The organism is Pseudomonas nabeulensis (assembly GCF_004682045.1).
GTDB classification, from domain to species: domain Bacteria; phylum Pseudomonadota; class Gammaproteobacteria; order Pseudomonadales; family Pseudomonadaceae; genus Aquipseudomonas; species Aquipseudomonas nabeulensis.
This window is the reverse complement of the sequence record NZ_QUZT01000010.1, coordinates 1-57671: the sequence shown is the minus strand read 5'-3', so window position 1 is coordinate 57671 and position 57671 is coordinate 1. Positions and strand designations below refer to the sequence as shown.

The 57671-nt window shown below is 55.6% G+C and carries 49 protein-coding genes, 1 tRNA gene and 4 pseudogenes (1 of these 54 running past the window's edge); 18 read left to right on the top strand and 36 right to left on the bottom strand.

Annotation, left to right across the window (positions count from 1 at the left end; translation table 11 throughout):
• Positions 1-1401 carry the 5' portion of a phosphodiesterase DibA gene (dibA, locus tag DYL61_RS07870; protein ID WP_135307862.1) on the bottom strand. The gene continues 513 nt to the left of window position 1, outside the view, so only the first 1401 of its 1914 coding nucleotides appear in the window; the start codon lies at positions 1399-1401; the stop codon falls past the left edge of the window.
• A gap of 166 nt (positions 1402-1567) precedes the next feature.
• On the opposite strand from dibA, the gene desA reads away from it, so the two are divergent.
• The gene (gene desA, locus DYL61_RS07865) at positions 1568-2752 is read left to right on the top strand and encodes a delta-9 fatty acid desaturase DesA (protein WP_135307861.1); all 1185 of its coding nucleotides are present in this window, start codon (positions 1568-1570) and stop codon (positions 2750-2752) included.
• 188 nt (positions 2753-2940) lie between these two features.
• Positions 2941-3942 carry a sensor domain-containing diguanylate cyclase gene (locus DYL61_RS07860; RefSeq protein WP_135307860.1) on the top strand — a complete coding sequence of 334 codons (1002 nt, stop codon included), beginning with the start codon at positions 2941-2943 and terminating at the stop codon, positions 3940-3942.
• 143 nt (positions 3943-4085) lie between these two features.
• On the opposite strand, the gene DYL61_RS07855 is transcribed toward DYL61_RS07860, so the two are convergent.
• The 3 genes from DYL61_RS07855 to gabD form a co-directional block, all read right to left on the bottom strand.
• Positions 4086-5294, bottom strand: a complete 1209-nt coding sequence (locus DYL61_RS07855) for an HDOD domain-containing protein (RefSeq protein WP_135307859.1) — start codon at positions 5292-5294, stop codon at positions 4086-4088.
• A gap of 139 nt (positions 5295-5433) precedes the next feature.
• Positions 5434-6711, bottom strand: a complete 1278-nt coding sequence (gene gabT / locus DYL61_RS07850) for a 4-aminobutyrate--2-oxoglutarate transaminase (protein WP_105698338.1) — start codon at positions 6709-6711, stop codon at positions 5434-5436.
• Between the two features lie 182 nt (positions 6712-6893).
• Entirely contained in the window at positions 6894-8336 is a 1443-nt protein-coding gene (gene gabD / locus DYL61_RS07845; protein WP_105698337.1) for an NADP-dependent succinate-semialdehyde dehydrogenase, read from the bottom strand.
• Positions 8337-8705: 369 nt separating this feature from the next.
• Here gabD and DYL61_RS07840 point away from each other — a divergent pair.
• The 5 genes from DYL61_RS07840 (at position 8706) to DYL61_RS07815 (ending at position 13101) form a co-directional block, all read left to right on the top strand.
• Positions 8706-8782, top strand: a tRNA-Arg gene (locus DYL61_RS07840).
• 105 nt (positions 8783-8887) lie between these two features.
• Positions 8888-9970, top strand: a complete 1083-nt coding sequence (locus tag DYL61_RS07835; RefSeq protein WP_238704548.1) for a site-specific integrase — start codon at positions 8888-8890, stop codon at positions 9968-9970.
• A gap of 501 nt (positions 9971-10471) precedes the next feature.
• The gene (locus tag DYL61_RS07830; protein ID WP_135307858.1) at positions 10472-10981 is read left to right on the top strand and encodes a hypothetical protein; all 510 of its coding nucleotides are present in this window, start codon (positions 10472-10474) and stop codon (positions 10979-10981) included.
• Positions 10982-11054: 73 nt separating this feature from the next.
• Positions 11055-11429, top strand: a complete 375-nt coding sequence (locus DYL61_RS31450; RefSeq protein ID WP_202978027.1) for a hypothetical protein — start codon at positions 11055-11057, stop codon at positions 11427-11429.
• An 889-nt stretch (positions 11430-12318) separates the two neighbouring features.
• Positions 12319-13101, top strand: a complete 783-nt coding sequence (locus DYL61_RS07815) for a hypothetical protein (RefSeq protein WP_095014230.1) — start codon at positions 12319-12321, stop codon at positions 13099-13101.
• Positions 13102-13784: 683 nt separating this feature from the next.
• Here DYL61_RS07815 and DYL61_RS07805 read toward each other — a convergent pair.
• Positions 13785-14360 carry a hypothetical protein gene (locus DYL61_RS07805; protein WP_095014228.1) on the bottom strand — a complete coding sequence of 192 codons (576 nt, stop codon included), beginning with the start codon at positions 14358-14360 and terminating at the stop codon, positions 13785-13787.
• Between the two features lie 109 nt (positions 14361-14469).
• Here DYL61_RS07805 and DYL61_RS07800 point away from each other — a divergent pair, with 109 nt between their 5' ends.
• Entirely contained in the window at positions 14470-14823 is a 354-nt protein-coding gene (locus DYL61_RS07800; protein ID WP_238704547.1) for a hypothetical protein, read from the top strand.
• 887 nt (positions 14824-15710) lie between these two features.
• On the opposite strand, the gene DYL61_RS07790 is transcribed toward DYL61_RS07800, so the two are convergent.
• From DYL61_RS07790 to DYL61_RS07780, 3 genes are read right to left on the bottom strand one after another with little or no spacing between them, the layout of a single operon-like run.
• Positions 15711-16019, bottom strand: coding sequence for a hypothetical protein (locus DYL61_RS07790; protein ID WP_095014225.1), 309 nt, complete (start codon positions 16017-16019; stop codon positions 15711-15713).
• The gene (locus tag DYL61_RS07785; RefSeq protein WP_135307856.1) at positions 16009-16257 is read right to left on the bottom strand and encodes a hypothetical protein; all 249 of its coding nucleotides are present in this window, start codon (positions 16255-16257) and stop codon (positions 16009-16011) included. Before DYL61_RS07785 ends, DYL61_RS07790 begins: the two co-directional genes overlap by 11 nt.
• A 41-nt stretch (positions 16258-16298) precedes the next feature.
• A complete protein-coding gene (locus tag DYL61_RS07780) occupies positions 16299-16838 on the bottom strand; it encodes a hypothetical protein (protein WP_095014223.1) in 540 nt (179 codons plus the stop codon).
• Positions 16839-16938: 100 nt separating this feature from the next.
• Here DYL61_RS07780 and DYL61_RS07775 point away from each other — a divergent pair, with 100 nt between their 5' ends.
• A complete protein-coding gene (locus DYL61_RS07775) occupies positions 16939-17190 on the top strand; it encodes a helix-turn-helix domain-containing protein (protein ID WP_095014222.1) in 252 nt (83 codons plus the stop codon).
• Positions 17191-17280: 90 nt separating this feature from the next.
• Here the strand turns inward: DYL61_RS07775 and DYL61_RS07770 are convergent, their stop codons facing one another.
• The 3 genes and pseudogenes from DYL61_RS07770 to istA form a co-directional block, all read right to left on the bottom strand.
• Positions 17281-17934, bottom strand: a complete 654-nt coding sequence (locus DYL61_RS07770; RefSeq protein WP_095014221.1) for a type I restriction enzyme endonuclease domain-containing protein — start codon at positions 17932-17934, stop codon at positions 17281-17283.
• 81 nt (positions 17935-18015) lie between these two features.
• A pseudogene (istB, locus tag DYL61_RS07765) lies at positions 18016-18803 on the bottom strand (IS21-like element ISPsy20 family helper ATPase IstB).
• Positions 18796-20284, bottom strand: a pseudogene (gene istA / locus DYL61_RS07760) (IS21 family transposase). Before istA ends, istB begins: the two co-directional pseudogenes overlap by 8 nt.
• A 728-nt stretch (positions 20285-21012) precedes the next feature.
• Between istA and DYL61_RS31545 the strand changes: the two are divergent.
• From DYL61_RS31545 to DYL61_RS07740, 3 genes and pseudogenes are all read left to right on the top strand, one after another.
• Positions 21013-22075 (top strand): annotated as a pseudogene (locus tag DYL61_RS31545) (transposase); the annotation flags it as partial.
• Positions 22076-23384: 1309 nt separating this feature from the next.
• Positions 23385-23597, top strand: coding sequence for a hypothetical protein (locus DYL61_RS31540; RefSeq protein WP_095017517.1), 213 nt, complete (start codon positions 23385-23387; stop codon positions 23595-23597).
• A gap of 749 nt (positions 23598-24346) precedes the next feature.
• Entirely contained in the window at positions 24347-24676 is a 330-nt protein-coding gene (locus tag DYL61_RS07740; protein ID WP_095014220.1) for a hypothetical protein, read from the top strand.
• Positions 24677-25203: 527 nt separating this feature from the next.
• On the opposite strand, the gene DYL61_RS07735 is transcribed toward DYL61_RS07740, so the two are convergent.
• Positions 25204-26625 carry a mannose-1-phosphate guanylyltransferase/mannose-6-phosphate isomerase gene (locus tag DYL61_RS07735; RefSeq protein WP_095014219.1) on the bottom strand — a complete coding sequence of 474 codons (1422 nt, stop codon included), beginning with the start codon at positions 26623-26625 and terminating at the stop codon, positions 25204-25206.
• A gap of 345 nt (positions 26626-26970) precedes the next feature.
• Here DYL61_RS07735 and DYL61_RS07730 point away from each other — a divergent pair, with 345 nt between their 5' ends.
• On the top strand, positions 26971-28107 hold the full coding sequence (locus DYL61_RS07730; protein WP_135307911.1) for a glycosyltransferase family 4 protein: 1137 nt from the start codon (positions 26971-26973) through the stop codon (positions 28105-28107).
• A gap of 74 nt (positions 28108-28181) precedes the next feature.
• On the top strand, positions 28182-29195 hold the full coding sequence (galE, locus tag DYL61_RS07725) for a UDP-glucose 4-epimerase GalE (RefSeq protein ID WP_095014217.1): 1014 nt from the start codon (positions 28182-28184) through the stop codon (positions 29193-29195).
• Positions 29196-29283: 88 nt separating this feature from the next.
• Here the strand turns inward: galE and DYL61_RS07720 are convergent, their stop codons facing one another.
• The 11 genes from DYL61_RS07720 to DYL61_RS07670 form a co-directional block, all read right to left on the bottom strand.
• A complete protein-coding gene (locus DYL61_RS07720; protein ID WP_135307855.1) occupies positions 29284-31212 on the bottom strand; it encodes a DUF4214 domain-containing protein in 1929 nt (642 codons plus the stop codon).
• A gap of 446 nt (positions 31213-31658) precedes the next feature.
• Positions 31659-33875 (bottom strand): glycosyltransferase, encoded by a 2217-nt coding sequence (locus DYL61_RS07715; RefSeq protein WP_095014215.1) that lies wholly within the window; start codon positions 33873-33875, stop codon positions 31659-31661.
• Complete coding sequence (locus DYL61_RS07710) at positions 33872-34798, bottom strand: class I SAM-dependent methyltransferase (protein ID WP_095014214.1); 927 nt, start codon at positions 34796-34798, stop codon at positions 33872-33874. The genes DYL61_RS07715 and DYL61_RS07710 overlap by 4 nt, the downstream gene beginning before the upstream one ends.
• Positions 34795-36057, bottom strand: coding sequence for an ABC transporter ATP-binding protein (locus tag DYL61_RS07705; RefSeq protein WP_095014213.1), 1263 nt, complete (start codon positions 36055-36057; stop codon positions 34795-34797). The genes DYL61_RS07710 and DYL61_RS07705 overlap by 4 nt, the downstream gene beginning before the upstream one ends.
• Complete coding sequence (locus DYL61_RS07700) at positions 36054-36848, bottom strand: ABC transporter permease (RefSeq protein WP_095014212.1); 795 nt, start codon at positions 36846-36848, stop codon at positions 36054-36056. Before DYL61_RS07700 ends, DYL61_RS07705 begins: the two co-directional genes overlap by 4 nt.
• 20 nt (positions 36849-36868) lie before the next feature.
• Entirely contained in the window at positions 36869-37864 is a 996-nt protein-coding gene (locus DYL61_RS07695) for an acyltransferase family protein (protein ID WP_135307854.1), read from the bottom strand.
• A gap of 6 nt (positions 37865-37870) precedes the next feature.
• A complete protein-coding gene (locus DYL61_RS07690) occupies positions 37871-38764 on the bottom strand; it encodes an NAD-dependent epimerase/dehydratase family protein (protein ID WP_095014210.1) in 894 nt (297 codons plus the stop codon).
• Positions 38765-38786: 22 nt separating this feature from the next.
• The gene (gene gmd / locus DYL61_RS07685; RefSeq protein ID WP_095014209.1) at positions 38787-39833 is read right to left on the bottom strand and encodes a GDP-mannose 4,6-dehydratase; all 1047 of its coding nucleotides are present in this window, start codon (positions 39831-39833) and stop codon (positions 38787-38789) included.
• Complete coding sequence (locus tag DYL61_RS07680) at positions 39830-41206, bottom strand: TolC family outer membrane protein (RefSeq protein ID WP_135307910.1); 1377 nt, start codon at positions 41204-41206, stop codon at positions 39830-39832. Before DYL61_RS07680 ends, gmd begins: the two co-directional genes overlap by 4 nt.
• Before the next feature lie 32 nt (positions 41207-41238).
• The gene (locus DYL61_RS07675; protein ID WP_095014207.1) at positions 41239-42564 is read right to left on the bottom strand and encodes an HlyD family type I secretion periplasmic adaptor subunit; all 1326 of its coding nucleotides are present in this window, start codon (positions 42562-42564) and stop codon (positions 41239-41241) included.
• A gap of 14 nt (positions 42565-42578) precedes the next feature.
• A complete protein-coding gene (locus tag DYL61_RS07670; protein WP_135307853.1) occupies positions 42579-44318 on the bottom strand; it encodes a type I secretion system permease/ATPase in 1740 nt (579 codons plus the stop codon).
• Between the two features lie 271 nt (positions 44319-44589).
• On the opposite strand from DYL61_RS07670, the gene DYL61_RS07665 reads away from it, so the two are divergent.
• On the top strand, positions 44590-45726 hold the full coding sequence (locus DYL61_RS07665) for a glycosyltransferase family 4 protein (protein ID WP_095014205.1): 1137 nt from the start codon (positions 44590-44592) through the stop codon (positions 45724-45726).
• A gap of 620 nt (positions 45727-46346) precedes the next feature.
• Positions 46347-47314, top strand: a pseudogene (locus tag DYL61_RS31715) (Abi family protein).
• Between the two features lie 110 nt (positions 47315-47424).
• Here the strand turns inward: DYL61_RS31715 and DYL61_RS07655 are convergent.
• The 4 genes from DYL61_RS07655 to DYL61_RS07640 all read right to left on the bottom strand — a co-directional run bounded on the left by DYL61_RS07655 (position 47425) and on the right by DYL61_RS07640 (position 50922).
• Positions 47425-48033, bottom strand: a complete 609-nt coding sequence (locus DYL61_RS07655; RefSeq protein WP_135307852.1) for a hypothetical protein — start codon at positions 48031-48033, stop codon at positions 47425-47427.
• On the bottom strand, positions 48030-48602 hold the full coding sequence (locus tag DYL61_RS07650) for an RNA polymerase sigma factor (RefSeq protein ID WP_135307851.1): 573 nt from the start codon (positions 48600-48602) through the stop codon (positions 48030-48032). Before DYL61_RS07650 ends, DYL61_RS07655 begins: the two co-directional genes overlap by 4 nt.
• Before the next feature lie 24 nt (positions 48603-48626).
• A complete protein-coding gene (locus DYL61_RS07645; RefSeq protein ID WP_135307850.1) occupies positions 48627-50255 on the bottom strand; it encodes a vWA domain-containing protein in 1629 nt (542 codons plus the stop codon).
• An 85-nt stretch (positions 50256-50340) separates the two neighbouring features.
• Positions 50341-50922, bottom strand: a complete 582-nt coding sequence (locus tag DYL61_RS07640; protein WP_135307849.1) for a hypothetical protein — start codon at positions 50920-50922, stop codon at positions 50341-50343.
• 172 nt (positions 50923-51094) lie between these two features.
• Here DYL61_RS07640 and DYL61_RS07635 point away from each other — a divergent pair, with 172 nt between their 5' ends.
• Positions 51095-51706 carry a hypothetical protein gene (locus tag DYL61_RS07635; protein ID WP_135307848.1) on the top strand — a complete coding sequence of 204 codons (612 nt, stop codon included), beginning with the start codon at positions 51095-51097 and terminating at the stop codon, positions 51704-51706.
• Between the two features lie 3 nt (positions 51707-51709).
• Positions 51710-52297, top strand: a complete 588-nt coding sequence (locus DYL61_RS07630; RefSeq protein WP_135307847.1) for a hypothetical protein — start codon at positions 51710-51712, stop codon at positions 52295-52297.
• Positions 52298-52484: 187 nt separating this feature from the next.
• Here DYL61_RS07630 and lepB read toward each other — a convergent pair whose 3' ends face one another.
• The 9 genes from lepB to DYL61_RS07585 are packed head-to-tail and all read right to left on the bottom strand — an operon-like array spanning position 52485 to position 57606.
• Positions 52485-53279 (bottom strand): signal peptidase I, encoded by a 795-nt coding sequence (lepB, locus tag DYL61_RS07625; protein ID WP_135307846.1) that lies wholly within the window; start codon positions 53277-53279, stop codon positions 52485-52487.
• Between the two features lie 51 nt (positions 53280-53330).
• Positions 53331-53768 (bottom strand): hypothetical protein, encoded by a 438-nt coding sequence (locus DYL61_RS07620; RefSeq protein WP_193559432.1) that lies wholly within the window; start codon positions 53766-53768, stop codon positions 53331-53333.
• A 15-nt stretch (positions 53769-53783) separates the two neighbouring features.
• Positions 53784-54281, bottom strand: a complete 498-nt coding sequence (locus DYL61_RS07615) for a hypothetical protein (protein WP_135307845.1) — start codon at positions 54279-54281, stop codon at positions 53784-53786.
• A 22-nt stretch (positions 54282-54303) separates the two neighbouring features.
• On the bottom strand, positions 54304-54861 hold the full coding sequence (locus DYL61_RS07610; RefSeq protein ID WP_135307844.1) for a hypothetical protein: 558 nt from the start codon (positions 54859-54861) through the stop codon (positions 54304-54306).
• A 5-nt stretch (positions 54862-54866) separates the two neighbouring features.
• Positions 54867-55106, bottom strand: coding sequence for a hypothetical protein (locus DYL61_RS07605; protein WP_105698327.1), 240 nt, complete (start codon positions 55104-55106; stop codon positions 54867-54869).
• Positions 55107-55112: 6 nt separating this feature from the next.
• Positions 55113-55931 (bottom strand): hypothetical protein, encoded by an 819-nt coding sequence (locus DYL61_RS07600; protein WP_135307843.1) that lies wholly within the window; start codon positions 55929-55931, stop codon positions 55113-55115.
• 31 nt (positions 55932-55962) lie between these two features.
• Positions 55963-56412, bottom strand: coding sequence for an SMI1/KNR4 family protein (locus tag DYL61_RS07595; protein WP_135307842.1), 450 nt, complete (start codon positions 56410-56412; stop codon positions 55963-55965).
• A 23-nt stretch (positions 56413-56435) separates the two neighbouring features.
• Positions 56436-57101 (bottom strand): hypothetical protein, encoded by a 666-nt coding sequence (locus tag DYL61_RS07590; protein ID WP_135307841.1) that lies wholly within the window; start codon positions 57099-57101, stop codon positions 56436-56438.
• A 13-nt stretch (positions 57102-57114) separates the two neighbouring features.
• Complete coding sequence (locus DYL61_RS07585) at positions 57115-57606, bottom strand: hypothetical protein (RefSeq protein ID WP_135307840.1); 492 nt, start codon at positions 57604-57606, stop codon at positions 57115-57117.
• Between the last annotated feature and the right edge of the window lie 65 nt (positions 57607-57671).

Genomic DNA, 57671 nt, shown 5'->3' with positions numbered 1-57671 from the left:
CACACCGCCCGCCAGCCATTGGCACATCTGGCGGCAGGACTGGTCCAGCACCCAGGCGTCGATCTCGGCAATCAACCCGGTACGTTCGGCAATGGGGATAAAGTCCCCCGGCGGCACCAACCCACGCTCCGGGTGCTGCCAGCGCACCAGCGCTTCGACCCCGATCAGGCGGCTAGTGTGCAAGTCGTGCACCGGTTGGTAGTAGACGCACAGCTCTTGCTGGTCGAGGGCGCGGCGCAGTTCGCTGGCGATTTCCACGCGGTTCTGCGCATGGGCAGTGAGTTCTTCGGTGTACAACGCGTAGCCCTCGCGGCCGGCACTCTTGGCCTTGAACAACGCGGAATCGGCGTTGCGCAGCAACTGCTCGGCGCTGCGCGCATCGCTGGGGAACAGGCTGATGCCGATGCTGGTGCTGATAAACAACTGGTGGCCGTCGAAGATGAACGGCTGTTTCATCGCATCCAGAATGCGCTGCGCCAGTGCAGCCGCCTGCACCACCTGTGGACAACTTTCCGCCAGCACCGCGAATTCATCCCCACCCAGGCGCGCCAGGGTCACGCCGGAGCCGAACAGGCCCCGGAGCCGCTCGCCCACCAGTTTGAGCAATTGGTCGCCGACGTTATGGCCCAGGCTGTCGTTGATGATCTTGAAGTGATCCAGGTCCAGCAACAGCAGGGCGCAGCCGCGCTTGTGGGCTTGCGCCGAGGCCAGCGCCTGTTCGGCGCGGTCGGTGAAGAGCAAGCGATTGGGCAGGTCGGTCAGCGGGTCATGGTGAGCGAGGTGGGCCAGTTCGTGTTCCGAATCCTTGATGGCGCTGATATCGGAAAACACCGCGACATAGTGGCTGACTTGGCCCTGGTCATCGTGGATCACCCGGATGGTTTGCCACTGTGGATAAATTTCACCGCTTTTGCGCCGGTTCCAGATTTCGCCGCTCCATTCGCCGATGCGCGCCAGGCTCTGGAACATCTGTTGGTAAAAACTCGACGAATGGCGCCCCGACTTGAACAGGCTGGGCTGCTGACCCATGACGTCCTCACGGGTGTAGCCGGTGATCTCCATAAAAGCCCGGTTCACATGCACGATCACGCCCTTGGCGTCGGTGACCAGCACGCCTTCGCGGGTGCAATCGAACACGGCGGCGGCCTGGCGCAAGCGCTCGCGGTTTTCTCGCAGCGGTTGCTGCAAAAGGTTGGCCCGGGCAAACCGTGCGCAAATCCAGTAGATAGCCAGCGCACTCAACGCGACCCACACGTAACCGCGCACCTGTAACCAGTGCCCCAACTCCCGAGGTTCATCGAGAAAGTTGATCAATAGTTGGTTGCTGAGCTGGAGCCACACAACCGAAACCAGCAGGTATACCAGCCCCGCACGCAGGGCACCTCGGTATGAAAACAGCATATGGTCAGTAATCCTTACCAAAAAAACAGAATCGCCCAACAAAGGCTGCGGATTATAGAATAAGAAACATCCAGTCACTCCTATCTGAAAGGCCGGCTGGTTTTCTCTGTAGGCTTAGTGATAATGCGTGAGCTGTTCTTTTCTTTATCTGAGGGCCATACAGCCTATGTGGTACAACGGTTTTCTTGACCTGTCAGCCTGGCAACTGGTGGCGGTCACTCTGTTGATGACCCACGTGACCATCGTCGCGGTCACGGTTTATCTGCACCGCTATTCAGCCCATCGCTCCCTGGAGCTCAATGCCGGCCTGAAACACTTCTTCCGCTTCTGGCTGTGGCTGACCACGGCGCAGAACACCCGCGAGTGGACCGCCATCCACCGTAAGCACCACGCCAAATGCGAAACCGTCGACGACCCGCACAGCCCGGTGATCAAGGGTTTATCGACCGTTCTGCGCAAAGGTGCAGAACTGTACCGCGCCGAAGCGGAAAACCCCGAGACCCTGCGCATCTACGGCAAGAACTGCCCGGACGACTGGATCGAGCGCAAGATCTACACCCCTTACCCGCTGCTGGGCGTGGCGATCATGGGCGTGATCGACCTGCTGCTGTTCGGCACCATCGGCATCACCATCTGGGCGATCCAGATGATGTGGATTCCGTTCTGGGCTGCCGGCGTGATCAACGGCCTGGGTCATGCCGTAGGCTATCGCAACTTCGAATGCCGTGACGCGGCGACCAACCTGGTGCCGTGGGGCATCATCGTCGGTGGCGAAGAGCTGCACAACAACCACCATACCTACCCGAACTCGGCCAAGCTGTCGGTGAAAAAGTGGGAGTTCGACTTGGGCTGGGCCTGGATCAAGGTGTTCAGCTGGCTGCGCCTGGCCAAGGTGCAGCGTGTGGCGCCAATTGCCCACCGCGTCGAGGGCAAAGGCCACCTGGACATGGACACTGCCATGGCAATCCTCAACAACCGCTTCCAGATCATGGCCCAGTACCGCAAGCTGGTGATCGGCCCGCTGGTCAAGCAAGAGCTGGAGAAGGTCGATCATTCGGTGCGTCACCAGTTCCATCGCGCCAAACGCTTGCTGTCGCGGGAAACCAGCTTGCTGGATGATCGCCATCACGTGCGCATCCAAAGCATGCTGGAGCACAGCCACGCGCTGAAAGTGATCTATGAGAAGCGCCTGGCGCTGCAACAGATCTGGGTCAAGACCAGCTCCAACGGCCACGATATGCTCGCAGCCATCAAGGAATGGGTGCACGAAGCCGAGGCCAGCGGCATCCAGTCCCTGCGGGATTTTGCTCACCAATTGAAGACCTATTCGCTGCGTCCTGCGGCAGCCTGACGGTGCGGCGGGAGGGCTTGCTCTCCCGCCCATCAGCTTTTTGGCGCCATTTCTCGGGCAGCGCCAATCCGTCCCCTTGACGGAACTTCACCGCGATTCCCCTCTCTCAAAGAACACTTCGCCATCATGGTGGCCCCTTGTAGCGACCGCTGTTTTACCTCGCGGCGCGCCCAGAGAGAGTTGTGCCGATGGTTCACGAAACGCCCTACGTAACTGCCCCCCCAACCGTTGAACATACGCGTCCAGCGGCGGCTGCCACCCTGCTGGCGCTGATGCACGCCCAGGGTGAAGTGGAGCGGTTGAGCGAGCGTGAGCAGTTGCTGAGTTCACTGCTGGTGAGTGTGAACGCGGTGTTATGGGCCGTCGATTGGGAATCACGCCGCGTGCTGTATGTGAGCCCCGCCTACGAACGCGTGTTCGGACGGTCTGCCGGGTTGTTGCTGGCCGATCATCGGGAATGGCGCAACAGCATCCACCCCGAAGACCTCGACTACGCCGAACACAGCCTGCACCGCGTGTTGGAACACGGCGCCGTGGAAGACCGCGAGTACCGCATCATCACCGCCGACGGGCAGATCCGCTGGCTCAGTGACAAGTGCTACATCAACCAACAGGCCGAGCCTGGCGAGCCGGTGATCGTGGTGGGGATGGCCGAAGACATCACCGAAAAGAAGCAGCTTGAACTTGAACTGCACCGCCTGGCCACCACCGACGCACTCACCCAGAGCAGCAACCGCCGGCATTTTTTCGAATGCGCCAACCAGGCCTTCGACAGTGCCTGCGCCCAGGGCGCGCCGCTGGCTTTCCTGCTGCTGGATATCGATGATTTCAAGGAGGTCAACGATACCTACGGCCACCTGGAGGGCGATCAGGTGCTGCGGCGTATCGCCGAGAGCGGTCGCGGGGTATTGCGTCGTGGCGACCTGTTCGGACGCATTGGGGGTGAGGAGTTCGCCGCCGTACTGCCGGGGTGTGCGCCGGAGATGGCACTGCAGGTGGCTGAGCGGCTGGGTAAAGAGATCCAGCAATTGACGTTCAGCTATGACGGGCAGGACTTTAACGTGACCATCAGCCAGGGCTTGGCCAATCTCAGTGAACAGGATTCAACCCTCGACAGCCTGTTTGCGCGGGCGGATGCGGCCATGTATGAGGCCAAGCGCTTGGGCAAGAACCGGGTGGTTGCGGGCTAAAGCCGAGCACATCCAGCTAGTTCAACACAGGTCAAATGTGGGAGGGGGCTTGTCCCCGATTGCGGTGTATCAGCCTACACATCAGTGACTGATCCACCGCTATCGGGGGCAAGCCCCCTCCCACACTTGGATCTCATCGAGCTTTAAGCTTTGCGCACACGGGTCAATTCAGACAAACCCACCTTGAGCAGCCGCGCCGTCTTGCTACTCGCCAGCGCCTCCAGCCCTTCATGCTCCGTCAACCGCGCCATCTGCGCGGCCAGATTCACCACCAGCGCATCACGGGCATACACCCCGCCCTCCAGCGAATAGATCGCCGCGATCAACTGGCGCAGTTCCAGCGGCAAACGCCAACGGGCGCGCAATGCCGAGCCATAAGCAGCGCCAAAGTTATACAGCGACTCGCCGATGGTTTCGTCATCCAGCGCACCGCCGCCCTGGCGCCAGTCTTCCAGGCAGCGCAACAACGCCAGGTCACCCAACCGATGCAAGATGCCCGCGCTGTAACAGCGCTCGTGATCCAGCTCCAGCATGCGCGCCAGGCGGCGGGCATAGTCAGCCGTGTCTTGGGACAACTGCCAATGGCGCTCGGCATAAGCCACCAGCGCCGGGTCGCCCAGCACCACGTTGTGCTTGAGGGCCAGGCCCAGGATCAGGTTCATGCTTTGCCCGGCCGCCAGCTTGTGCAGGGCTGCCGGTAGGGTCTGCACCGGTGTGCCGTGATGGCCGGCGCTGTTGGCGGCAGCAATCAGTACGGCGGTGATTTGTGGATCAAGCCGCACCTGGTCTTCCAGGCGCTTGAGATCCAGGCCGTTGGGACCCAGGCTGCGTTGCACCGCCGCTTTCACATCGACACGCAGGGGCGCGCCATCGGAGGCTTCGCGACGACGCTCCAGGAACACCGGCAAGGTCATGCCAGGCGCCAGCGGTGGAATTTCGCAGTAAACACTTTCGCCTTCGTGCAGCAGCAAGTCTTGCAGACGCTGGGTCAGGCTTTCCATGTTCAGGGGTTTGGTCAGGTACGCCGTGGGCGCCAGGGGCAAGGCTTCGCGCACGCTGGCGCTGTCATTGCGGCTGCTCAGCAGAATGAACGGCAGCGCAGGCGAGCGGCGCTTCTGGCGCACATTGCGCAGCAAACTCAGGCCATCGATGCCCGGCAACTCCCAATCCGCCAGGATCAGGTCATAGGCCTTCTCTCGCAGCAATGTCGCCGCTTGCTGGCCATCGGCGCACACATCCAGCCGGGCGTCGCAGCGCACATTCAATAAAACCTGCTTGAGCAAATCCCGCGACCAAGGGTCCGCTTCGGCAATCAGCACTCGGGGTACAGCCGGCAACTCAACAACACTCATCCAGCACGCTCCATCGGCAATGCTTGCACCTTAGACAATGCTGCCGCCTACGTACAATGAACAACGCCTGAATGTGCTGCACAGGGCACAAAAAAACCCGCCGAAGCGGGTTTTTTCTGTCGATCAGGTCAGCTTGTGCTTACAGCTCTGCGAAGCACTCTTCGATGATCGCCAAGCCTTTGTCCAACTGCTCGTCCGGCGAGGTCAGCGGAACCAGTACGCGCAACACGTTGCCGTAGGTGCCGCAGCTCAGCAGGATCAGGCCCTTCTCACGCGCCTTGGCCACCACGGAGGCAACGGCAGCGGCGTTCGGCTTGTGAGTGTCGCCGTCGTCGAACAGCTCGACCGCAATCATTGCGCCCAGGGCACGCACTTCACCGATCACCGGGTACTTGGCCTGGATGGCTTTCAGGCCAGTGACCAGACGTTCGCCAACAGCCTTGCAGCGGTCCAGCAGGTGTTCTTCTTCGAACACTTCCATCACCGCCAGCGCCGCGGCGCAAGCGATCGGGCTACCGGCGTAGGTGCCGCCCAGGCCGCCTGGCGCGATGGCGTCCATGTACTCGGCCTTGCCGCACACACCGGCCAACGGGAAGCCGCCCGCGATGGATTTGGCGAAGGTGGTCAGGTCGGCAGCAACGCCCATCTGTTCCATGGCGAAGAACGTACCGGTACGACCGGCACCGGTTTGCACTTCGTCGGCGATCAGCAGGATGCCGTGCTTGTCGCACAGTTCGCGCAGGCGCTTCATGAAGGCTTTAGGCGCGACGTAGAAACCGCCTTCGCCCTGCACCGGCTCGATGATGATCGCAGCGATATCACGCGGCTCGGCATCGTTCTTGAAGATGCGTTCGATGCTGGCGATGGAATCGTCGTCGCTCACACCGTGCAGTTCATTCGGGTACAGCGCGCGGAACACGCCGCCTGGCATCAGGCCCATGCCGGCCGAGTACGGCACGACTTTGCCGGTGAGGCCCAGGGTCATCATGGTACGGCCATGGTAGGCACCGGTGAAGGCGATCACGCCGGCGCGGCCAGTGGCGGCACGCGCAATTTTCACGGCGTTTTCGACGGCTTCGGAACCGGTGGTGACCAGCAGGGTTTTCTTGGCGAAATCGCCCGGCACCTTGGCGTTCACTTTTTCACACACTTCAACGTAAGGCTCGTAGGCCAGTACCTGGAAGCAAGTGTGGGTCAGCTTGTTCAGTTGCTCGGTCACGGCGGCGATGATTTTAGGGTGCACGTGGCCGGTGTTCAGTACGGCGATACCGCCGGCGAAGTCGATGAACTCGCGACCTTCAACGTCGGTCACGGTGGCGTTCTTCGCCGACTCTGCGAAGATCGGGTGGATCTGGCCAACACCGCGCGGAACAGCGGATTCGCGGCGTTTCATCAGGGATGCGTTGGTCTTGCTCATAAAGTCCTCATTCGCCACTCATCGGGTGGCGCGGTCCAAGGAATACGTGGCGGGGAGGAGGCTGCGACAGCATGCGATGATCGACTGCCACAGCATTCCCGGCCACTACGAATAACGTCTTGAAACACGCAAAGGGTCAGCGCTCTCGTGCCCTCTGCGTTTGTTGCAATCTCTTACAGAGCTTAGATGCCCAGGCAGAGGTATTTGATTTCCAGGTAGTCCTCGATCCCGTACTTGGAACCTTCACGGCCCAGGCCCGAAGCCTTGATGCCGCCGAATGGCGCCACTTCGTTGGAGATCAACCCGGTGTTGACGCCGACCATGCCGTATTCCAGGGCTTCGGCCACACGGAACACACGGCCCAGGTCGCGGGCATAGAAGTAGGACGCCAGGCCGAACTCGGTGTCGTTGGACATCGCGATCACTTCGGCTTCGTCCTTGAAACGGAACAACGGCGCCAGTGGGCCGAAGGTTTCTTCCTTGGCCACGGCGGCGTCTTTCGGCACATCGACCAGGATCGTCGGCTCGAAGAAGTTACCCTCGATCACTTTGCCACCGCTGAGCAGCTTGGCGCCCTTCTTCACCGCGTCGGCGATGTGTTCCTGCACCTTGGCGACGGCTTTTTCATCGATTAGCGGGCCGGTGGTGGTGCCGTCTTCCAGACCGTTGCCGATCTTCAACTTGGCCACGGCGACCTTGAGTTTTTCCGCAAACGCGTCGTACACCGAATCCTGAATGTACAGGCGGTTGGCGCAGACGCAGGTCTGGCCGTTGTTGCGGTACTTGGAGATGATCGCGCCTTCGACGGCCTTATCCAGGTCCGCGTCGTCGAACACGATGAACGGCGCGTTGCCGCCCAGTTCCAGGGAGACTTTCTTGATGTCCTTGGCGCATTCAGCCATCAGCTGGCGACCGATTTCAGTCGAGCCGGTGAAGGACAATTTGCGCACGATCGGGTTGCTGGTGAGCTCGCCACCGATGTCGCCGGCACTGCCGGTGACCACGCTCAGCACGCCTTTCGGGATACCGGCACGGTGCGCCAGCTCAACCAGGGCCAGGGCCGAGAACGGGGTTTGCGAAGCGGGTTTGATCACCATGGTGCAACCGGCAGCCAGCGCTGGGCCGGCTTTGCGGGTGATCATCGCCGCCGGGAAGTTCCACGGGGTAATGGCAGCGGTCACGCCGATAGGCTGCTTGATCACGATCAGGCGCTTGTCGGGTTGGTGGCCAGGAATCACGTCACCATAGATGCGCTTGGCTTCTTCGGCGAACCACTCGATGAAAGACGCGGCGTAGGCGATTTCGCCCTTGGCTTCGGCCAGCGGCTTGCCTTGCTCGAGGGTCATCAGGCGACCGAGGTCGTCCTGGTTTTCGATCAGCAATTCGAACCAACGGCGCAGCTTGTTGGCGCGCTCCTTGGCGGTCAGTGCACGCCAGGCCGGCAAGGCGTTGTTGGCGGCTTCGATGGCACGGCGGGTTTCCGCGGCGCCCATCTTTGGCACGGTGCCGAGAATTTCGCCCGTGGCAGGGTTGTTGACCTTGATGGTTTGACCGTTGTCCGCATCCACCCAAGCCCCATCGATAAAGGCTTGCTGGCGGAACAACTGGGCATCTTTAAGCTGCATGTCGGCTTTCCTTAACAGCACCGCGCGCACGCGGAGCGAATTAGAGTTGTTGAAAGGCGCCTTGTGGGCTGCCGTCAGGGAAATCAGCCCCGGCGCGCGAGGAGGGAAATAGCGCACGGGACACGAAGCGTTTGAAATCTCAAACGAATCCTAGGATCAATGGGGGTACAGGGCAATAGTCTGTTCGAAAAAAAGAACGAAAACCGCCCTTTTGCCGAAACTTTCTGATCGGCGTATTTCGACCGGGTTCCACCGCCTTGACCAGCGGCGCCCGACTTAGGGCTGCGGGGCACCGATTTCCTACGCTCCAGCGGCCAAAAACCAGCATGGACGCCCATGGTCGACATGGGTATGATGTCGCCCGCACAAGCATCCGTAGCTCAGCTGGATAGAGTACTGCCCTCCGAAGGCAGGGGTCGTGGGTTCGAATCCCGCCGGGTGCACCATCTTCTTTCCCTTGTATTACAAGGGGATAGCGCTCCTGACAGAAACCTGTCCTAGTCCTGAAAGTCGTTTTTGCCACAAATTTGCCACACTCAAAAGTGGCGGGAATGGTCGAAATGGCAACAATCAGGAATCGCGGCGAGTATCAGTGGGAAGCGCAAATCCGCCGTAAGGGCTACCCAGCCCAGCGCAAAACCTTCGAAACCAAATCCGATGCCCAGGCCTGGGCACGCATGATCGAAAGCGAAATCGACCGGGGGATTTTTGTCTCTCGCGTCGAGGCTGAACGCACCGCCTTTCATCAACTTATTGATCGCTACATCTCCGAGATCGCTCCAAAGCACAAAGGCGCCTATTCGGAAATTAAACGCCTGGAAGCGCTAAAGCGGCACCCGTTGGCGACACGCATCGTCGCCACCCTCACCTCCTCCGATTTTGCCCGCTACCGTGATGAGCGCCTGAAAATCCGCAAGGGCAACACGGTTAAGCGCGAACTCGCATTGTTTCAGTGTGTGATCGAGGTTGCTCGCCGCGAGTGGGGAATTCATCTTGCCGAGAACCCAGTCAGGATGGTCAGCCGTCCCAGCTACAACGACGAACGCTCGCGGCGGCTCGACCCAGTTGAAGAGGAATACATTCTCAACGCCCTGGAGCTTCGTGAGCGCCGTGCTGACGGCACCTATGCCGACTCCTCACACAATCCATGGATACGGCCCATCGTCCAACTCGCGATTGAGACAGCCATGCGCCGTGGCGAAATTTTCGAGCTGCGCTGGAAGCATGTGAACCTAGATCGCAGGACCGCGCATCTTCCAGCGACTAAGAACGGACTGCCCAGAACCGTCCCGCTTTCACCAAAGGCTATTCAACTGTTGAAGGACTTGCCGCGCTCGCTGTGCGGTCGAGTCTTCCCCACCACCGCTGACGCTCTCAAGAAGGCCTTTGTGCGAGGCCTGGAGCGAGCAAGGCTGAAATACCTGGGGGATTGCGGGGCAGCGCAGGTAACGCCTCAGGAAGACTTCCTGATCAATCTACGCTTTCACGATCTGCGGCATGAAGCAACTTGTCGGCTTGCGACCAAGCTGCCGAATTTGATCGAGCTGGCCAGCGTGACGGGGCATCGGGAGGTGAACATGCTGAAGCGGTATTACAACATTACTGCGGAGGAGCTGGCAGCAAAGCTGGCCTGATAGGACCCGCCCGTTTGTGGGTGCTGTATAGACCGGCCTCAATTACATCAGACTTTGATTTGCATTGGGGCTCGACCAGCACAGCTTAGGATTTTGACCAGTAAAAGTTGGCCCAATGCAAACGTTCGGACCGTCTACGAGCTAGGGGCGATTCATCCGGCCGTGGGCGCTTAGACGGTCGACCTGGATGTATTCCAGGTCGCTGCGCAGCGGCAAGCGGGCGTCGATCAAATCGGCGCGCAACAATGGATATACGACGTGCCCATTTCAAGGATGTGCTCACGCGGCTACCGAAGCAGCGAGCCCGATAGATCGAGCAGCTGCCGCATCAGTGGATGCCTGCTTGATCGACGCAAAATGTGTTCGCTGGCCGCTCGCGAATCAATTCTCCTGCAATAGCCAGTTTTAACCACCTCCGATAGTCGAGTGCTGAGCCTACTGTTGACTCAGGGCCTCAGAATCAGCGAATGTTAACTGATGAAATCCATGGACGGAACCAAGATGCGCAATATCCTCAAGACAGTCCTGTTGATTTCTTCAGCGGCACCGACGTTGTTGGTCGCAGCAGCTATCGAAATTTTTAGTACACATGCAATGACCCTTTTTACGTGGCAGTTGATCATTGTAGGGACAATCGGCACCTTTCTCCCACTTTTGATCCTACGACTCATTCACTCTCAGGGCGAGATCTTCCCATTTAAGGCTAAGAAGGTAGAGTCGAATGATTATTTTATTTTAGTTTTTCTTATCAGCTACCTAATGCCTTTAGTCACAAAAATAACCGCGTTCGACGCCACGTGGACGTGTTCAATCTTTGTGGCACTTATGATCACTGGATGGTTTGTCTCCAATATCCCTGTACACCCTTTTCTATTCTTCGTGGGCTACCACTTCTATAAAGTCGAGTCCGAGGATGGCATGGTTTATACCCTCCTAACAAAGTCACGTCTGAAGTCTCCTAGGCCGGTGACTTCCGTCAAGAAAATATCCGACAGTATGCTAATAGAGTAATGAAATACTGCATCTGTTTGCCTTAACTAAAGACCCTGCCCAACGCATCGTCCGCTTTGCGCTATCTCAGCCTGTGCAAACCGAACTTACCGATCTTCTACATACACAAGAGGCAGAGTTTGACGAAGCTGACCAAGAAATTGAATTTGATGGAAGTTATAAGCCAGACGATGACGAGGTCTTATTCATTGACGATTTTGACGATATCGACGATCTAGCGGCTGCTATTGGGAACCCGCTAGCCATCGCAGAAGTTGAACCAACGGAGGAGTTTTTCACGTTAATAAAAGCTCTATTTTCAGGTTATGCAGCTGACGGAGGTGGAGTACGCATACCACTTCAAAACTTTGATAAACGAAGAATAATATCGACACGAGGCCTATCAATATTCCACGCAGCTAACGTCTATAAAAAAAATAGAAGGAATCGGGCTTACTCTCGACTATAAACTTACAGCGATTCTAGATGGAGGCAGGCTTAAATTCTTCAGCTTTCATGCTGCTCGCCAGATCTTTGACCTTAGCGAATATTACAAGACCGCTACAGATGAGGACGTAAACGGCTTCGCTCTAATTCCAACTTTGTCAGTAGCTAGCGCGCCGGAGTTGCTAATGATAGCTGACTCTTGGGTGCGCAGAAAGATTTCGCTAATCCAGCAAAGTGGCATACTGCAATCAATACCCATAGGAACGATGAAGCCAGCTGCGCAAGAATTCAATGTACCCTTCAACACCATTACTGCCGCTGGCGGGGTTGAGCAACTAATCTTACCACTTCAAAAAGCAGAGCTCAAAAAAGTTCTTCGCTTTCTTGATGAGGATTACTACAAATCTCCGCTTTCTAGTACGAATTTCGTAACCAATTCAAAGAGGCGCCTATAAACTCCGCAAGGTGAGGTACTTACAGGCCTCTGTTAAAAAGATGTCCTAGCTACAAGAAGCTCAATTGGCGAAGTCTGTGTCGACCAGATCAATCGAGCGATAACCCGATGCCAGTAGATTATGAAACTATCCAAAAAATACAGAAGCTTGGCGACGACGTCCTGATCGGCGTATCTGAGGTTGCCGCATTGACGGGATTCAGCGTGCTTACGGTCCGTCAGCGTAAGTTGCCGGGACTGGAGCCTGTACCGGGCCTGTCACGGCTACGATGGAGACTAGGCGACCTAAGAGCATGGATGCGCACCGGCAACACTGAAAGCCTTCATCGCCCATCCATGCCAAATGCCTCATCAAGTTCAAAACGTACAGGGAGGCCCACCAAGAAAACGCAGGTGGAGGCGCGACAATGATCGTCCCGTACGTCATCGCCCTAACTTTGCACCAGGAGCGGTGAGGATGGGCAGACAACGAACCATCAGGGATCAAAATTTTTGGCGCTCGCCGCGCCTGTTGAATTGCAGCACTGAGGACAAGGTCGCATTGCTGCATCTACTAACAGGTCCCGACAGCAATATCACGGGCGTGTATCCCCTCGTGCCTCGCATTGCAGGAGCTGAGATTGGCTGGACGGCAGAACAATGGTTGCAAGTCATGCATCGCCTGCAGGATGAAGGCCTCGCTAGATACGATCAGGCGAAATATATTGTTTGGGTACGTATATGGTGGGACCACCACACCGCCACGCAGGTGACAGGGCCGAAGCTAAGAGCAAGAGCAATTGAGGAAATTCGCCGTGTCCCGAGCGAATGGCTTGATGATTTCCTACGCGATTTTAACGACAGACTGGATGATGGTCAGCAACGCTTGATCAACGATGCCCTCTTCCCGCGGCCAAACTCAGCGGTAGGAGATGTATCGATACCACAAGCATGCGGTATCGATACCGTATCGGACCAGGGTCGGCATAACACCAAACCTCAACCTAAACCATCAACTGAAACCAAAACGACCACTAGCTCTTCCTATGAACTGGACATGTCCGGAATCCCCGCAGAATATCAGACGGATGTTCATAGAGCGCTTGTAAAGGCGAAGACCACGGGAAAGCTTCGAAATGGGGCTCAGCTTGTCGTCAGTGCGATGGCAGAAAGGTTTCGTTCCGCATCGGGTAAACCGCAGGACGCCATGGCGCTAACCATGTATTTGGCTGAACATCTGAATAGATCCGGTTCACCGTAAGCAGCAGGTATAGGGTCATGGCAGAAGTCAGTCCAATTCGAGAGGAAGAATGCTATGGCAGGTCGAAGCCATGCAGTCATTGATCGAATAATCGTACAAGCCCGGATTTGGCAATGGGATATGTCGTGGTCCTTTGGAATGGCCACGCATGCCGATACCAGGCTAATCGGTGACCATTATTCAGAGCATGCTTCGATAAAGCTGCACGGCTCCATCCGATATCCCGAAGTGTTCAAATACCCGATATTGGAATGCTGCCTATACGTTGACCCGCTACTCCTAGACGGGAAGGCGGCACCTCGCTGCATCGGCTCAATGCAGGCGTCAGGCAAAAGTCTGGTTGCGTATGTAGCTATTCACAACGAGCGATTCAACAGTCTAGTGGTCGCTGCAAATCGTCTCGTCGCCTTGGAGATCAATGCAGAGCCGTTGAGGTACCGTAAGGCCAGGATCATGGGCATTCACCTCAGCACAGAGCTGGAGCCTGATTGGTAATGGCATTAGCTTGATCGCGGCAGCTATCCTAAATGTAAGTCATGGCGCGATGAAGCGACTTGATGGCTTGCTACCAAGCTACCGAGTGTGACCGAGCTTGCCAGTGTCACCGGGCATTGCGAGATAAACACGTTGGAGGGCTACTACAACATTAGGACCGAAGCGCTGGTGGCCAAGCAGGCCTGAGGCTAATCAGCTATATCCAATGCTAGGGAACGTGCGAGCTCCCTCGCTTCATCGTTTCTTCGAATAGAAACGATTGCTTCTTCCTCTCGTTCCAAGTCCTTGAGTGCTAGGTTTTCATAAAAGCGCCTAACCATTTCCTCTCTGTGTATTTCAGTCGCTGATACGAGGCGCTTACGTTCGTTCAATAGCTCGCGTGCACTGATTTGGGCGACCTCGCATAGATGGGCTTTTGACATCAAATCGCGGCACATCCACGCGCTGATCCACTGCTGCCCCAGCGCCCAGAAAACCAATCGCTGAAACGTCCTCCATGACATCCGGGTATGACCGCTGATGTATCGGCGAAATGTCCTGGCCTCGACAGCAAATTCTAATTCCGCTATGGCACATTCAAGCTGAATTTTCGGCAACCGTGATTTCCGCAAAATCCCAGTGAACAAATAGCTCACTAGACTGAGTGGCACTCGAACCGCGAAATTTTTCCGCTCGCTTAAAAAATGGGTGTGGAGCTCCCGAGCCATAAGCTCGAATGCTTCATACTCCTCAACACCCAAGGTTTCAGATTCTGTTTTTTGCATGCAACCATTCTTCAGCTAACAGCAGCGCCTGTCAAAAACGTATCCTGGATCTCGGGATGCCTCCCAGCTGACAGTCGACGCAGTCCCCAACAGCCGAGCGACAGTCACGATGAGCATCGATTACGAAGCATTCAAAAATCCAGAAACTACCACGCGACGTACTGGTACTGATCAGCAGGAGGTCTCAACGATGAACCAACCATCAGATGCTCATAGACTGGAAATCGCCCAGGACGTCTTGGGTTGCTTGATAGCGTTGCGTTCCGAGTCGATTTTCTACGAGCGGAAGAAAGCCCAACCGAATTTTGAAATCATCAGCCAGTGGAAAGCAGAACGGAACACCCTCTTCGACCTGACGCGCAGTTTGAACTGTAACGACCGGGATACCATCGAGAATGTCATCGCGACCTATGGCCCCTCTGCCAGAGCTCTGTTTGATCAGGAAGGTAGTCTGAGCAGCTAGCCCTGCGCACCGGCTACACAAGGTTCGTATCAGTTAAGGCGTTCCACTTTTACTGACATGCGTTCAGCCGCCCTGAGATGCTGCACCTAATTTGAATCGGGCGGCGTGGAGCGTCTGGAAGGTTTTGACTCGGGAATGAGCTCAGGTATCAGCTTGAGCTCTCCCGCATAGACCATGAGGGTTCCGCACCTGGTAAACGGCTTACCACCGTTCATCGCGCCTACAGATTTCCGTCGCAGTGCAAGCGAGCACATTTTCTTCAGCCAGGTTTCACTCATAGTGTTTACTCCAGTTGTGGATGACGTGCCCAGATTTGCCTACCTCATGCCTCCCTCAGCATCACCAGATTGACCTTTCCCTGTGCTGCCAGATGTTTTTCTTTTCTTACCCGAGCAATCCACGCACAGTCACCAACGGCAAACGCGCGCACTTCAAAATACTGACACCATCACAGGCAACGCCCTGCTTCGTACAGCGTCGTGTTGCGGTGTTTTCTGAAAATTACCGCGCTCACTTCACAAAATATTTTGATGATCAATTTTGTTAGGCCGATGGCGTCTGATTCTTGTGTCTGTCGAGTCATTGGACGATTCCCTCTGCACCCTCCCCAACGATGCTTTTATTCATCGAGGGCTAAGAAATCCAGGACCAACGGACAGACAACTTTTAGTCACCAACATCGTGCACAAAGGCTGCAACCATTTGGAGGATAAGGACTGGGACAGGGTAGGGTTTGTACTCCCGCCATGAATGGCGTACGTACAACAGGCAACGCGGCAGTCGTTTCACTTCTTTGCTTCGCCTACCGTCCCTGCTCAGGGCAAGCCCCGAGACCCCACTGCGGCCAATGGCCGAAAGTTTTGGTAAAACGCGCTGCCGTCGATGGCTCACAACTCGGTAGAGATGCCTGACAGCGCAAGAACCTCATGCTCTGCAAGCCCTTGCCTCCGCTGCGTCAATCCGAGGGGCGAAATGAGCGCCTCATGCTCGACGATTTGCTGTTCAAGCAACCGCCCTAAAAGCAGCAGCTCTCCCTGTGCTTCAAGTGCGCGAAGCTGCTCGGGAGAATTAAACGCCCAACGGTCAAGAATCTGCCAGCCGCAGGCATGATACGAAGTCGATCGGCGGACAGAATCGATGGTCGTAGCCGCCAAGACGCCGGACGCGATTCTCAATGGCGTGTGGTTAATCAGCATGGGCAGATTCCCTTTGTTTTAGGCAATTGATCATTCGTGTATTCTGCGCAATGGAAGAGGTTCTGAAGCCGCCTTTGCTTCTTAGCTCTCGAATGTGAGCGAGCGAAAAACCGAGAGTGGATAGGACGGCAACATCGTCAGCGGCCAGCGCTTGATTGGCCAAACGCATAGTGGCGTTGGCTTGCTTCAGTTGAGCGATATCTAGCTGCCAAACACTGCCTGCGGTTACGTCGGTCATCGGGCCACTCCGAATAGCTAAGTGAAGGCTCCATCATCCAGCTAAGTGCTGAAGATTGAATGCAGCCGTGCCTCCGTATTGGTCACGTCGGTCGTTTTAAGCGCGAGGCTAAACGTCGGAATTGCCAAATCGCTGGTCAACAGCTCCAACCGATGGTTGCTCTTGCCGACTGGAAGGATGCGCCAGGAGCGAATCTCGTCCAAACGGAAGAGATGACCGTCCTGACCAACGGGGTAGGCCAGCAACATTTGTGATTGCAGGTCGACACCAACGTAGGCGTCATTGATCTTCGCGAACACTTCGACTTGAGGGCGGAACCCTTCAGCCTGATAGCCCGCGACCATTCTCCTAAGCTTTTCGGCATAGCGTTGGTTGATTCTGGAGAACATCCATCCGCCACCGACGAAGTAGAGAACCAAGACCCAGAACAGCCAACGAATCGCCGGGTCTTCGCTACTGGTTAAACCCAGAAAGAAAGGCAGGTTGAAGCCAGAAAAAACCACCACGACTAGCAAAAGCGCACCCACCGGCAGACACCCGACGGCCCATGCCACCCGAAATAACTCCCAGACCAGTCTCATACAGCCTCCTAAACCAAGCGAATGCAAACAAAATAACTGAAAGTCAGATATCCCAAAAGCAGATATAGCTTGATTAGCCATTCCTTGCCTGGAAACGGCTATGACCAAGGCTATTTACCGACGCGAACACGTGATCTTTCTGCGGGTGCTAAAGCGTATGCGCGTTGAATCAGGGATGACCCAGGCCCAGTGCTCCGCAGCGCTAGGAAGGCCGCAGTCGTTCATGAGTGATGTCGAGAGAGGGGTAAGACGGCTGGATACGGTTCAGCTTCGTGACTTGTGCCTTGTTCTGAATAGTGACCTCGTAAGCTTCGCCGCCGCGTTCGAGGCCACCCTTAGGGAGGGCTCATGAAGGGACGCGGAAAACAGGTACAAATTGACGGGCCCAGGACAACGGGCGTTCCTTCTTTGGTGGCGCTTCAGATAGTATCCGCAGCCAAAATCAAGCAGCCCACTTTCGCCCCTCGCTCGCATAGCCCACTATCAACTCGAATACATTGTCGCACTTCTCTTTAAACGTCACGCGATCATAGCTATCAGGAAGATTACTGTGTAGAACCTGTTCCACTGTAGTTCTAACCACACGCTTGCTTTGACCGTCCTTAAACCAATCCTGCACTAAAACTTTAGGTTGGCCTTCTAAAAGTCGAATCAAAAGAGACTTGGCTGCTAGTTTAACCTTTTGATTTTCCTCAATCGTCATATTTTCTTTCTTCAGAAGATCAAATAGCTCCAATTCGTCTTCGCTCAGTCCCTCTTGAGTATGACGCTCTGCCTCGGAGCTGAGTGCTTCGAGATAAAGCATCAACTCCTCGTGATAGTCTTCAGTAGCAGAACCACCGGAGTTATAACGGTCAATGATCTCCCGCAAGCGTTGGGCAAAGTCGCTACGGGTTTTATTGGCGGCTAGCATCTGCGCCACCTTTCTTTCCAGAAATCCACGCAGATCGGCGATTTCAATATTCTTATAAGTAGTTTGCTTGAACTCTTCGCGTAGTTTGTCGAAATCAATATTGTGTTGGCGCTGATTGAAAAGTGACCCACCCTGCCGATTGAAAATTGACCCAGGACGGATTGCTGATTTTTGCCCCAGCAATTGTGGATAAGCTTAGCAGCAGTAGTCCGATTGAAGACGCATCAAGCCCCACCGCATGCAGCAGGGCATTTATGGTGCGGATCAAAATGGCTCATCGTCCTCGACATCATCTCCGTCCTTGCGCTTTCGTTCCCGTGACTTGATCTTTGTCTGGGCGGCCAAGGTGCTGTGTTGTAGGCGATAGGACTCGTTGCCCTTTTCGACGATGTGGCAGTGATGTGTCAGCCGATCCAACAACGCGGTGGTCATCTTGGCGTCGCCAAACACACTCGACGATTCCGAGAAGCTGAGGTTGGTGGTGATGACCACGCTGGTGTGTTCGTACAGTTTGGACAGCAGGTGAAATAACAGGGCACCGCCGCTTTGGCTAAAGGGCAAATATCCCAGCTCATCCAGTATCACCAGGTCTGGGCGATTCGCCCTGCCTTGCCATCGTACTTCTCACGCTCCAGCAGATTCACCAGATCCACCGTGGAAAAGAAGCGCAGGCGTTTGTTGTGGGCCGTGATTCCGGATACAGCCAAGGCACTGGCCAGGTGTGTTTTCCCGGTTCCAGGGCCGCCGATGAACACGACATTCTGCGCCGTTTCAGTGAACGCCAAGCTGGATAGATCGCTGACCAGCCGGGCATCAGCGCTGGAAGCGCTGAAGTCAAAGCCAGCTAGGTCACGGTGCATGGGGAGTTTTGCCATGTTCATCTGATGATTCACCGAGCGCACCGCGCGATCCGCATGTTCCTGCTGAAGCAGATGTTCCAGCAGCCATTTCGATGAAGCCGTCGACGCTGTTCCTTGAGAGACCAGTTCTTCCCAGGCACTGGCCATGCCGTGCAGGCGAAGTTCTTTGAGTTCAGTCATTAGGTCACGCATTGCGATTCTCCTCATCGGTCGCACGGAGCCGGTCGTAGCGTGCCGTATTGGCAACAGGCGCGACCTTGAGTTGCAGGCTGGTTTCTACACAGGGAGGCGGTGCGGTGGAGGTCAGGCGGGCAACGACATTTAGGATGTGATCGGCGCTCAGACTTCCCGATTCAAGTACCAGCTCCACCGCCACCAGCACTGGTTCGAGACCCGCAATTGGCACAGCAGCCAGTACCTGCATCATGATTCGATCACCCTTGGTGTGACGCCTCAGTCCTCGTTTGAGAAGCCGTAACGGTTTTGGCAGGTCGGCAAATGGCGCGCCATTGCGCAATGCACCAGGCTTGCGTTCGATGAGTGGGATGTAGTGCTGCCAGTCAAAACTGACCTGATCTCGATCAAAGAGGCGCTCATGGCTGGCGATCACCGTTTCGTCGGTAATGACCACGATCCGCGAAGGGTACAAACGGCTGCTGACCCACTGGCCGACTCGCTCACATGGCACTGAATAGCGATTTCGCGCCACGCTGATCAGACAGGTGCTGGAGACCCGCACGGTACGCTCGACGTAGCCCTCAAATGCCGTCGGCATTGGCATCATTTCGACCTGCTCCAGCTCCAAGACCTCGGCCACCGTCAGCCCGTTGTACTGCGGATGCACCAGTTCGCTCCAGAGCGACCGGCAACGCTGGCCGAGCCAGACATTCAGTTCCTCAAAGGTATGGAACATGCAATTTTGAGCATCGAGCCAGATTGTCCTGCACGTTCTTTTCGACGATGCCTTTCTCCCAGCCAGAGGCCACGTTGCAGAAGTCCGGATCGAACAGATAGTGCGCGCACATCACGGAAAACCGGGCGTTGACCGTGCGGCCTTTGCCTTTGTTAACCTTGTCGACAGCCGTTTTCATGTTGTCGTAGATGCCGCGACGCGGCACACCACCCAACGCTCTAAACGAACGGGTGTGGGCATCAAACAGCATCTCGTGGCCTTGGCTGGGGTACGCAACCAACCAGAATGCGCGGCTTGCGCACAGCTTCATGTGGGAGACCTGGATACGTCGAAAAAGACCACCGATCAGCAGACCTTCTTCGCTCCAGTCAAATTGAAAGGCCTCACCGAGCGCAAACGTCAGCGGTACAAAAGCGCGTAAAGACTTGCCTTGCTCGCCTCGCCAAGAGCGCACAAACGCCGTGAGCTGGCTGTAACCGCCGTCATAACCCTCGGCCTTGATCTGCTCAAAAAGTGCTTTGGCGCTCCTGCGGTTGTGTTTTGGCCGGAACGAATCGGCCTTGAGCGCCTGCTCCAGGGTCTCGCGAAAAGGGCTGAGCTTATTGAAGGTTGCGCACCGTTGGTACGCTGGCTGAGTGGCTTCGGGCGCTCTGACCCATTTTCGGATGGTGTTTCTAGACAGCCCGGTACGCTTGGCTATCTGATGCAGCGAGAGCTTGTCGCGGAAGTACATCCGCCGGATTTTTCCCAACATTTCCATGCTGATCACCCTGTGATCTCCTGCTCGAAAAGTGAGCAGAAGCAGTTGAACACCTGGGTCAGTTTTCAGTCGGCAGAACAGCCTCTACTGGGTCAGTTTTCGGTCAGCGGCAACACCTTGTATTACAAGGGGATAGCGCTCCTGACAGAAACCTGTCCTAGTTCTGAAAGTCGTTTTTGCCACAAATTTGCCACACTCAAAAGTGGCGGGAATGGTCGAAATGGCAACAATCAGGAATCGCGGCGAGTATCAGTGGGAAGCGCAAATCCGCCGTAAGGGCTACCCAGCCCAGCGCAAAACCTTCGAAACCAAATCCGATGCCCAAGCCTGGGCACGTATTACATCCTCAACGCTTTAAAACTTCGTGAGCGCCGTGCTTACGGCACCGATGCCGACGCCTCACACGATAATCCATGGATACGGCCCATTGTCCAACTGGCGTTTGAGACAGCCATGCACCGTGGCGAAATTTCGAGCTGCGCTAGAAGCATGTGAACCCGGGTCGTAGGACAGCACACCTGCCTACAACGAAGAACGGGCTGCCGAAAACCATCCCGCTTTCGCCAAAAACTATCCAGTTGCTCAAGGATTTGCCGCGCTCGGCGTGTGGGCGAGTCGTCCCCACCACGACTGATGCGCTCAATAAGGCCTTTGTGTGCGGATTCGACGCTACCCGGATATTCAGGCCACCAACATCCGGACACCCGTTCAACGTTCATTCGGACACCCGAGGCGTTTGCCGCCAGTTCGTTGTGCTATGTCAACAGTTGGGAATGTTTGGAAAGAATCTGGCCGACATCGATGATAGTAAATTCCAAGCAGTCAACAACCGCGACCGCAATGCCACCCGCGCCAAATTGAAGCGGCGAATGGAAGAGATTGTATCGACCATCAACTATGAACTAGCCGCACTCGGTGCGGCCGATCAGCAAGAACCTACAGCTTTCGAGCCCAGCGCCGGGCGGCGGGAAGAGGAAATCGCCAAAGCTCAATTCAAATAAAAAAGCTTCAAGCCATCGAAATCCAGCTCAATGACTCGCCGGGATAAAAAGGTCTCATTAAGCTATTCAGATAGCCGTTCCGTGATGATCCGCAGTACGGGAATCCTCGGCTACCGTGCAGACAGCCGCCGATATTCAACACTATTTGATCGCTGCACATGAGAGGACCAACGCCGGTTTCGCGCGATCAACTCAGTTCGATGGCCAAGCAGGCTCGCGACGCTATAGCTTCAGGCAGTGTCGTTCGTGGCTGACCGAGTTTACTCCAGTAGTGAGCAAATCCTGGCTTGTCACGATGCGGGAATCACCGCCGATGTGCCCAAGCCGATGATCGCTGGAGCCAAAGCAGACGGGCATTTCAATTGCATGCCTTCATCTAAGATGCGGCAAAAACGAATGCGTTTGCCCGCTGGAGAGATATTGTTTCGGCGCTATACCAATATTCCCAAAAGCCTGACGTCCACCGTTACTGTAGTTCTAATTTCCAGGGATGCGTGCTGAAATCGAAGCGTACACCGAGCACCCAACGGCGAGTTCGGCGATGGGAGCATGACGCCGTATTGGAGAAAATGCAGAACCGGCTGAGCAATGCGTCGGAGATGATGCGGACCGAAAACGGACGGTGTAGCATCCCTTCGAAGCGCTTAAACAATAGATGTGCGACGCATTTCATGACGCAAAAGCTGATCGGGGCGAGTGCACAGATGAGCCTGAACGTGCTCGCCCGCAACTTGAAACGGGTGATAAAATCATTGGCAATACGAGCCTGCTGAAAGCGCTCGCAGCATAGAAACTGTCGTCTTTTTATAGATGTTTTGAGGCTTTGCCTGCGGTCGACAGTGCCTCGATAGCAGTTGACAGCGGCAGCCCCATTCGAAAGGCAATGCGCAGCACATGAGCGGTTGACCGATCGCGATAACAAAACATCAAGAACACCGAACTGCGTTTATACACACTCCGGACCAGAAGCAGTCATTGTCCAGTGACTCCCCTGGTCAAATTGACCACGAAATTGCAGATCCCCCCATAATCGCTTAACCTGCGCACAACGCTCATCGATTTTCTATCGCGAGGCCCAGTACGAAACGATCGCACACAAAACACAAGCTTTGCGCATGTTATCTAAGACCACCAGCCACTTACCTTCGAGCGTCATTATCTAACGGGGTAGATATACATTTTATGGGTTTCAGTTATAGGGATGTGAATTCAGTTGGTTGAGGGCTCGTGCTCAACGATACGCAGAGGAACGCCTTATGTTGCTTCGCACCCTCCTGCTGCGCGGCCTACCAGATGAAGATACATGTGACTTTGCCACGGTCGCAGTTGGATGGGGTGCAAAAATTATTTTTACATGACATCATAAGCCAGTAGCCCCACCTTCCCGGTATTCTGACCGATACGACTATTTGAGGTATGATTCAAAGACGGGACGTGTGGCGTGAGATAAAAATTGATTCCAGAACCTCCTCCGTAGGTTACAGCATCGCGCACGGGCCCCTGATTGTTGTTGATACCCACGATGATGCCGCACTTGGGGAGTGCTGGACGTAATCAAGCTACCAATAGTAAGGTTGCGACACTCAAAAAGCTTGAATGTGGCGGAGCGAAGCTTTTTTTGAAACCGCTGAACCGGACTCTTCGACTGTTAACTTTGATAAGAGCTGTGGTCATTTGAATGCCGGTGCGTGGACTAGATGACGTTTCCTCACAAGATTATGAGACGGTGCCGCTTATCAGACCAAACAATAACTGTGCATCAGCAGAGGGCTGCTACGAATTGGAAATCAGAAAGCTCACCTACTCCAAGGATAGACATGTCGAAGATAATTGTTCTATTATTACCGTTAATGCTTATGGGTTGCGCGACTAGAACATCAGAACCGCACTTTTTTCCTAAAGGCAATATGCCTATGACACAGCAGGAATATCGGGAGGCCCAGTCGCAGCTTCGCCAGTCTGCGTGCCGCGGATTATAGATGGCTCTTGCTTGAAGGCGATTTAAATCCAGCCTTGATGTGGCGCAGGCAATTTTCAAACTCACTGCCATACCGGTAGAATATATAAGCCAGAGACTAGCCGACGATATTAGGTTAAAAATGAAAACCAATGCTCCCAGCCTAGACATAAAGCGCGACTTGCAAGGCATCGCCTCTGACCTCAAGTGGTCCGCTGTAGAGCTTAGGAGAATTGCCGAGCGCTTGAGTCTTGCAGGCAACGAGGCAGATGCCCAAGCTTTGTTGCGAATGTGTGCAGTGCTTCGTGCGGATGAAGATCGGCTGACAGGCTATTCCGAGGGACGGATGGCGTAGAAAAAATTCGACCTAATAGAAGTAGGAGCAGCGTCTGCCGCAACGGTTACCGTTAGGACCGCCACGTTATATTCGCAGAGCTTTCATGCCAAAACCGCGCGACGCTCTTAGTGCACTTGAGCGACAAGCACTGCGGATCGCGTGAAAGAAAATCCAATGCCAATCTGCCGCCAAGTCAGATTAGCACCATAGTTACCTGCAGCTATTTGATGAAGGAAGCTATGCGATCTTACATGCATCCTTCAACCGCATTTTGCGCTAGACGGATTAGCAGTATTACCGCTCTCCGGGCAAACGGCATATCACCATGAAGCGCCGACGCCTTTCGCTGCGACTCCGGCAAAATTAGGCGCAGCGGCGGAATTTCATTTACCTGCCGCTTACGGCTCGAGGAAGGTCTACTGTCTCGGTTAGACCAAGAATATAACCTAAAAATGACGGCTGAACGCCTTACGAAGCAGAGAGAGCGGCGAAACGCGCCAACGATATGCTGAGCTTACTGACTGGGAATAGCATTAGATCCAATCCTACACGTATTCCCAGCCCACTCAGTTACTTCGACGTTAATTTCGGCCTGTAGTGCCAACAATTAGCGCGTATTTCACCGCTCATAGTTTTTGGTATATTTTTTCAACACACGGTAGAGAGAATACTTAATAAAAAATTTTTTAATTCATCGTAAATACTTTTCCCAGCGGGATCAATTGCGATGAATAACTTTACAAACAATGTCTTTGTTGAGAAATAATATGGCTACAGAACTGACAGAAGAAGAGATGCGACGCGCACTGTTTGGAGGGCTTGAGGCTACGAGTCCGGCGACTGCGAATGAAAGAAAGCTCGGCACGAACGCCACCATCGCAGAGCTGCCAAAACTCGCAAAAAAGAAGACAGTGTTAACGGGCTTTACTCCCAGAATAAGGGTTACGCTGCGGGTGGGGAATGAATTTGAAGGCGAAATGTATGAGCTAATACATGAGGCTGATACGCTGAGCTCACTGGTAGCGGAGCAAGATGCTACTCGAAAGGCAAGGAAAAAATTTAAATTTATCGAAGTGATTTCGGTCGTGTCGGTATAGGTAGACTTCATGACATAAATCATTCGCTTGGCAGGCGCTCTCGCTGACAAGCTCCTAATCCGACTACCTTAACGATATACGTCGATTGGACTGAAATCTCAAGCAAGTAGTGTTGTTGCGGCGCAACGTAACGCGCCCAACCCAAGCAACGTAACAACGCATTAACTGAATACCGCTCCGCAAATTTTATAGTCTTAGAATACTCTTCAGAGACACGCAAGCATTAATATCAACATCAACAATACGCTCCGGCGCATTCCTGGCGCATACTACAGTGGGTCAACATCCAGCTACGCCTCCTCACTGCGCAAACGCACCAGCACTTCATACACCCCGTACGATTACGTTCCCCCTACGCCGGAAGAGGCAAGCCGGCGCCAGCATTTATTTCGTATTCCTTTCTGAGCCGCCGACCCGCAGATGCACCCATGACCGATCAGCGAGAATGAGGCAATCAGAGGTTCGATAATCCCGCGTGAACGCACGACTACCTTAGATAATTAATCCTACAGCCACACGAGTAATGGCTAACTATTTTCCAGACGCCCGTAGCGGTCTTCGAAGCGCACGATGTCGTCCTCTCCCAAGTAAACACCCGATTGCACTTCAATTAGCTCCAACGGCACCTTGCCCGGGTTAGACAGCGAATGCCGGACGCCCAGCGGGATGTATGTAGATTGGTTTTCCGACAGGATCAGCTCTTGCTCGCCGCAGATGACACGTGCGGTACCTGATACCACAATCCAATGTTCAGCTCGGTGATAGTGCAGCTGCAAAGATAGAGATTCTCCAGGTAACACGCTAATGCGCTTGACTTGGTAACGCTCGCCCTTGTCCACTGTGTCGTAATGCCCCCAAGGGCGGTTGACCAATGGATGACTGACGAACTCCGAACGATCTCCGGCCTGCAGGTGCCTGACTACATCCCTGACCTGTTGACTGTCATGCTTGCTAGCAATCAGCACCGCATCCTTGGTCTCGATGATGATAAGATTTTCAACGCCAACCGCCGCGACCAGTCGGTGATGAGACTGTACAAGGCAATCTCGTGTGCCCAGGGCTATCACGTCGCCCTCAAGGCGATTGGAGTTGGCATCATGGGGCCCCACATCCCAGATCGCCGACCAGCTACCCAAGTCGTTCCAGCCTGCATTTAGCGGGACGACAAGGCCGGCAGTAGTGCGCTCCATCACAGCGTAATCTACCGACTCCTCCTCGCATAATGAGAACTGTTCGGCCTGCACATGAGTGAAGTGTCTGTCGATCTGCGCATGCTCCATGGCGACCCGACAAGCGCTCAATATATCAGGGCGGTGCCGCTCTAGCTCTCCTAGGAACACCGAGCCCCGAAACATAAACATTCCACTGTTCCACAGGTATTCTCCTGAATTCAGGTATTGGGCGGCCAATTCCGGAGATGGCTTTTCCTTGAATGCCCCAATGGCAAAGCCGCCCCTTTCCACTGCCTGACCGCACTGGATGTAACCAAAGCCGGTTTCTGCGCTAGTAGGAGTAATCCCAAATGTCACCAGGCGGCCAGCTTCAGCATGGATCTGAGCTACGCGCACGGCTTCACGAAAAGCGTCTTCATCATGAATATGATGGTCCGCCGACAGCACCAGCAAAATCGGGTCACTACCATCTGCCATAGCCTCCAGTGCCGCCAAGGCGATGGCCGGAGCAGTATTGCGCGCCAGCGGTTCTAAGATAATACGACGACTAGCAACATTGGCCACTCGCAATTGCTCGGCCACAATAAAGCGATGTTTTTCATTACTGACTATCACAGCAGGCGAATGATCCAGGCCCCGCAGACGGGCCAACGTGCGCTGGAACATGGTACCCTGATCTTGGCCATCCAGAGCCAGAAATTGCTTGGGAAAACTCTGGCGCGAAAGCGGCCAAAGGCGCGAACCATTACCGCCAGCCAGGATTACAGGGGTAAACATCGGGAACTCCATGCTTTTCGCCGCAGGCGCGAACGATGCTGGCATTATCCAATTGGTTTCCCACGAATGCAACCTGATTACTAATGACCGAAAACGATGTCCACGCAGCTGGTATATTAATCCAAAGTTAACATTAAAATATAAATCAACAATGGATTTTATAGCCGAATTTAATTGTAGTTAGTTATATATCTCCAGCCATTAGTTAACGATTACGCTTTGCGCTCAGTTACACGCAAATATGGTAACCTCAGCGCCCAACATCGGTACTGTATTAACCGACCTACCCAACTTGAGGGCTGAGCGCTATGGGCTCAATCCTCGACAAGACGAGACAGCTTGGATATGAAACTTGGCTATGGTTGTACCGTCTGGGCAAATGGCGCACGTGCTGGCCATCATGATGGTATCGGTACTTATACTAGCGCGCTCTGGCAGGGGCTGAACGAACTCTCACCGGACGCTATTCACGTGCAGCCGTATGCATTTGGTCGTGACTGGCCGCCGCTTCCCTGCGGCGCTCCGCGACGGCTGGCCAAAAACTTTCCAGTGCATGCCCTGCTCAGTGGAAGCATGGGTCTCACCTTGCCTAGCTCAAAAGCGATTGCCGGCAGCATAGACCTGTTTCACGCCACCGATCATCTGATACCCAATATCGCTGGCGTGCCCACGATCGCCACTATCATGGACCTGATTCCATTGCTGCACCCGGAGTGGATCAAGAACAACCTGCGTCCGCTCAAGAGTTGGCTGTTCAAACAGTCGATTTTCAAGGCAGACCACATCATCACCATTTCGCAGCACAGCCGTCAGGACATGATTCATCATCTGAACATTGCACCCGAGCGCATCAGCGTCACACCGCTGGGTGTTGACCCCGCCTATTTTCAGCGCGTCGATCCGGAACAACGCGAGATCGTGCTGACGAAGCATCAGTTGCCACCGGGGTTTTTTCTGTTCATAGGCACGTTGCAACCGAGAAAAAACCTGCTGCGCACACTTCAGGCGTTTAAACAGCTTCCGGCCAATGTGCGCAAGGCCCATCCGCTGGTGATTGTGGGACGAGACGGCTGGAATAACGGCGACCTGCTGCCTCAATTGGAAGCGCTGGAACGAGCCGGCGAAGGGCGCTGGCTGCGTTATTTGCCACAGAGCGATGTGTTCGCGCTGCTGCAAAGCGCCAGTGCACTGGTGTTTCCTTCTTTATATGAAGGTTTCGGACTGCCGGTGATTGAAGCGTTCGCGGCGCAGTGCCCAGTGATCGCGTCCAATAGCAGCTCGTTGCCGGAAGTGGCTGCCGGTGCCGCGTGGGAGGTAGACCCACACTGCGTGGACAGCATCCACGCAGCGCTGCAGGCTGTGTTGACCGATGCGCCACTGCGCGAGCACAAAGTGCGCAGCGGTCTGCAGCGCGCACGGCATTACACCTGGCATGAATGTGCCCGGCAAACCTTGGAGGTGTATACAAAGGTGCTGGGTTAAGCTGCCTTTGCCCGCCCTTCAAACGCGGAAGGGTAAGGATTCCCACCTATTACATAAAGGAGTATTCGACTGATATGAAAATATTGGTAACCGGAGGTGCGGGCTATATCGGCTCGCACACTACATTGGCCCTGCTGGAAGCTGGACTTGACGTGGTGGTGCTGGACAACCTCTGTAACAGTTCGCCAGTCTCGCTTTCGCGCGTAGAGGAGTTAGCCGCCCGCGCACTGACATTCGTAGAGGGCGATATCAATGACCGCGCTTTGCTCGATCGTGTTTTCGCCGACCACAGCATCGACGCGGTCATGCACTTCGCCGGCCTCAAAGCAGTGGGCGAAAGCGTTGCCGAACCGTTGCTGTATTACCGCAACAACGTCGCCGGCACGCTCACCCTGTGCGAAGCCATGGCCGTCGCCAACGTTTTCAAACTTGTGTTCAGCTCATCGGCCACGGTGTATGGCGAGCCTGGCGAGATGCCGCTGCACGAGCAACTGCCAACCGGCTCAGCGACCAACCCATACGGGCAATCGAAGGTCATGGTAGAGCGTTGCCTCAGCGATTTGGGCGCTGCTGACCCACGCTGGAGCATCGCGCTGTTGCGCTATTTCAACCCGATAGGCGCGCACAGCAGCGGTTTGATTGGGGAGAACCCCAACGGGCTGCCCAACAACCTCTTGCCGTATATCAGCCAAGTGGCTGCGGGCAAGCTGGCGGAGCTGGCGGTGTATGGCAATGACTACCAGACCGTTGATGGCACCGGCGTTCGCGATTACATCCATGTGGTGGACTTGGCGGATGGGCACCTAAAAGCGTTGCATGCCATTGAAGCCGCTACCGGTGTTGCGGTGTGGAATCTGGGCACGGGGGTCGGCTATAGCGTATTGCAAATCATCGAAGCGTTTGAGAAGGCCAGCGGATGTAAGATCCCATACCGGCTAGCGGCACGGCGCCCTGGCGACACTGCCGAGTGTTGGGCCGATAGCGGCAAGGCCAATCGAGAGCTGGGATGGCAAGCCACGCGTGGCCTGGCAGACATGATGACGGATACATGGCGCTGGACTCGCCAAAACCCGACGGGTTATCCCTGACACCGACACGTGATAACCGCCCACAAAAAACCCCGGCCGAAGCCGGGGTTTTTTATTTCAAGCAAACCCGAAGGTCAGCGAGAAATCCTTACGCTACGTGAACGAAACCGTTCTCGAAGGTCAGGGTGTTGGCGTTAACACCAGTCAGTACGATGTTTGCAACATCGTTAGCAGGTGCAGCACCGGCGTTGGCGAAAGCCTTGGCTTCGACGTGAACGATGGTGTTAGCACCGCTCTGCTCGAAGAATACTTCCAGAGCGCTAGCGTTACCGGCTGCGTACAGGTCACCAATAGTTTTGGTAGCGTCAGTGGCGCCGCCGAACTTGTACTGAGTACCGATGAACAGCTCGTCGCCGGTGGCGAAGCCAGCACCAATAGTAACGGTGCCAGCAACGCCAACTTTTGCAGCATCAGCTACGAACAGGTCTTTACCGGGGGTCAGCGTGCCGACGTTGTAGCCAAGGTCAGCGATAGCTTTTTCAGCAGCAACAACTTTATCCGAAGCAGCAGTGTGCGCGTCGTAAGCAGCAACGACCTTGACTTGATCAGCTTGCTCTTTCGTCACGGCAGCAGCCGCATCAGCTACAGCTTTGATCTGACCATCACGTGCAGTGACTGCAGCTTCAGCGGCCAGCAGTGCAGCGCCTTTGCCAGAACCTTCGGTGGAAAATGCGAGGTCAGCTTTCACAGAAGCATCATAAGCCGCGTCGCGAGCTTCAGCTTTGGTGATAGCGGTTTGCAGAGCGGTTTCAGAGGCTGTAGCAGGAGTGCTAACAGGAACTACAAAAGCATTGTCGGCGCCATCGAGGAAATTCTCGACCAGCGTTTTCTGAGCAGCCGCGATAAAGGCTGCATCACCGTCAACGCCAACTTTCAAGTTCAATACTGCGTTAACCTGGTTGACCAGATCACCAACAGTGACATTAGTGGTGTCGTTCAGCTCAGTGCTAACCAGACCACCTGCCTTAACATAGGCGCTCAGAGCGTCCTGTACCGCAGTCAGTACAGCCAGATCGGTAGTCGAAGCCAGTGCAGTCTTAGCGTTGTTAGCAGTAACCTGCAGAGCCTTGACAGCGGAGTCATTATCGACAGCTGTTTGCGCCTGGGTAGCAGCAGTTTTCAGAGCCACGTCGCTGTTCAAAGCACGAGCGGCTGTCAGAGCATTGGTAGAATCTGCAACGTCTTTCTGAGCATCAGCTACCGAAGAGTTAGCGTCGCTAACTGCGGCCAGTGCGGCAGCATCGTCAAAATCAGTAACGAACTTTTCGAGCAAAGCAGCGTCAGTGATTGGGGCGGCGTCAGCAGCGTTATCGGCCAGAGCCAGAGCTTCAAGCGCTTGTGCTTCAGCAACAGTTTTAGCTTGCAAGTCAACCAGGGCAGCGGTCAGAGCCGAGTTCTGACCTACCAGCGAGCCTACTGGATCAGAAGTGCCGACAGCGATGTCGATACGACCTTCAGCAGCAGCGGCAGTAGCCGGATCAGCAGTTACGTTCTTGATAGCTGCTTGAGCGGCAAGGTACGCAGGATCTTGGGTGATGTCACCGGTAGCGGTGATGTTCGAAGCAGCACCGAACTTCTCAGCGAAGTGCAGGCCAACGTTGGCTTTGTTGGTCAGGGTGTCTTGACGACCCTGGGCAACAGCACGCTCTTCGGCGGTCAGGTTGGTGAAGGAAGCAACGTCAACGGTCAGTGCGTCGTTAACGAACTGCGCAACGAAGTTAGCGCGAGCGTCAGCACCACCAGTTTTCAGCTGGCTTACCCAGTAGTCAACACCAGCAGCGTCGCCGGCAGCGCCCAATACGTTCTGGTAAACAGCGTTTACGAATTGAACGTCGGTCAGCGAGCCGTAGGTGGCTGCGAACACTGGGTTGGCTGCGAATTGAACAGCGATGGTGTTAACGGTAGCGTTACCTGTGAACTGGCCTTCCCAGTAGGACAGACCGGCTGCATCTGGAGCGCGTTCGAAAAAAGCAGCGTACAGACCAGCAATTTTTTGTGCGTTAGTAGCGGTAGCCATGAAAATGTAACTCCTTAAGGTTCACTGCAATACTGAGCTCAGTAGCCCGACCGTAGCCGAAGCATGTAGGATTATGCCCACAGGTTATGTAGCCTGCAACCAATCAATCCGTAGTCTATGAGCGGCTTGGAAGTAGGAAGATTCATTAAAAAAAAGCTTTTGATAGGCTTTTAAATAACCATAAGCCTCCATCGCAAGCGCAATGCCCCCCGAAAAACAAGGGGTTCAGGCGAACTCGTGGCGACTTTCCCGTTTGTCGGCTGCTGGTATTCGGCCACTATGCGGTTCTTTCACGGCGCAAATTTTTTCTACAAATACTGTCAAATCGCCACGAGTAGTCGCCTATCTTTAGCATCGCACGCGCTTTGATAGAAATGATCGCACCTCATCCGAGTGGCATTAATCCGGCTCATCTGAGGTAAGGGAACAAGAGGCTTCTTTGCACCTTAGATTCCTGAGCGGGATTTCCGATCTTCAAGACGCTCTTGTAGGGCCAGACCCAAACGAGTGGCGAAAGCGCTTAGGGTGAAGCTTTCTTCGAATCTACGCAAACCGGCTTCACCGTATTGGCGACGCAGTTCGGCCGACTGCACTAGCTGCTTAAGTGCATCGTGCAAGGCATGAACATCTTCCGGCGGCACCAGCAAGCCGGTTTCACCGTGCTGCACGATCTCGACAACACCGCCGCTGCTGCAACCGACGCATGCTTTGCCATAACGCATGGCTTCCAGGTAAATCAGGCCGAAACTTTCGTATCGGCTCGGCGCAACGAAAATGTCGCAGTCGGCATAGACCTGTTGCAGCCGTTGCTCGTCGATTAGACCAGGTATTTCGACCCGAGACATCCACGCAGCACCAGCGTTTTCCTGCTGGAACGCCTGTAGATACGTACGACCGTCTGGTCCCAGCAAACGGTTGTCACCGGCGAGTGTGACGTGCACTTCTGGGTGCGCCTCCAGCAGCGCCGGCAATGCCTGCATCAGAATGTCGATCCCTTTGCGCGTTTCGAACCGACCCAGGTACAACAGTTTAACGATGTTGCCATCCCCAACTGTTGGAGTAGCAGTACCTGCGCGCATGCCAAACGGATGCAGTTGCACTCGCTCATCGGCCAATTGCAAGGCATAGGCTTGCTCCACATCGCGGCGGATGGCCTGTGTGCTGGTGAGAATCAGGTCAGCATTGTTCAGCGCCCACTTCTCGGCTTCGATCATCGGCTGAACGTGGTTTTTAAAGTAGCTGCTGTCAGGGGTCCATTCCGGTTTGCTGTCTTGCATCAAGCGGTAGCTGGTCACCAGGTACAGCGCAACTTTGAACCGCTTACTGGCGATGATCGCCGCAGTGTCGAGGTCCCAAATGGTGCCGACCACCCAGTCAAAGCGGCGGCGGGCACTAACCCGTTCCAACTCGGCGAGGATATTCACGGCATTGTGGCTAACACCCGGCGGCATGTATGGCATGCCATCGGGCGGTGTAATAGCGCTCGCGCCGCCCGGAAGACGATGGACCCACACGCCTTCTTCGAAATCCACGGTATGCGGCATGCCCACCTGTGCGGAGGTCATGACAGTAACTTCATGTCCTTGACGCGCCAGTTCGGTGGCCATCTGGTAAATTATTACGCCCACACCGCCGCAGTCGCTAGGCGGGTAAAGGGTGGTGGTGAAGGCGAGGTGCAACCGTTGCTTTGGAGCCAGCAGCGGCAGAAACGCTTGCCAGGCTTGGTCGGGATTGAACGTCACGACTTTGCGCCACGGATGACTGAAGGCATCTTGGATGCCGGCGTCGAAACCGTCTTCGATTTCCTGGAACATGCGCTTGGCTTCTACTGGCGGCAGCAGCCCGGTTTCTTCTGCCCAGCGTGTATGGGTGCGAAGTTTGCGACGGTGTTTCTCGACGGTGTAGAACGTTTCGCCCAGCGCCATGTCGGGCGTGGCATTCTGCAAGCAGAAGTAAGCAGTGCTGCGGGCGATGGTCAGCCAGGTGCGGGCGATTCCTTTTTCGTTACGTATGTGGCTGGGTGCGTATTTGTGATGGACTTCGGCGCTTGGCATCATCTTGATGTCGTACCCGGCGTCGACCATACGGAAAATTACATCGGTTTCGTCGAGGAAGTAGGCGTACTGCTCATCGAAACCGCCCACCTCATGCAATGCGCTACGCCGAAAGCTGGAGTTCACGCCGATCATGCCCGGTACTTTGAACGCGCCGGCCTTAGCGTGAGGCACATCGGTTGGATGGTTGAGCAGCACTTCGGATTCGCCGTTACGACCACTGACGATGTAGCGGGTTTGGAACTCAACGCCGGTGTGGTTGCGCACGAAGCCGCCCGCCGCCCCGACCGTGCGGTCGATGTAGGCATGGGACAGCTCATTCAGCCAGTCGGGTTCAGGAATGCCATCGTCATCAATAAACGCGACGATGTCGCCCGAGGCTTGGTCAATGCCGATGTTACGTGACATGGACAGGTTGGCCGCGGGGCACGTGGCAATTTTGACTTTGCCTTTCCAGTTGTCGTTAAGATAGCTCAGCGTGCCGTCGGTGCTAGGCCCATCCACAACGATGACTTCAAGATCGGGATAGCGCAGATACTGCAGGGCATCCAATGTATTGGGCAGCGTGTGCATGCGGTTGTAAGTGTTGACGACCAAGCTGATTTTCATGCGCCCAACTTCCTCGCAGTGACTTCCATTTCTCGGCAATCACCATTAACTCGATCAGCCGCCAGCACTTCCAAGTGTCCAAAACCCGCCTCACGCAACAGTTGGCTCAGAGTGTCCGGGCTGTACATGGCGTAATGAAAATCGCCGTCGTAGTCCTGCTTGCCAAAGGTGACTTCGGCAAAGGTATCAAAGCTCATCTCGCCACGTTGGTAGCTGGCAAGCATGGCCTGAGAATCCGGCACCACCAACTGCAGCGTGCCGTCGCTTTTGAGAATGCTATGCCAGTGCGGCAGCAGCACATCGAGCAGGTAGCGGCGCGGGAAATGCTCCAGCAGGTGTGCGGCGTAAATCAGTTCCACTGTGTCGGGTTCAAATGGCAGATTTTCGGCGCCAGAAACAATGTCCACGCCAGGCAATTCACGCACATCGACATTGAGCTTGTCCGGATGAGGAATGTGCCCGCAACCCACGTTAATCCGAACGGGCTGATTGCCAAGTTGTACATGGGGCAGGATGCGCGCCGGGATTGTTGACTGCTTCGCACCTTCACCTGGGGCTGCGGAGGGTTTGACCTTGAGCACCTTGCGCAGCTCGAACATGATCTCGTCGCGCACGAACTCTGTTCGCGCACTTTGATGCCGTTCAGACTTGCCCAACGCAGACTTCCACTCAAGCTGCTCGCGCTTAAGGTTTTTGCTTGCGTTATTGAGCCCCGCGATGGCATTCGCCTGAGCCTTGACCAATTGTTCGACGACTTCAAGACGCTCGGCAAGGCTGCCAACCTGTTGAGCCTGTTCCCAGTTCACTGCTCGCGTGGCACCCTGATTGCGATTACGGACGAAAGCAAGCACTTGCTGCGCCAATGCGCCAATGACAGGCAGGTCACGAATTTTCAAATAGATCGTTCTCAACAGCTTTTTCATGGATTGACATGATCCAAAGTTTTATTGGGGCCATCTGACAACGAAGTCAGTTCGACATGGGCATCCAGCCAAGCAAGGCCGGCAAAGTGTTTTTTGTGCACGTTGACTACTTTAAACACGTGGGCTAGGTCCAACCAGTCGTAGTTCTTCTCAACATGGGAGCGGTGCGAGCGGGTAAGCGCAACGCTGACGCTATAGGTGCCTTCGCCCAAGTTGAGGTCGAAGCCGAAGGATAGGACCAGCTTTTGTCCTGGCTGCAAGCCTGCCAAGTCTTTGCCATAATCCTTGGAGTTGATCCCGAAAATCCAGTTACCCGCGCGGTCACGAATGACAAAACCGCATACCAACTCGTCAATGGCTTTGTGTACATCAATGACGATGCATAGTTTGACCGGCTCACCGGTGGCGACGGTATCCAGTGGCTGCTCTTGAGCGTCCAGCAGTCGAACCGTATCAATTAACGCCTCGCCCGTACCAGAACGGATGCCGCCACCGTTGGCGTCGCCACTTAGACGTGTATGCTTCAAGTCTGGATCAGCCAGACTGGCATTGTACAGGTCAATGATCTGCTGCGGCGCGCCCACCTTCAGCAACTTGCCCTTGTGCAACAGAACGGCGCGATTGCATAGCGACTGGATACTTGCGCTGTCATGGGAGACAAACAGAAGCGAGGTACCTTGCGCTTGAAAATCGCGAATCAGGCTGAAGCACTTGTGTTGAAAGTAGGCATCTCCTACCGACAGTGCTTCGTCGACGATCAGGATTTCCGGCCGGTAAGCGGTCGCCACCGCGAACGCCACACGCATCTGCATGCCGCTGCTGTAAGTGCGCACCGGATGGTCGAAGTAATCGCCGATTTCGGCAAACTCTTTGATTTCTTCGATGATAGCGGTGATCTGCTCAGTGGTGTATCCGAGCAGGCTAGCTGCATGATAAGCATTTTGGCGACCGGTCAGATCCGGGTGAAACCCCATGCCCAGCTCGAGGATGGCGGCAATCTTACCCTGGACTTCAACATGGCCGGCACTGGCTTTCAACGTGCCGGTGATGATTTTGAGCAGCGTGCTTTTGCCTGCACCGTTTTGACCGATGATACCCACGGCCTCACCGGCCTGGACTTCAAAGTTGATGTCTTGCAGCACCCATACCTCGGCCTTCGGCTTGACGCGCCAGCCGAACCATGACAACACACGGTGAAGCTCCCGATGGTAGGTGCGGTATGCCTTGCCCACACCTTCTACTTTTAATACAGCACTCATAACGCATCCACCATTTCATCACCCGCGCGGCGGTACAACTGGGCGGCAAGAGCACCCATGACCAAGGTGAATACAACGGGATATATCAATAGCATCAAGTCCGGCATACGGCCGAATACCATCACGCTTTGATACGCCTGAATAATGCCAGTCATGGGATTGAGGTAGAGAATGAACTGAAATTTTTGTGGAATCATAGCCATGACGTAGACGATAGGCGTCAGCCAGAAACCGAATTGAATGAATATGGGAATGACCTGGCCCACATCGCGCAAAAACACATTGATAATGCCCAAACTCAACCCCAGACCTAAGGCCAGAAACAGGGTGAGCAGCGTGAGCAGGGGCAGCCAGAAAATGCTCATACCCGGCCAATGACCAAGGCAGGCGAACACCGCAAGACTGACGAGCAGCAAAAGCAGATTGTTGATGAGGCAGCTGCCTGCAAGGATAACCGGCAGAGCAAGCCGGGGAAACGCCATCTTCTTGAGCAGGTTGCCGTTATCGATAAAGACGCCCAGGCTTCGGCTCAAGACCTCGGTAAACAATGACCACCCTAGAATTCCCGCGGTCAGGTAGATCGCATAAGAGTAAGTACCGGCGATACCGGGCAGGCGTGCCGCCATAACGGCCGACAAAATGAACGCGTAGATAACGATCTGGGCGAGAGGATAAATGATCATCCATAACCCGCCCAGCCGGCTGCGGGCAAAACGGGTGGCAAACTCGTTTCGAACCGCGCTTTTTATAAAGTGCCGTGTTCGCCACAGTTCTTGCAGTGCGTTTGTCAACGTTTGCTTCCTAATAAAGTTCAGACAAGTACCCGTGGGCGCAAGTATCGCCACAAAGGTCGCTCAACGCACCAATGACCCGCCGCTGCAAGCAGGGTGCTGAATACCATGACGGAGGGAAATGCGGCCAACCCGGTATGAGGCTGGCCAAGCGACTCAAGGGTCCAGATCACTGGGAAGTGATAAAGAAAGATGCCGAATGACAGCTCCCCGGCCCTTCTATTAAGCAGCTTGAGCCACGGACGGGGACTGGTTTTTTTTTGTAGCATCAGGATCAGCGGCAAACCCACCACCAGCCCTAGCGCCACTTCAAGCCGGAATGGTTGGTGATCGCGAGTCACCAGCAGCGCAAGAGCGTAAAAGCCCATCACCACCCATGCCACACACAACCCCGCCCAGTGACGGGAATTTTGGGGGTGCAACGGCGACTGCTCAGCAAGCGCCGACCCCAGGAGAAAAATGAACAAAATGCCAGGCAAAAGCCTGTAGCCATAGTAGTCAGTATGTAGCGTACCGGTCTGGGCCAAGAGAAATACGGCAAAACTGCCCAGGAAAATCAGTCCCAAGCGACAGGTGCCCCAGCTGAACAACATCGGCGTAAGCAGATAAAACTGTAACTCCGCACCCAGCGACCAAGCGGGCGGGATCAACATAAAGCTCGTCAGTCCGGTGTACATGAAGAAGTTAAGCGGAATCACAGTAAGATTTGCTAACCAGTCCCAGACGGAAGGGTGAAGCGGCAAAAACTCCGAACTCGGGCCAAAATAGAGCCAGACTAGCGTGGAAAGCCCGATGCCTACAAAGTACTGCGGCAGTATGCGAAGTAGACGATCGCGGGCGAATACGGCTATGCAGTTGGGCAGCGTGCGCATACGCGCCCAGAGCCGTACCACTACTTGGCCAGCCAGCAGATAGAAGACAATCACCGCCATAACGCCAAGATTGTATCCATGAAAGCCGATACTCAAATGGCTCATGAGCACTAAACTGGCCAATAGGAATCTCAATAAACCCATTGCCGATCAGCGTCCGGAGGCAGCATCAAGCATGCTTTTCAAGATTGTACGAATCGGTTGGGTGATCTTCCAACCGGTCAGACTCTGAAGTTTCCCAGAATCACCACATAACGTTCTGATATCAGTGCTACGCACAAAACCAGGGTTGCTGCGAACCTCAAGATCATGACCGCTCAACTGCCGCAACTCATCAATGATCTCGCGCAGGCTAATAGACACGCCGCTGCTAATGTTGAGGGTTTCTCCATGAACGTGGCTATCAATGAGCGTCAAGTAGGCACTTACTACATCGTCTATGCCCGTGAAGTCGCGACTGATATCCAGGTTACCCAGTTCGATGAACGGCGCTTTTTTGGCAAAATGCATGACTATTTTGGGAATGAGGAAGTGATCTTCCTGGCCGACCCCGGTGTAATTGAAAGGGCGCACGATGGCGAGGGGCAGTAAACCCTGGAAAGTCCGCGCCATGTGCTCCATGGCCAATTTGCTGCAAGCGTAGTGGTTGACCGGCAGTAGCGGGCTCTCTTCTGAAAGCGGCGCGCTGCTGATCGGCACGCCATACACATTGGCGCTGCTCGCAATGATTACCTGTTTAGGTCGCTTGTCGGCCATGACGTCCAGCAGATTGCAGGTGCCAACAACATTGGTGCGGTAGAACGCTTGAGCGTCTGCGCTGGCAACGAACGAAATTGCGGCCAGATGAATGACGCAGTCTACCTGCACCTCGTTCAAGGCCCGGAAAAGTGCGTCCCGGTCACTCAAGTCACATGAGATCTTCCCAGGAGCCTCGCTTTTAGGTCCGCTAAGCTCAGTGACAACGAAGCCTCTTGCGGACAAAGCACTACTCAACGCCTTGCCAGTAAATCCGTTAGAACCTGTAAGAAGAATGGACTTAGTCATGGCTACCCGCGCTGTTGCCGTCTCAGAAAGAGTTGCCGTTTTTGGCTCGTTTAAGATCAGCTTCGACCATCAATAGGCACAACTGCTCCAAATTGGTCTGGGCTTGCCAGCCCAGAACTCGCTTTGCTTTTTCCGGGTCGCCTATCAGCAATTCAACTTCAGCCGGACGGTAGAACTTGGGATTGACTTGGATGACGGTTTTACCAGTTTTGGTATCTATACCATGCTCGTTGTCGGCACTGCCTTTCCAATCGAGGCTAATATCGACGGCTTTGAACGCCATCGTTACAAAATCACGCACAGTCTCAGTGCGATTGGTAGCCAATACGAAGGTGTCCGGATCGTCGACCTGCAACATGCGCCACATGCCTTCGACGTATTCCTTTGCGAAGCCCCAATCGCGCTTCGCATCCATGTTGCCCAACTCCAGCACCTTCTGCATGCCAAGCGAGATCCGTGCAACCGCGTCTGTGATTTTGCGTGTCACGAACTCTTTGCCGCGTAGCGGTGATTCGTGGTTGAACAGGATGCCGCTTGAACCAAAGATGCCGTAGGATTCGCGATAGTTGATGGTCATCCAATGCGCATAGAGTTTGGCCACTCCATAAGGGCTGCGTGGGTAGAAGTCGGTCGCTTCGGTTTGGGGAACCTGCTGGACTTTGCCGAACATTTCGGAGGTGGACGCCTGGTAGAAGCGGATCTTGGGGTCAACGATGCGAATCGCCTCGAGCAAGTTGACGGCACCCAGACCGGTGATTTCACCGGTGGTCAGGGGCTGGTCGAAGGACACACCTACGAAACTCTGCGCCGCCAGATTATAAACCTCGACGGGGGCTGCGTGCTGTATCAGACGGATGCTTGAAGACAGGTCGGTAAGGTCGTGCTCGACCAGTTCCAGGTCGGGGTGGTTCAGCACGCCAACTTCTTCCAGGCGCCAGAAATTAACCGAGCTGGTGCGACGGTATGTGCCGCAGACCTTGTAGCCTTTTTCCAGCAGCAGTTGGGTCAGGTAGGCGCCATCCTGCCCGGTGATGCCAGTGATGATGGCTTTCTTTTGATTGCTCGTCATTGTGTAGTTTCCCGCTCCAGGACTGGCTCAGTTTTACTGTTATTGCTCAGCCATACATTCACGCTCTCTACGCTTTCGGACGACAGCTTCCCGGCCCAGCGATTGAGAATGAACAAATTGGTAATGAAGTCATATTGCGTTTTGAGCAGGTCACGGCGCGCCTTGAATTCGTTTTGGACGCTCGTCAGCACGTCAACGGCGTTGACTACGCCGTACTTGAAGGCTTTTTCCGACGCGACTCTGGATTGCTCGGCCGATGCCAATGCGTTGCGATTGGCACGAATTTTTTCGACGCTTGAATCTGCGGTCAGGTATGCATTAATGGTTTCCTTGACTACCTGGCGCCGCGCCGCCTCCAGTTGCTGCTCAGCGGTGACTTGCTGTTGGTACAACCCCCGGGCTCGCGCCGAGGTAGACCCGCCGCTGTAGATAGGGACAGACAGCTGGACCCCCGCTACATAACTGTCCGTTTTTGGAGCCAGGGAATTATTGTAGCCTTCGTTGGTGTTCTGAGCATTAAGGTTCAGGCTCAACGTCGGGTAGTGTCCGCCCTTGCCACCGCGCACACCGGCTTCGGCAGCTTCAACGGCGCTGAGGTTGGCTTGGATATTGGGGTTCTGGGTCTGGGCCAATTGCACCCAGCTTTCAAGGCTCTGCTCGGACACCTTCAATTGCACATCGTTGCGCACACGACTCAGACGCTCGGTAACCGGACGGCCGACAATTTCTGAGAGCGCAGCGCGGCTCAGACGCACCTGATTGCTTGCGTCAACCTCTTGGGCCGCCAGCGAATCGACCCGCGCGCGCAAGTCGAGCAGATCGGTGATCATCGCCAATTGTCGCTTATACATCGCTTCGATCTGGTCGAGGTTTTTCTGGGTGGCGCGACGCTCGGCCTGGACCAGTTCCAGCTCGTCATCCGCCGCAAGGGCTGCGAAATATCGTTGTGCCAAATCTACGGTGGCTTCGGCCTGAGCTTCATCTGCCTCTGACGCCGATTGCTTTGCCATGCTCTGATACTTCTTGTAATTCTCCCAGCTGGCTTTGTTGTACAGCACTTGGCTGAGGCCGATGCTGTAGTTTTCGCTATTGTAGATCTGGTTTACCTGTTCATTGACCTGCTTGATGCGATTGGCGCCCGCACTGGCCGTAACTTGCGGCAACAATGAACCAAACGCTTCCCGCTCCTGCTCCGCGCCAAGCTGCTTGCGGGCATAAGCGGCGAGTACGCGCGGGTCTTCCAGGCGCGATTCGCCGTACAATTGCAACAAGTCAGCGGAGTAGAGGTTGGCACTGACGCTCTTCGCTTCAGGTTTGGGACTGTTCGGCTCAGCCGTTTTGGGCTCTGCCGCCTGCACTTGCACCGCAAGCATGCCCAATATCAAACATGACAAAAGGCGCACGGTCACTCCTCGATCATCGACTGGGAGATAGCGTTGCGTGCAGGCTGCAGAATGTATTGCAGCATGGTCCGCGTGCCGGTCTTGATCAGTACATCGGCGGGCATGCCGGGCAGCAGCTTGCGGTCGCCCAGCTTGTGCTGACCTGCCTCCGTTACTTGCACGCGAGCTAGATAATACGGCTGGCCGGTACGCTCTTCGGTCATACGGTCGGCAGACACCTGGATAACTTCGCCCTCGATAACCGGCGTCGTCGCAGCACTGAACGCGCTGAAACGCATGTCTGCCAGCTTGCCGACGCCGATACGGTCGATATCCACGGGCGGAACGTGAGCTTCGACGATCAACCTGGATACCGACGGTACGATGTCCATGATGGGCGCGCCGGGTCGGATCACACCGCCGATAGTGTGGACTTTCATATCGATGACCATGCCGTCTTCAGGCGCGCGAATGACAATCCGGCTCAGGCGGTCTCTGAGAGCTGTCGTGCGTTCCTGCAGGTCATAGGCCTTGGTTTGCACCTCGGCCAGTTGCTTGACCACATCGGAGTTGAAGTCTTTGTTGATCTGCAGTATCTGCAGTTCGGTCTCATTGATTTGCAATCGGGTCTTGGTAATGGACGATCGGTGGTCGGCCATTTCCGATTTGAGCATGTCGAGCTTGCGTTGTTGTTCAAGCAAGCGCTGTTTGTCGACGAAGCCCTGGGCGAGCAACTCGTCCAGCTCACTGATCTCGCCGGTGTAGGATTTTCCCAAGTTTTGCTTGGTGCCGATCATGGCCTCGGTGCCTTTGATCTGCTGGTTCAACTGGCCAATGCGCTCTTTGAGCACTGCCACCTCACCCAAGCGCGCACCGCGACGGGCGTTGAAGACTTGGGTTTCGCTGTCGCGCGCTTCTTGCCCACGCGGCGTACTGGCCGGCAGCAGGGCGGAAAAGTCTATAGTCGACAGATTGTCACGCTCTGCGCGTAGACGGGCCTCCATGGCTTTCGACGCGATTAGCTGGCTGTAAGTAGTTTCGTACTCGGCCTTAAGCTGCGAATCGTCCAGGATCACGATCGGATCGCCGCGCTTGACGATGTCGCCATCACGAGCCAACACATCTTTGACGATACCGCCTTCCAAGTGCTCAACGGTCTTGCGGTAGCTTTGCACCGTGACCACGCCTGGCGCGTAGGCTGCGCTGTCAAGCGGCGCGAAAGCGGCCCAAGAGCCGAAGACGCCGAAGGTCAGGAAAACAATCCAGAAACCTACACGGCGCACACTTTTGTCCGATACCGGGACCCCGTCAAATTGATGGGCGGTTGTAGCAGATGCATTCGAAGTCATCGACATTATTCCTGTCAGGCGCGGATAGGCGCGGCGCCTGATGCCGCCGGGGCGGTGTGTTGTTGAGCGGCGAGATGTTGCTTGTTGATTTCAACCATGACCTGATCACGCGGACCGTACAGACTGATACCCCCACCGCTCATCACCATTAGCCGGTCAACCTGCGAGAGAATATTGGTTCGATGGGTAATGACGAAAACGGTTGAGCCAGTGGCTTTCATCTGAGTGATTGCCTGCGCGAGCGCCTGCTCACCCGTTTCGTCGAGGTTAGAGTTCGGCTCATCAAGGATGATCAGCCGCGGCGAGCCATACAAGGCACGTGCCAGGCCAACGCGCTGGCGCTGGCCGCCCGACAGGTTGACACCGTCGCTGCCAATGACCGTGTCATACCCGTCGGGCTGGAGCAGGATCATTTCATGCACGCCGGCAATGCGGGCCGCCTTGATAACTTCCTCCGGGTCGATTTCAGAGAAACGCGCGATGTTTTCGCTGATGCTGCCCTCGAACAGTTCGATGTCCTGGGGCAAGTATCCTACGTAGGGCCCCAACTGGCTTTTGTCCCAGTTGGCAATATCGGCACCGTCGAGTCGGACCACGCCATGCTGCGGTTGCCAGATCCCCATAAGCGCCCGTGCAAGAGTGGATTTACCCGAAGCACTGGGGCCCACGATCCCGACTACTTGGCCTGCTGGCACCGAGAAACTCATACCTTTGATAATTGGCGTTTTGCCACCTGGCGCGGTGATGAACAGGTTATCCACCAGTATATTGCCCAACGGCGCTGGCAATGCCATGCGTTCAGGTTCGCTTTGCTGTTTGGCGAGCACTTCACTGAGACGAGCGTATTGGGCACGTGCGCCAATGAAACCTTTCCAACTGCCGATGATTTGATCCAAGGGCGCCAGGGCGCGCCCCAGCAGGACGGAACCAGCAATCACCAAGCCGGGATTGAGTTCGTGTTCGATCGCCAGAAACGCGCCCAGCCCCAGGATCAGTGATTGCACCAACATGCGGAAAGTCTTGGAGACGTTGGTCATTGCGCCGCCTTTATCACTGGCGACCGACTGCAGGATCAACACCTTTTTCTGGCGCTGGGCCCAGCGATTGATGAGGGTGTCGAGCATCCCCATGGACTCGATGACTTCGGCATTGCGCAGGTTCTTGCTGGTGTACAGACTGGCGGCGATGTTTTCTTTGTTGGCGGCGGCCAATGGCTTGCCGGTAAGACGCTCGTTTACGACCGCCAGAACCGTGAGGATGATGGCGCAACCTATAGCCATCCAGCCAAACCATGGGTGGAACATAAACATTACGGCTATGTAGATCGGCAGCCAAGGCGCGTCGAAAAAAGCGAAAAGGCCAGTCCCGGTCATAAACTGGCGCAGCCCAGTCAAGTCGTTCATAGCCTGAGCTGAAGCGTCCATGCCGCCGCTTTCCAGAGCGCGCTTAAAGCTGGCACGGTACAAATTACGGCTTAACAGGATGTCGAGTTTGGTGCTGACGCGCACCATGATGCGCGAACGTACCAGCTCAAGCGCACCCATGGTTACCATCAGAACGGTCATGATAAGGGTTAGCATCAACAGCGTGGTCAAGCTGCCGCTGGTTATGACTCGTCCATAAACCTGCAACATGTAGAAGGTAGGAACTAGCATTAGGGCGTTGACAAACATGCTGAAAATGCCGACCGATATGAAACTGCTCTTACAAGCTTTCAGCGCAGCCTGCAAGCTGTTTTCATGAAATTTTTGCATGGTTACCTAACTGCCACAGGTATTGAAAGGCGCGGGAGTGTAACACTGGCTTTCACTTGTTAAATGAAAAAACCGCCTAAATGAAGGGTGGTTTGTACGTTCTTTTTTTAGAATTTTTTCTTATGACTGTTGGCGATATACTCACCGGAAGTTACATTCGCTGGGTTTCCTCTGTACCTCTAGCCGGGTGTGAGGCTTACGCCTGAAGGCAGCCTGACAAAATCAGTCTGATTCCCGACCAGCAAGACCTCAGCATTACCAATGGGCCCCTATGCGCGTTCTTCATTTCTTCAAGACATATTATCCGGACACCACGGGCGGAATCGAGCAGGTGATGTATCAACTCTGCCAGGGCAGTCGCGCTTTCGGTGTGGAGGGTCAGGTCCTCACGCTGAGCAGGACCCCCTCGCCAGCGCGCATCCAGATCGCCGACCATACGGTTACGCGGGCCAACGAGAACTTCCACCTGGCGTCTACAGGCTTTTCAGCGCAAGTGTTTTCAACGTTCAAGGCCATGGCTGCGGAGGCGGATCTTATACACTTCCACTTTCCCTGGCCTTGGATGGACGTCGTTCATTTTGCTACCCGCCATCGCAAACCAACTGTACTCAGCTATCACTCAGACGTCATTAAGCAGCGCTCTCTGCTGAAGCTTTATACGCCACTGATGAAGCTAATGCTGGGTAGCATGGACCGCATCCTAGTCGCATCGCCCAACTATCAGCGTACAAGTGAGGCACTTAAGCCATTTGCCAACAAAACAGTGGTGGTGCCCTACGGGTTGGATCGGTCGGCTTATCCGCAGGTGTCGGAGCAACGCACGGCTCACTGGCGTAAGCTACTTCCCGAAAAGTTTTTCCTATTCGTAGGCGTGTTGCGTTACTACAAGGGCCTAGACAGCTTGCTCAGCGCCCTCGAGAGCGTGGACTATCCTTTGGTAATCATTGGCAGCGGGCCAGAAGAGCAGGCACTCAAGGCCCAAGCTGAGCGCTTGAGGCTGCGCAATGTTCACTTTCTGGGCAGGTTGGACGACGAACACAAAGCCTGCTTATTGCAATTGTGCTATGCACTAATTTTCCCGTCCCACTTGCGATCTGAAGCGTTTGGTATTTCGCTGCTCGAAGCGGCAATGTATGGCAAGCCATTGATCTCCTGCGAGATAGGCACCGGCACTACGTACGTCAATATCCACGAAAAAACAGGACTGGCAGTGCCGCCCGCGTCGCCGCTGGCGCTGCGTGAAGCGCTCCGCAGGTTGTGGAACAACGCTGACCAAGCCCAGAGCTTCGGCACCCAGGCCAAGGCTCGCTTCGACCAATTATTCACAGCCGAACAGATGTGTGCCGCCACTGTCCGGGTGTATCGCGACGTGCTGATGCTTGGAGGCCGCAAAGGTGCAGCTTCGTGATATAGAACGTCCGACCAGCTTTCAGCCGCCGTATTTCACCATACGCTGTCAGCCGTAGCGTCGTCACCGGGAGGTCGGTGTAAGCGAGCCAATGAGGTAGCTATCCGACGTTATTAACTCATATCTGCGGGCCTAAGCCATAAGTTAACCAACTTTTTTGCCTAATAGGCTCCTATGACGTGAGCAGCGAAAAAATGCCTGGGTGAGCCAGACCTCCAACAGCGCTTCACCTATGGCAAAAATCGATGTACAGGCGGCAAGGGGCGCACGAATAAAGATCGGGAAGCGACTAGAAGCTTCACTTATATGGATCATCAGCATCAGGGGGATTTGGTTAACGGTCAGTGCGACTTTAATGCCACAAATTTGCCACACGCGCCCCGCTAAACATGGCGAAATTTCGCTAACCCTAGCTATCAAAACTCATTGATTTCCTAGCTCATCCCGGCTAACGTCTTGAATCTAAACATCGACTTTTAGGACTCCGAAGGCAGGGGTCGTGGGTTCGAATCCCGCCGGGTGCACCAGATACAGATGAAAAAGCCCCAGGTCGAAAGGCCTGGGGCTTTTTTGTGGGTCGTGTGCGGACTCTGAGGTCTTTGTCTCCAAATACTTCCAATATGACTGAGGGCCGCGTCAACGAGGTACATTGCTCGCCACTCGGCAGCCAGGAAGATTTGCAGATGACACAAGGTTATCCAAAACCTTGGCAAAGCTATCAAGAACAGCTCGATCTGGTAATAGCGCGCGGCATGTCGGTTACTGACCAGCCGAAAGCCTTGGAGCACCTTGAGCGTATCGGCTACTACCGTCTCAGCGGCTACTGGTTCGCCTTTCGCGAACGCACGGAATTGTGCTGCCCACTCCCCCAATACAAAACTAAAACGAAACCTACACGGATCCCGCTCGATACGTTCAAACCAGGTACCACCTTCCAGAACGCAATCGATCTTTACGTCTTCGACAAGAAGCTTCGCCTTCTGACCCTGGATGCCTTGGAACGCATAGAGATAGCGCTACGAGTGGACATCTCCCATGTGCTAGGCAAACACAATAAATTTGCTTACCTAGTGCCTGAGATATTTCATGAAAGCTTCTCTCTACAGTTGGACACAAAGACCGGGTTGACCAAGCATCATGCATGGATCGGCAAACACGCTGCATTAATCAACCGCTCGAATGAAGACTTCATTCGCCATAACAAAGAAAAATACGGTTTGCCGCTAGCCGTTTGGGTCGCGTGCGAGGAAGGGTCTTCGCCAGTTGGCTGCGTAGCTTGAACTACTTGCGAAATGTCTGCGCTCACCATAGTCGTCTTTGGAACCGTAACATCATCGACCAGCCTAAACTTCCGCCGGCAGAACAAGTGCCTGCACTGTCAGCATTTCATGAGGACGCACACCGACGAGCTCGGCCTTTTATGTTGTTGTGCATTACCCATCATCTAATGCGCGCTATCAATCCGGCGTCCAGCTGGGGAAAGCGTTTGAAGACATTGATGGAAAATGACTTCCCAGACTTGAACCACCTTGATTTGAATCTGGAGGGCATGGGCGTCGACCATGCTTGGCGGGAGCGCGATTGGTAAATGAAAAACCGCGGGTAATAAAAAACCCCTGAGCAGTCTCAGCACCGAAGCGCATCAACCGACAGGGGCCGTGTTGCGAAGAATTATAAACGCTGGCGAGCGCTCGTCAACTAACGCCAGAGTCCCTGATGGCTTCGCATCTCTTCCAACCTCGCCGGCAAATCCTCCTGCGGAAAGCGCTCATGCAGCGCCAGCAATTTCTCATCCGCTGCCCTCGCCTGCCCAGCTTCACGCAATCTCACAATCGCCTGTAGCTCTTCCTCCAACGACGGCAACGCGACCGGCGCGCGCTTGCTTAGCTTGGTGCTCGGTTCATCTGCCATAGACCCCATGACTTGCGCACTCTCGGCCTTCGGTGCAACGGCCAGCCGGGCCATGGGCGCCGGAGCAGACATTGCAGGGGGCGCCGGGCGGGCTGCTTCTTCACGCGTCGCAGAGAACGTAGCTGTGGATATCTCCGCTTGCGGCACCGGCTCGCGCATCACCACGCCAATCATCAACGCCACACCCGCCACTGTGGCAAATGCCATCTGCCAGCGCGGCCGTTGGCAGGCGCGCAGCCAGCGTTGCCACAGGCTCGGTTGCGGCGCCGGGGCTTCGCGGTGGGCGGTGGCGAGGATGAAGGCGTCGAGGGACGCGGGCGGTTCGCCGGCGCTGTGTTGACGGTAGTGCTGGAGCAGCACGTCGTCGGGGTCCGGGGTGTGTCGGGAGTCAGTCATGCGGGTATCTCCTCGGCCAGCAGGCGGCGCAGTTTCTGCTGGGCGTAGCGCAGGCGGCTTTTTACGGTTTCCAGCGGGGCGCCGATGAGGGCGGCGATTTGCGGCACTTCGAGGTCGCCGTGCAGGCGCAGCAGGAAGACTTCGCGCTGGTCTTCGGGCAAGCCTTGCAGGGCGGCGTCGAGGCGGGCCTGGTCGCGGCTCAGGCTCAGTTGCTGTTCGGGGCCGGCGCTGTGGTCGGGTTGGGCGTGGAGTTGTTCGTCGTAGCTGTCATGCAGCGGGTTGTGGATGCCGTGCTTGCGCCAGTAATCGATCAGGCGGTTGCGGGCAATCTGGAACAGCCAGGTACGAAAACTCGCCCGGCCTTGTGGCTGGGTGGTGCTGCGGATCAGGCTGAGCCAGGTTTCCTGGTAGATTTCCTCGGCGAGTTCGGCTTTGTTGCTGAGGGACACGAGGAAGCGGTACAAGCCCTGTCGGTGCCGGGCGTACAGGGCTTCGAATGCGGCACTGTCACCGGTTCGGTAGCGGGCCAGCAGCGATTCGTCGCTGGGCAGGTCTTCTGGAACGGCCATGTCGATAGCGGACTCCCACATAGGTCAATGTTTGAGGCTTTGAGCCAGTTCCACCAGTTGCACAAACTCATTGCGCAAACCGAACGGGTCATCGCCCCGGGCCGCGCGGGCCAGTGTGGCGGTGTCCTGCAGGCTCATGCTGCCAGTGTAGCGGCCATCACTCTTTAGCTGTTGGGCGAAGGCTGCCACGGCCGCCGCAAAACGCAGGTCGTCGCTGGCCGGGGCAGATGAAGTGCTGATGGGCCGCTCAATCAGTTTGCTATCGCCACCTGCCGCAGGCTTGTAGCGCACACGCAGCATGGCCAGCTCAGCGCTCTGACTCTCAGACGCTGGCGCGGCATAGCGCAACGGCTCCAACCAGCCCTTCTCCCCCTTCGGCACAATTTCGTACAACGCGGTCACCGTGTGCCCTGCGCCAATCTCTCCGGCATCGACCTTGTCGTTATTAAAATCCTCACGCTTCAAGGCTCGGTTTTCATAACCCAGCAGGCGATACTCACTGACCCGCGCCGGGTTGAATTCCACCTGCAACTTCACATCCCGCGCCACCACCGCCAGGGTCGAGCTGAGTTGCTCCACCAGCACCTTGCGGGCTTCGCGCAGGGTGTCGATGTAGGCGTAGTTGCCGTCGCCTGCGTCGGCCAGTTGTTCCATCAAGTGTTCGTTGTAGTTATCCACACCGAAGCCCAAGGTCGTCAGCGACACGCCGCTTTTGCGTTGGTCGACGGCCATCTGCTTAAGGCTGTCGAAGTCGCTGATACCCACGTTGAAGTCACCGTCGGTGGCCAGCAGGATGCGGTTGATGCCCTGGTCGATAAAACCTTCGCGGGCCATCTGGTAGGCGAGTTCGATGCCGGATGCGCCGGCTGTGGAGCCGCCGGCGGTGAGTTGGTCGATGGCATCGCGGATTTTGGCTTTGTCGCGGCCAGAAGTGGGTTTGAGCACGACGCGGGATTCGCCGGCATAGACCACCAGTGATACGCGATCCTGATCGCGCAATTGATCAACCAACAATTTCAGGGTGCTTTTCACCAGCGGCAAACCTTCGCGACGGTCCATGGAGCCGGACACGTCCACCAGGAACACCAGGTTGGCTGGCGCCAGGTCCGCGATGACACGGTCGGAGGCCTTGATGCCGATACGCAGCAGTTGGGTATGCGGGTTCCACGGCGTGGCGGCGACTTCGGTGGTCACGCCAAACGGCGAACCATCGGTGGGCAGCCCATAGTCGTAGGGAAAATAGTTGACCATTTCCTCCAATCGCACAGCCCCTTCGGGTGGTAGACGGCCTTGATTGAGGAAGCGTCTGACGTTGGCGTAGCTGCCGGTGTCGACGTCGACGCTGAAGGTGGACACCGGGGTTTCCGCTACGCGGTGCACCGGGTTGTCCGGCAGGTTTGCGTATTGCTCGCGGGGTTCGCTGCGGTACTCCATCGCCACCGAGTCCTGCATCCGCATGGGCGCGGGCATCGCCATGCGTTTGGCCAGAGCGCCTGGCACTGGAGCACTGTGCAGCTCAGCGACAGGCGCCGCCTCAGGAGAGGGCTTGGCCAGTTCAGGGGAAGAAGACAACCCACATCCGGCCAGCGTCACCAGCAAGGTAACGGCAAAGCCCTGGGCAGCAGGACGCAGGAAGAGCGGAGGACGGGACATGGGCTGAACCTCGTGAATGAATGATCCGTTCACAAGGTCAGACGCAAGGTGCAGGTGGTTCGGGTTAAACCGGGTTCAGATGACACTAGCGCGATGGGATATTACGCAAGTCGTCGATGATGTAGCGGCTCAGCCCACCGGTGAAATGTCGCTCGACACTAGCGTTACCGGAGTTGGTAATGATGCCGCCGATGGTTCGCCATTGCTGCGCCTGGCCAGCCCAGTTGTTGGGCACCAGGCCAGACCGATCCTGAGCGAAGTGCAGCACTTCGGCGCCGGCTTTCTTGACCTTGACCTTGTAGCCGAAGTCGATGCTTTGCAGGATGGTGCCGTCATCAATCACCAGCGTCGTCAGCCCGCCGTTGGAGTCGATGATATGACGCACGTAGACGATATCCACGTCCAACACATAGTCGGCGCTTTCCTTGCTGGTGGCGTAACGCTTGGCCTTGAGCAGGCGGTCGACCAGATCGACACCGAGTTCCTTGCGAACCTTATCATCGGGCATGAAGTGCTTGCTTTTGCCACCCACCTCCACATTGAAGGTGTCGACCCAGTAAGTGGCCGTCTTGGGAATAGTGACCGGCGCCGGGGAGATGTAGTAATCCGGCTTGGAAGCGCAGCCCGCCATCAGGCAGGCGACGAGGAATACGGCAAATGCGCGCATGGCTGATTTCGTCCCTGAAAAGTATCGTGTTTTAAACAATCGCGGCATTTTACGGAGTTGATCGGGGTTCTCAAGGTGTTTCGGTGACCGCCGCGCAGCGACGCACAGCCCTCAAGTTATGCACCGCGCAGTCGAGACAATGGCTTGGCTCATTCATTTATAAGGAAATAGCGTGTTGAACACCCTTTTGCGCGCGACAGCACTCGTCGCTGCGTTATCGATGACGGGTTGTGTGTCCTACACCGTCACCGGTCCCATCGGCGCCCCGCTCCATCCGGCCTCCACCACCAGCCCCCGCAGCGCGCAAATCGCCGACGTCAGCGTGACGGCCAGCGACGTCAACGACGCCAACAAGACCGCGATCAGCCGCTCGCTCACGGTGCAGCTCAACCAATACGTGCGCACTGCCGGCTACTTCAAGCAGGTCACCGAATACCCCACGCGCCTGCGGGAAAACGACGTGTCGCTGAAATTCAACATGACCTCCCTCAAGGGCCATCGTGGCCCGCACCCAGGGTACTTCCCCGGTGCCTTGCTCACGCTGACCCTCTGGATCTGGGTCAACGGCCCCATCTACGTCGACACCTTCGACGTGGCCGGCGACCTGGTGATCGTCGACCGCGACGGCAAACAACTGGCGAGCGCCAAGGAAGAGGTCAAGTTCGAACGCAACGTAGGTCTTTACGGCCGCGAATACTGGGCTCCGACCATGGGTGCCAAACAGCTGAATGAACTGGTGTCCCAACTGCTCGATTCCGCCACCGCCAAGCTGCCCAAGGAGTAACACATGAAAGGATTGATCAAGCACAGCCTGGTACTGGCTGCGGTGTTGCTGACCGGTTGCGTGTCTTACTCGCAACATGAACTGCCCGCAGTGCAAACCTGGCCGCCGACCGCCAACGCGCCGGCCCAGAAGCCGACGGCGTACGTGCGCACCACCGCGTTCAACCAGGCCAATGGCGGCCCGGCCAACGCCGCGGCGGGCAAACCGGCAGCCCTGTGGGAAAAGGCCGTGGCCGATTCGTTTCGCCAGTCCGACCGCTTTGCGCGGGTGAGCACCGACAAGGTCGATTCGGATATCTATGCCGACGCCACCCTGTACAACAACGAACAGTTCAGCGTGGCCTCGGCGATCATCACTGGCGCGACGTTTTTCATCATCCCAACCACGGCCAAGAACGTCTTCACCCTGGAGACGGTGTTCAAGGACAAGGACGGTAAAGAGCTGGGCCGGGTCAAGAAGAGCGAATCGGTGCGTACGTGGATGCACCTGGTGCTGATCGTGGGCATCCCGTTCCAGGCCGATGGGCGTGAAGTGGTGGAAGCACTGACGCGCAGTACGCTGGATGAAGCCGTACAGCGCAAACTTCTGTGATCCGGTCTTGCCAGCCAGTTAAGAAGTAGCAGGTGTAAAAATAACCTGTGGCGAGGGAGCTTGCTCCCGCTGGACTGCGTAGCAGTCCCTGTCTTTTAGAACAAAGAGCTGGGGCCGCTTCGCGACCCAACGGGAGCAAGCTTCCTCGCCACAGGTACAGTGTTCGCCTTAACAGACGGGTATTAGATCACTGCAAGGGAAAAGTCGTGCCAATGCGCGACCGCTCTTTGGAAAACCAGATCCCCGTCACCGCGCCCACCACATCCTCGACCGCCACCTGCCCTATGAAGCGGCTGTCGTTGCTGTTGTTGCGGTTGTCACCCAGCAGATAGACGTGCCCCGGCTTAACCTCGACCGGCGCCAACGCCATCGACGCCGCGCCATTCACCCGGTCTGCCGGCGCGTGGAACAACCCAAGGTTTTCACCGTTGCGGATCAGCTCGCCATTAACGATCGCCAAGGTGTCGCCACCCACACCGGCCACGCGCTTGATCGCCTCGGTGCCGTTCCAGCGATACACCACGATATCGCCGACCTTCGGTGCACCGGCCTTGAGGTCTGTGACGATGTAGTCGCCCACCGACACCGTCGGTGCCATCGAGCCGGTCGGGATGTAATAGGTCTTGAACCCCATCAACGGCGCTCGCAGCACCTCGATCAGCACGAAAGTGATCACGATCAACACGCCGACATACAACGCATGGAAACGCTTGCGTGGTACATCCGCCGGGCCGTCATAACGCCGCGCCAGCACGGCTGAAACCACCGCTGAGCTGAGTTTGACCACAACGATGAAGCCGAACAGCACGTACAGTCCAACAGGCGACGCGCTCAAGCCGAACACTCCGAGCAACACCACACCGGTGTACAAAAACGCCGCCACGCCAATGGCCCATTTGATACGGCCAACGTAGACCAGCCCCCAGCCCGCCACCAGGCAAGACATCAGGAAGGCTTGAAGGGGAAATTTCCCAGGTTTCATGGATCATCCTTGTAAAGCGATTGGAAAAATCTGTGCATCGACGCAGCAGGCTCAGACCAGCTGTTTTTCGATCTCTTGCCTTAAAAAACGCGGACCCGGCGTCGTTGCATAACGCTGCGCTATATCAAAGGGGTCAATGACTTCAGTGTTTGCTCCCTCACATGAAAAGTCACCGACCACGTACCTGGCGAAGGACGGTGACAACGGATCTTGATCCACCAGCCAGTAGCCGCCCAGCAGGGAAATCAGATACTCGCCGATGTAATAGCCGATACGGGTCACCAACCAACCCCGGTTTTCTTCGCTGATCACCGCGTGTTGTAAACCACGGTCCAGCAGTGGCAAAAACTTTTTGGGTTCAATCAAGACCTCGTGCGGCTGATCAAACCCGAGCGCTTTGCAGAACTCATGCAGCACCGGCAAACGCTCGGCCCTGAAGGTCTCAAACTCAGCCATCCGTTGAGCCAGTAGCTCGTCTGCCTCTTCCACACCACACCTCGCCACTTATTTTTGAGCGTTTAGGGTAACCGCGCGACACTTCCACACAATCGCATAAGGCGGCTCATCGTCCACGTCGTCACGCGAGCGAAAATGATAGGTCGCGTCGGCGTTTTCCAGGCTTCGATGAATAAAAGCGTCATCCGACATCACACGGTAGGAGGCGTGCTCCATCACCATCCCCACGGCCGCCAAGGCACGTTTTATTTGACCGTAAGTGGCCGCTGCTTCGTCGGGCAGTAACTCAACCGGGGGCGCGCCGAGCGCCAAATCGTCAGCTTCGACGTCGAACGAATAGGCTCGTCGAAATGCCGCCTCACTGACCGCCCAAACACATGACACCAATACCAGCCGCTTTTGCCCGCTCTCGATATGGACATCAGCCAAGCAATATTGGGTCTCTGAAACTTTGTAGACGCCCTCGTCGATGAGGGATAGCGCCTGCTCGGACACGTCGACGTCACTGCCCGCTATAAGTGCACGCAACACAGACCATTGAATCATCAACCGCCCCCTGCGCCCGGCCTCATGAAATGCCCTTGATCAATTGCATCCAGTAATCGTAAGTCTGTCTAAGTCGACCGGCGGCCTTCGAGCCGTCGGCAATACCGCTGGCAAATGCCTGCGCAACCCGCACGGGATTGGTGGGCAGGTTGCCCGCGCTGGACACCACGGACTGACCGTAATCGGCTTGCCGCTTGCTGCAGTTCAACGCATGCCAACCCAGTGGCGGGTTATTTCTGACCGCCACTTCTCCATAGTACATGCCCACTGCGACAGCCAAGGACACGACCTCTTCGGACCCCGTTTCAACGGCAGATGAGCTCTGCGCGCGGTCACGAATCCGCGCAGCAAACCATTCGCCCAAGGCGTCCAGGGATTCTGGAGAAAAGTCCGCGCCCCACTGCTCATACCCGAGGGTTTGCCAAACCGACTGAATCAACTCGTCGAGGCAGTAGGGTTTATTGAGCATGAATGCATCAAAAAAGACCTTGAGTTCATTGGGGGTTGCAGAGGTAAACGCTGAAGCAACCGGCGAATAGGCCGTAGGGTCCAATTGCCCATCTGTCAGGTCATTTTTCATAGGCGCTAGCAGTCCCTGCGCCCGGCCAAAAAATCTTTTACGTAGCTCCATTGGCTGACAGTCCAGTAGAGGGTCAACACCACAGACAGCGGCGCACCGATCCAGAAATACACCCAAGCGTCGGAGGTCTTTAACAGCACGCCGACAAAGCCGGAAACCAGCACGGCCACAAAGAAACTAGCGCCGTAAACAACGCTAAAAAGGCCTAACGCCAAAGCAAACTTTCGCACGGGAATAACGCTCATCACGGTTTAGTACCCCCCCGCACTGACATTCGCCAACGACAACCAATAAGCCACAACCGCATCGAAGCCCCGGTCGTCAGCCCGTGCCTGCAACGCGACTAGCGCCTGCCGTGCATCGGTGATCGACCAGCCGGTAGAGTTCAAGGTCAACCACGCATAATCCAGGCTACCGGCACTCAAGTAGTCGTCGAACAGTGGCTTTTTCTCGCGATCCGGATCAAACCACGCAGGCAACTGCCCATGGGCGGGCATCGGCATCGGCCGGTCGAGAATTTCGAAGGAGCAGCTGGTTTCCCACCAGGCCCGACGTGAGTCGACCGGGTTGGGAAAGTCGCCGGTGTAAGGCGCCCCGCCGTCGACGATGCTTTCCAGCGGTGTCTTCTGGCTGAACAACGCAACGTTGGCAAAGCCCTGGGGGTCGTCGCCGGTTTTCAGCGACTGCGCCTCCAGCGCGGGCACGCAATCAAGCCCTACCGCTTGGGCAAATTGCTCAAGCTCTGGGGTGACGCCGTCTTCTACGCCGATGGACATCATGGCCATCACGCCCATCAATTGCGCAGATGTGCGGGCGATTTCAACCGTCAGGTGGCCAGCGGCGACGTACATTTTTACGAAGCAGGGTTCACGATCAACAAACCAGTGCTTCCAGTACCCGATATAAAACGGGCGAGATCCGCTACTCCATAGCGGGATCAATGCAGGCGGGAAGCCGTACCACTGGGCAGGCGTATCCAGTGTAAAAATCGGCGGACTGATGCGCCCATCTGCACAAGCCAGCAACGTATCGGGTAGCGCCAGTGCTTCGAGTGCGGCTTTAAAATTCATGGGGTTACTTGTGCACCTGATCGTTCAACCACTACTTGGCAGCGCGCCATTCAACCAAAGCGTTGATATACGTTAACTTCTCCAGGATGAAATCAGAGAACCCCGAGGCGACGACTTCAACTTCGTCCAGTTCACAACTGATTTGCACCACCTGCCAACCACTTTTTGAATTGAACGCGTAGAGCAGATCGCTCTGGTTACCGCCGAAAACATAAAGCCCCTCGCCGCCTGCTATTTCACGACCAGAGAGCGTCGAATAGTGCTCCGGGCCGTCATCCAAATGAAAGGCGGCGTCCAGCTCGCCAAAGCCGAAGGCTGACAGAAAAGCTAAGTAGTCGCCGGGGACACCGGTGTGGTCTGGCCCATCAACGCGGCTTAACACAGCACTCGCATCGCCAATGGGGTAACCGAAGTTGCCCTCATACTGTTCAGAGGACTGGATAGCCTTGATCAAGGCCTCGAACACGTGCTGATTCTTCATCTTGACTGGTTCAATTTGATCACTTAACTCAAAAGGTTTTTCAATCGTTCGCCCGCACGCATCAACTCATCACTGGACAGTGGGCTGTCGCTAACAATGATCAAGACGCCCCGCTCGAATTCGGCAATTTTATCTACGTGCCCATTCAGGCATTCAACGATCTGCCGCGGCGTTTTCGCGAACGCGCGGGCGCACAATTCCTGATCGAAATAATTAGCCGCGTCAATACGAAAAACGCCATCGCGCCCGTTCACGTCTTTACCTGTGGCGTCACACGCCTCAACGACCATGGGCCAGTCACTTCTGGTGATGCTCCAATCATGCAATGTCGCACGGTAGGCGCCAAACGCTTTGATATAAGCGGGAAACACTCGCTCCAACAGGTCTGAATAATCGAGTTTATTACCGGAGAACTCAATGAACAGGGTGTCATCAAACTGAGCGTCGTCTTCCAGGTATTGCTGATTTCGCAAGGCGTAGGTCATTCGACCTTTAACGCCCGCAGGCAGCTGCTTATCCAACGACACCGAGACAACCAGCTCGCCGCCAATATCCGGCACTTCCGACGTACCCGCCAGATCCCACGGTGCCCCCAGGCCAGACAACTGCGTGAGGAAATGGGTGTGTTTTTCTTGTATAGGTTCTGCACAGTTGGGCCTGTGTCGAAACCCCAGCCTGTAATGAGTCATTAATGCGCTACCTTCACTTCAATGCCTCTTCAAGCATTGAACTTATCGTCTGCTCACACTGAATGTTGTGCGAGCCTGTAAATAAACGGACCAAGGCAAATCCAATCTTTTCAAAGAAGACCTCACTCGAGGAGACGTTTCCGTAAGCGCTGTAAAAAATCCTTAGACGGTTCAGCTCCACCTCGGCACCTTCAGTCAAAGCCCTTTTGAAACCGGCCATCGTGGCGCTTACGTAATGCTCGGGCATGCCTATATAGACTGGCTCAAACCCTGCAATCAGAAAGTCTTCATTATTCGAAAATAAACTGATTGTCGTTCTTCGCTCGTCAACCAGAACGCCCTCATACACTGTCGGCAGGACGTGTATTCCGAGCATTCCATATAAAATACGCGCGCCGCGAGGCATCATGGCTTCAAGCACTAAATCATGTGTGTCAGGTGAGGTGGAACACAGGTTCCGCCATAACCTGAATTTTCCGTGCTGACCTAGGCTGCCACTTATCATCACTGCTCACTCTAGAGCTGGTTATACCAACGCTTATTTTCCGCTCACTTTAAAGTCATCTAAGG

Coding starts and splice junctions, on each gene's coding strand:
- desA (WP_135307861.1), top strand. CDS start 1,568: ATGTGGTACAACGGTTTTCTTGACCTGTCAGCCTGGCAACTGGTGGCG.
- DYL61_RS07860 (WP_135307860.1), top strand. CDS start 2,941: ATGGTTCACGAAACGCCCTACGTAACTGCCCCCCCAACCGTTGAACAT.
- DYL61_RS07855 (WP_135307859.1), bottom strand. CDS start 5,294: ATGAGTGTTGTTGAGTTGCCGGCTGTACCCCGAGTGCTGATTGCCGAA.
- gabT (WP_105698338.1), bottom strand. CDS start 6,711: ATGAGCAAGACCAACGCATCCCTGATGAAACGCCGCGAATCCGCTGTT.
- gabD (WP_105698337.1), bottom strand. CDS start 8,336: ATGCAGCTTAAAGATGCCCAGTTGTTCCGCCAGCAAGCCTTTATCGAT.
- DYL61_RS07835 (WP_238704548.1), top strand. CDS start 8,888: ATGGTCGAAATGGCAACAATCAGGAATCGCGGCGAGTATCAGTGGGAA.
- DYL61_RS07830 (WP_135307858.1), top strand. CDS start 10,472: ATGCGCAATATCCTCAAGACAGTCCTGTTGATTTCTTCAGCGGCACCG.
- DYL61_RS07815 (WP_095014230.1), top strand. CDS start 12,319: ATGGGCAGACAACGAACCATCAGGGATCAAAATTTTTGGCGCTCGCCG.
- DYL61_RS07805 (WP_095014228.1), bottom strand. CDS start 14,360: ATGCAAAAAACAGAATCTGAAACCTTGGGTGTTGAGGAGTATGAAGCA.
- DYL61_RS07800 (WP_238704547.1), top strand. CDS start 14,470: ATGAGCATCGATTACGAAGCATTCAAAAATCCAGAAACTACCACGCGA.
- DYL61_RS07790 (WP_095014225.1), bottom strand. CDS start 16,019: ATGCTGATTAACCACACGCCATTGAGAATCGCGTCCGGCGTCTTGGCG.
- DYL61_RS07785 (WP_135307856.1), bottom strand. CDS start 16,257: ATGACCGACGTAACCGCAGGCAGTGTTTGGCAGCTAGATATCGCTCAA.
- DYL61_RS07780 (WP_095014223.1), bottom strand. CDS start 16,838: ATGAGACTGGTCTGGGAGTTATTTCGGGTGGCATGGGCCGTCGGGTGT.
- DYL61_RS07775 (WP_095014222.1), top strand. CDS start 16,939: ATGACCAAGGCTATTTACCGACGCGAACACGTGATCTTTCTGCGGGTG.
- DYL61_RS31540 (WP_095017517.1), top strand. CDS start 23,385: ATGAAAACCAATGCTCCCAGCCTAGACATAAAGCGCGACTTGCAAGGC.
- DYL61_RS07740 (WP_095014220.1), top strand. CDS start 24,347: ATGGCTACAGAACTGACAGAAGAAGAGATGCGACGCGCACTGTTTGGA.
- DYL61_RS07735 (WP_095014219.1), bottom strand. CDS start 26,625: ATGTTTACCCCTGTAATCCTGGCTGGCGGTAATGGTTCGCGCCTTTGG.
- DYL61_RS07730 (WP_135307911.1), top strand. CDS start 26,971: ATGAAACTTGGCTATGGTTGTACCGTCTGGGCAAATGGCGCACGTGCT.
- galE (WP_095014217.1), top strand. CDS start 28,182: ATGAAAATATTGGTAACCGGAGGTGCGGGCTATATCGGCTCGCACACT.
- DYL61_RS07720 (WP_135307855.1), bottom strand. CDS start 31,212: ATGGCTACCGCTACTAACGCACAAAAAATTGCTGGTCTGTACGCTGCT.
- DYL61_RS07715 (WP_095014215.1), bottom strand. CDS start 33,875: ATGAAAATCAGCTTGGTCGTCAACACTTACAACCGCATGCACACGCTG.
- DYL61_RS07710 (WP_095014214.1), bottom strand. CDS start 34,798: ATGAAAAAGCTGTTGAGAACGATCTATTTGAAAATTCGTGACCTGCCT.
- DYL61_RS07705 (WP_095014213.1), bottom strand. CDS start 36,057: ATGAGTGCTGTATTAAAAGTAGAAGGTGTGGGCAAGGCATACCGCACC.
- DYL61_RS07695 (WP_135307854.1), bottom strand. CDS start 37,864: ATGGGTTTATTGAGATTCCTATTGGCCAGTTTAGTGCTCATGAGCCAT.
- DYL61_RS07690 (WP_095014210.1), bottom strand. CDS start 38,764: ATGACTAAGTCCATTCTTCTTACAGGTTCTAACGGATTTACTGGCAAG.
- gmd (WP_095014209.1), bottom strand. CDS start 39,833: ATGACGAGCAATCAAAAGAAAGCCATCATCACTGGCATCACCGGGCAG.
- DYL61_RS07680 (WP_135307910.1), bottom strand. CDS start 41,206: ATGCTTGCGGTGCAAGTGCAGGCGGCAGAGCCCAAAACGGCTGAGCCG.
- DYL61_RS07675 (WP_095014207.1), bottom strand. CDS start 42,564: ATGACTTCGAATGCATCTGCTACAACCGCCCATCAATTTGACGGGGTC.
- DYL61_RS07670 (WP_135307853.1), bottom strand. CDS start 44,318: ATGCAAAAATTTCATGAAAACAGCTTGCAGGCTGCGCTGAAAGCTTGT.
- DYL61_RS07665 (WP_095014205.1), top strand. CDS start 44,590: ATGCGCGTTCTTCATTTCTTCAAGACATATTATCCGGACACCACGGGC.
- DYL61_RS07655 (WP_135307852.1), bottom strand. CDS start 48,033: ATGACTGACTCCCGACACACCCCGGACCCCGACGACGTGCTGCTCCAG.
- DYL61_RS07650 (WP_135307851.1), bottom strand. CDS start 48,602: ATGGCCGTTCCAGAAGACCTGCCCAGCGACGAATCGCTGCTGGCCCGC.
- DYL61_RS07645 (WP_135307850.1), bottom strand. CDS start 50,255: ATGTCCCGTCCTCCGCTCTTCCTGCGTCCTGCTGCCCAGGGCTTTGCC.
- DYL61_RS07640 (WP_135307849.1), bottom strand. CDS start 50,922: ATGCGCGCATTTGCCGTATTCCTCGTCGCCTGCCTGATGGCGGGCTGC.
- DYL61_RS07630 (WP_135307847.1), top strand. CDS start 51,710: ATGAAAGGATTGATCAAGCACAGCCTGGTACTGGCTGCGGTGTTGCTG.
- lepB (WP_135307846.1), bottom strand. CDS start 53,279: ATGAAACCTGGGAAATTTCCCCTTCAAGCCTTCCTGATGTCTTGCCTG.
- DYL61_RS07615 (WP_135307845.1), bottom strand. CDS start 54,281: ATGATTCAATGGTCTGTGTTGCGTGCACTTATAGCGGGCAGTGACGTC.
- DYL61_RS07610 (WP_135307844.1), bottom strand. CDS start 54,861: ATGAAAAATGACCTGACAGATGGGCAATTGGACCCTACGGCCTATTCG.
- DYL61_RS07605 (WP_105698327.1), bottom strand. CDS start 55,106: ATGAGCGTTATTCCCGTGCGAAAGTTTGCTTTGGCGTTAGGCCTTTTT.
- DYL61_RS07600 (WP_135307843.1), bottom strand. CDS start 55,931: ATGAATTTTAAAGCCGCACTCGAAGCACTGGCGCTACCCGATACGTTG.
- DYL61_RS07595 (WP_135307842.1), bottom strand. CDS start 56,412: ATGAAGAATCAGCACGTGTTCGAGGCCTTGATCAAGGCTATCCAGTCC.
- DYL61_RS07590 (WP_135307841.1), bottom strand. CDS start 57,101: ATGACTCATTACAGGCTGGGGTTTCGACACAGGCCCAACTGTGCAGAA.
- DYL61_RS07585 (WP_135307840.1), bottom strand. CDS start 57,606: ATGATAAGTGGCAGCCTAGGTCAGCACGGAAAATTCAGGTTATGGCGG.